The organism is Endozoicomonas sp. ALE010 (assembly GCF_049310165.1).
GTDB lineage: Bacteria > Pseudomonadota > Gammaproteobacteria > Pseudomonadales > Endozoicomonadaceae > Endozoicomonas.
The window spans coordinates 1-51,218 of sequence record NZ_JBLYNV010000043.1; the positions used below are offsets into that span (position 1 = coordinate 1).

Genomic DNA, 51,218 nt, shown 5'->3' on the forward strand with positions numbered 1-51,218 from the left:
GAAATCGCCGGGTAAGGTCATCACCCAGATGGGTCGGTGCCAGTGGGTCAACGAAATAGGGAAGCCCCAGAGGCTCACAGAAAAGATTGTGTAAGCTGTGCTTCCAGTGAACCTCCACGTCTGATGGTATATCAACCAACCTATCCCGTTGCAGCTCAAGCAGGAAAGACTGGACAAATTGATCAAACAGCTCACTCCTGACATTGAAGAGCTTCCCGCCCAGCCCTCCCCGGGAGGCTTCCAAATTAAGAAAACTCTGGGTAAAGCGGCCGTGAATACCGGGAGCGCACTCCTGAATGTCGCTCAGGCAGTCATGAAGTATCCCTGCGATGTAATTCTGGTTGTCAACATTTGCATCGTGTTGTTGATCCCTGAGTTGCATGACTAACTGTCGAATCTGGAAGCGTGTCTCACGATACAGGGCGAGCAGGCTGTTTTTAAGATATTGAGGCGGTGATTCCAGTTTCTCGTGAAAAATATCTATTGATGAATCGTATTGATGATTAACGTAGGGCTGTACCAGTTGTTTCATCTCCTTAATATCATTCAGGAAACGGGTTTTTATCTCAGGAAAGGCGGCATGGTTTTCCAGTTCCTCGTAACAGTGAACCCCGGGCAATTCAATATATTCTGGCTGCTGGGCAACCGTTGGTATTGGTGGCTTTTCAGAAGCGGTATCTGGTTGCCAGGGTTGGAAAAGTACTGAGTTAACTTCTGTATTTAACGAAAGCATGAATTTATCCAATGTCAGAATTTATTTTGGATAGCTATTAAGTAGTTGGCCAAATGGAATCGTATATTTCTGGCTAAGTGGGCAGTTACTATGCAAGGCACAACGTAGGGAGCATAGCCGTAGCTATGTGACCGTAGTTGTAACGCCGCAGAGTGACTGCCCACTTAGTCAGAAAATACGATTTCATTTGGTTAACTACTTAATTACCTGAGCTGAGTCCTGGATCTGGAAAAGGGTTAATCAGCAGTCTTTCGCACTCTGCATGGCCTTCTTTGCGGGCGGCGTCCCGGGGCGTCAAGCCACGGTTACTTTTTATACTGATGTTAATGCCGGGAGCTTTAAGTAGCGCTTTGATGGACTCTGCATGGCCAAATTTGGCAGCGCAGTACAGGGGCGTGAAACCCTTGAGTGTTTTCACATTGACGTCAATGCCTGTGGCGTTCAATAAAAGCGCGATGCACTCTACGTTGTCTTCTATGGCGGCCCAGTGCAGGGCCGTAAAGCCCCCAGGTCGTGCCATATTGACGTCAATGCCTTTGGCGTTCAATAACAGCATGACGCAGTCTGTATGGCCAGATTGGGCAGCGGAACTCAGGGGCGTGAAGCCTTCGTCAGATATCACATTGACGTCAATGCGGTCATCGGTCAATAACGCCGAGATGCACTCTGCCTTACCTGCCGCGGCAGCCGAGTTCAGGGGTATGCCTGCGTCAGACCTCACATTGACGTCAATGTCGGCGGCGGTCAGTAATGCCATGATGCACTCTGGGAAGTCTTTTATAACAGCACAGAACAGGGGCGTATTGCCATCGACAGACTTAACATTGACGTCAATGCCGTCGGCGGACAGTAATTCCCTGATGCACTCTGCATGTCCTTCTACGACAGCGCAGTACAGGGGCGTAAAGCCATCGTCATTCTGCACATTGACGTCAATGCCGTCGGCGGCCAATAACGCCCTGACACACACTACGTAGCCTGAGGCAGCATAGTGCAGGGGTGTCAAGCCATCGTTATTTTTTACATTGATGTCAATGCCTGTGGTGTTCAACAACTCCGTGACACACACTACGTGGCCTTCTGAGGCAGCACAGTGCAGGGGCGTAAAGCCATCGTTACTCTTCACATTGACGTCAATGCCGTCGATGGTCAGTAACGCCCTGACGAACGCCACGTGCCCTTTTTCGGCAGCGATGTGCAGGGGCGTCGAGCCATGGATATTTTTCCGGTTAACCTGCGGGTTGCCTGGTTTCAGCAGGTATTCCAATGCAGGCAAATTACCGGAACTTGCAAAGCACGCCAGGGGGGTGTCCAGATCATCGTTCAAGAAGCTGGTCAATGGATCACAATGACCGGTTAACAAAAGATTGGACAGGGTTTCTGACTGCCCCAGAATAAGGGCCTGTTTGAACAGTCGCTGGCAATCATGGGGTGTCAGTAACTTTTTCATATCCTCGTGGGAAAAATCAGAGACCTGCCAGCTGGCCAGGCGTGATGAGATTGACAACACATTTATTCCCTGTTGTTGAAGTCTCAATAAGACCGGCTTCAGCAGCGGTGTATCGATCAGCCAGTCCAGTACGCGTGGAGCAATGCCTGGAGAAATGCCGGGAGTAATGAACGTTGTAACAGAGGTAAAATGATCAACTACACATTTGTATAACGTTTCTTTAAAAGTGTCATCGTGCTTAATCAGCTTCTCACTGAGTTGGTTGGCAAGCGCCCTGGTCACCATCGCTGGTATTTTACCAAGCTGTTCGATGGTGGTGTGTTGCAGGAAAAACGAGGCAATATGACGGGCCTTATCGGTTTGCTCCATTGCCTGGGTGAGCAGGGCATAAATGGTGGTTTCAGGCCAGGTTGAGAAGTCAATGGACATTAAATGCGGCAATGTCAGCGAGGTGTGATTATTCGCATTAAAAGTACACGCCAGCCCCGTCGGCAAGTACTGGTCATGATTAAATACCCAGAAGAAAAGCTGGTTGATGGTGCCGATATACCAGGCCGAATCGACACCTGCAGGAATAGTGGCGAACACCTTGGCCGATGATTCACAGAAATGGTTGGCCACCCAGGCCAGTAACTTTTCCCGGTACCGGCCAAGGTAATAGTTGCCATCGCCAGTTTCTTCGATGACGGTCCTGAGATCAAGGGACTGTTCTCCGCCTGTTTGCAGTAAATGATTGACCGGTTTAAAGAGTGCGCTTTCAAGCGTCCCCATTCTCTCTGAAGTCAGTTCAAAGGGGGCAATAACGTCGGTTTCCCATACCTGTACACCCAGTTTTTGCAGGGTTGCACTGAGCTGGTCAGACCACCCGGACGAGAGTTGACGCAGGATGGTACAGGCATTGACTGACAGTGATGCAGCCGCAAGAAATCGCCGGGTAAGGTCATCACCCAGATGGGTCGGTGCCGAAGTGTCAACGATATGGGGAAGCCCCAGATGCTCACAGAAAAGATTGTGCAAACTGTGCTTCCAGTGAACCTCCATGCCTGGTGGTATATCAACCAACCTCTCCCGTTGCAGCTCAAGCAGGAAAGACTGGATAAATTGATCAAACAGCTCACTCCTGACATTGAAGAGCTTCCCGCCCAGCCCTCCCCGTAAGGCTTCCAAATTAAGAAAACTCAGGGTAAAGCGGTCGTGAATAACGGGAGCGCACTCCTGAATGTCGCTCAGGCAGTCATGAAGTATCCCGGCGATGTAATTCTCGCTGTCAACATTTGGATCGTGTTGTTGATCCCTGAGTTGCATGACTAACTGTCGAATCTGGAAGCGTGTCTCACGATACTGGGTGAGCAGGATGTTTTTAAGATGTTCAGGCGGTGATTCCAGTTTCTCGTGAAAAATATCTATTGATGTATCGTATTGATCATTAACGTAGGGGTGTACCAGTTGTTTCATCTCCTCAATATCATTCAGGAAACGGGTTTTTATCTCAGGAAAGGCGGCATGGGTTTCCAGTTCCTCGTAACAATGAACCCCGGGCAATTCAATATATTCTGGCTGCTGGACAACCGTTGGTATTGGTGGCTTTTCAGAAACTGTATCTGGTTGCCAAGGTTGGAAAAGTATTGAGTTGATTTCTGTATTTAACGAAAGCATGAATTTGTCCATGTCCTATTTGTTTTGGACATATTTGATTGCAAAATAGTGGAAAAGTTGCATATTAATGGCTTGCATTAATTATTGAATTTTTAGCTATTAAAATGAATATGGTGATATTGGCGTGGGAAAAACAGGTAACGAATAAACCGGGAACTGCCGACCCTGACCCGAATATTTCATAAATGTGCTCCCTCACCCCCCCCCTTTGAATTTGTCCCGGAATAACTTCATCATTTTACTCAGTCCGGGCTAATCAATTACCAGAGCCAAGTCCCGGGTCAGGAAAAAGTGGAATCAGCAGTTTTTCGCACTCTGCATGGCCTTTTTTGCGAGCGGTGTCCCGGGGCGTCAAGCCGTCGCTGCTTTTTACACTAATGTCAATGCCGGGAGCTGTAAGTAACGCTTTGATAGACCCTGCCCGGCCAAATTCGGCAGCGCAGTGCAGAGGTGTGAGACCCTTGATTGTTTTCACATTGACGTCAATGCCCTTGGCGTTCAATAACAGCAGGACGCACTCTACGTTGTCGCCTATGGCAGCCCACTGCAGGGGCGTAAGGTGCCCAGGTAGTGCCATATTGACGTCAATGCCTTTGGCGTTCAATAACACCATGATGCAGTCTGTATAGCCAGATTGGGCAGCGCAGCTCAGGGGCGTCATGCCTGAAGACGAAGTCAAATTGACGTCAATGTCGTCAGCAGTCAGTAATACCTTGATGCACTCTGCGAAGTCTTCTACAACAGCGCAGTACAGGGGCGTATAGCCATAGAAGCACTTAACATTGACGTCAATGCCGTCGGCGGACAGTAATTCCTTGATGCACTCTGCGTGGCCTTCTGCGACAGCACAGTACAGGGGCGTATAGCCATCGTCATTCTGCACATTGACGTCAATGCCATCGGCGGTCAATAACGCCCTGACACACACTACGTGGCCTTCTGAGGCAGCACCGTGCAAGGGCGTCAAGCTATCGTTATGTGTCACATTGACGTCAATGCCTGTGGTGTTCAACAACTCCGTGACGCACTCTGCGTGACCTCTCAAGGCAGCATAGTACAGGGGGGTCACGCCATTGTTATTCTTCACATTGACGTCAATGCCGTGAATGGTCAGTAACGCCCTGACGAACGCTACGTGCCCGTTTTCGGCAGCGATGTGCAGGGGCGTCGAGCCATGGATATTTTTCTGGCTAACCTGCGGGTTGCCCGGTTTCAACAGGTATTCCAATCCAGGCAAATTACCGGAGCTTGCAAAGCACGCCAGGGGGGTGTCCAGATCATTGTTCACGATACTGGTCAATTGATCACAATGACCGGTTAACAGAAGATTGGACAGGGTTTCGACCTGCCTCAGAATAAGAGCCTGTTTGAACAGTCGCTGGCAATCATGGGGTGTCAGTAACTTTTTCATATCCTCGTGGGAAAAATCAGAGACCTGCCAGCTGGCCAGGCATGATGTGATTGACAATACATCTATTCCCTTTTGTTGAAGTTTCAATAAGACCGGCTTCAGCAGCGGTGTATCGATCAGCCAGTCCAGTACGCGCGGAGCAATGCCTGGAGTAATGCCTGGTGGAATGAACGTTGTAATAGGGGCAAAATGATCAACTACACATTGGTATAACGTTTCTTTAAAAGTGTTATCGTGTTTAATCAGCTTGTCACTGAGTTGGTTGGCAAGTGCCCTGGTCACCATCGCTGGTATTTTACCAAGTTGTTCGATGGTGGTGTGTTGCAGGAAAAACGAGGCAATATGCCGGGCCTTATCGGTTTGCTCCATTGCCTGGGTGAGCAGGGCATAAATGGTGGTTTCAGGCCAGGTTGAGAAGTCAATGGAGATTAAATGAGGCAATGTCAGCGAGGTGTGATTATTCGCATTAAAAGTACACGCCAGCCCCGTCGGCAAGTACTGGTCATGATTAAATACCCAGAAGAAAAGCTGGTTGATGGTGCCGATATGCCAGGCCGAATCGACACCGGCAGGAATAGTGGCGAACACCCGGGCCGATGATTCACAGAAATGGCTGGCCACCCAGGCCAGTAACTTTTCCCGATACCGCCCAAGGTAATAGTTGCCATCGCCAGTTTCTTCGATGACGGCCCTGAGATCAAGGGACTGTTCTCCGCTTGTTTGCAGTAGATGATTGACCGGTTTAAAGAGTGCGCTTTCAAGCGTCCCCGTTCTCTCTGAAGTCAGTTCAAAGGGGGCAATAACGTCGGTTTCCCATGTCTGTACGCCCAGTTTTTGCAGGGTTGCACTGAGCTGGTCAGACCACCCGGACGAGAGTTTACGCAGGATGGTACAGGCATTGACTGACAGTGGTGCAGCCGCAAGAAATCGCCGGGTAAGGTCATCACCCAGATGGGTCGGTGCCAGTGGGTCAACGAAATAGGGAAGCCCCAGAGGCTCACAGAAAAGATTGTGCAAGCTGTGAACCCAGTGAATCTCTATGTCTGGTGATATATCAACCAACCTCTCCCGTTGCAGCTCAAGCAGGAAAGACTGGATAAATTGATCAAACAGCTCACTCCTGACATTGAAGAGCTTCCCGCCCAGCCCTCCCCGGGAGGCTTCCAAATTAAGAAAACTCTTGGTAAAGCGGCCGTGAATACCGGGAGGGCACTCCTGAATGTCGTTCAGGCACTCATGAAGTACCCCGGCAATGTAATTTTGGTTGTCAATATTTGGATCGTGCTGTTGATCCCTGAGTTGCATGACTAACTGTCGAATCTGGAAGCGTGTCTCACGATACAGGGTGAGCAGGCTGTTTTTAAGATATTCAGGCGGTGATTCCAGTTTCTCATAAAAAATATCTATTGATATATCGTATTCATGATTAACGTAGGGGTGTACCAGTTGTTTCATCTCCTCAATATCATTCAGGAAACGGGTTTTTATCTCAGGAAAGGCAGCATGGGTTTCCAGTTCCTCGTAACAATGAACCCCGGGCAATTCAATATATTCCGGCTGATGGGCAACCGTTGGTATTGGTGGCTTTTCAGAAGCAGTATCTGGTTGCCAGGGTTGGAAAAGTATTGAGTTGATTTCTGTATTTAACGAAAGCATGAATTTGTCCAATGTCATATTTGTTTTGGACATATTCGATTGCAAAATAGTGGAAAAGTTGCATGTTAATGGCTTGCATTGACCTGACTTCAGCAGTTGATCACCCCTGAGCCATGGCTGCTGGGATTGCTTTCGTTGGAATGCGACACCAATCCTGAAAACCGCGGTTAGATATTTCTGGAGACTGCGGTGAACCTGCCTTTGGTCCAGCCCTAAAAAAAGGGCCGGTATTCACAAAATACCGGCCCCTTCGCTTGCAAGGGTTCGCCTTAAAACAAATGCTGATTAACAGCTTCTGACAACCGCGAAGTCCGCAAGGTCCGCCATAGCACTGCGATACTTGCCTTCTGGCAATAAGTTCAGGCAACGTTTTGCTTTGGCTGTGTATTCCCGGGCTTTAGCCGCAGTGTACTGAAGTGCTCCACAGCTGCGAACCGCTTCCACAACGGCTGCAATATTGTCCCGGCCGCCTTGCTCAATCGCTTCCCTTACCAGCGCCTTTTGTTCACTGGTGCCATGTTTCAGGGTGTAAATCAGCGGTAATGTCGGTTTGCCTTCTGCCAGATCATCCCCGAGGTTTTTACCCATGGTTTCCGTATCGCCCTCATAGTCCAGCAGATCATCCACCAGCTGGAAGGCAATGCCGAGGTAATTACCGTAGTTAGCCATATCTTTTTCCAGTTCCGGGCTGGCTTTGCTCAGCACAGCGGCCGTCTGGCTGGAGGCCTGGAACAGCATGGCGGTTTTGCAGCGGATGACTTCCATGTAGTCATCTTCGGTAACATCAGCATCATTGATGTTCATCAGCTGCATAACCTCACCCTCGGCAATGACATTGGTGGCGTCCGCCAGAATATGCAGCAGCTTGAAGCTCTCCAGCCCTACCATCATCTGGAATGCGCGGGAATAGAGAAAATCACCCACCAGAACGCTGGGCGCGTTGCCCCACAGGGCATTCGCCGTGTCTCTGCCGCGGCGCATGTCTGACTGATCCACCACGTCGTCATGCAGCAGGGTGGCAGTGTGCAGGAATTCAATAATGGCGGCCAGTGGTACGTGGTTGCAGTCATTGTAACCACAGGCCCGGGCAGTCAGCAGTACCAGCAATGGGCGTAGCCGCTTGCCACCGGACTTAATGATGTATTCACTGATTTTGCTGACCAGGGCGACGTCAGAGTGCAATTGATCGTGAATGCACTCGTTCACCCTGCGGAAATCGTCGTGGACTGCGATCTGAAAAGAGGCTTGTTGTTTGTCCGGCATCTGGCTTATTTGGTGGGGCGAAATTGGGCATCGTATTTAGTGCTACTGCAACTGTCAATAGCAGCCGGTGATGAAGGCATTAATACAGGGTCTTTGCGGGGTGCCTACTTATTTCAGTGAAACAGGCAGCAGACCTGCTGACCCCTTTCACCGGGCAGGGCAGGATAAAATGCCAACAGGTCTTGCCAGTGAGGCTTGACTCCCTTAAAATTTGCGCCCCTATCTGAGAATCCGGTGCGGTGTGCCGCTTTGTCATGGATTGCTGATTAATAGCTGGTTTCAGCTGCCCTTCAGCTCATGAGGTGCCGCCCATCCCTGATGGTAACTGAAAGGCCGTACTGGTCTTGTTGGAGCCATCAGCTTCTTTAATAGCCATCAGCTTCTTTAATAGCTGTCAGCTGCAAAAGAAGTGGTTTTTAGATAGCTAAAAATTCCACCATGCCTTTCCAGGGCCGGTGGATGCCTTTGACAAAGAGGCTCTTAAGGATTTTCGGAGATCAAATCATGTACGCAGTTATCAGAACTGGTGGTAAGCAGTACCGCGTTACCGAAGGAGAAATCCTGAAGGTAGAAAAACTGAGCAACGCCGCTGGCGAAAGTCTGGAAATCAACGACGTTCTGCTGATCGCCAATGGCGAAGAACTGAAAGTTGGTGCTCCAGTGGTTGAAGGTGCCAAGGTTACTGCTGAAGTTATCAGCCACGGCCGTGGTCCAAAAATCAAGATCATCAAGTTCAAGCGTCGTAAGCATCACCGCAAGCAGATGGGCCATCGTCAGTGGTTCACTGAGCTGAAGATCACCGGAATTGCCGGTTAATTATTGCTGACAGGTTTTTTTAACCTGTTGATTACTTCTAAGGACGGTCTCTGGTGTGGTAGCTGGCGGCAGGTCCGGGATAAAAGGAGAGCAAGATGGCTCACAAAAAAGCTGGCGGTAGTACCCGCAACGGTCGCGATTCAGAAAGTAAACGCCTTGGTGTCAAAATCTTTGGTGGTCAGGCTATCCAGGCGGGTGCCATCATCGTTCGTCAGCGTGGTACCAAGTTCCACGCTGGTGCTAACGTAGGCATCGGTAAGGACCACACCCTGTTCGCCAAGGCCGACGGTAAAGTCGTGTTTGAAGTGAAGGGTCCTAAAAAGCGCAAGTATGTCAGCGTAGCTGCTGCATAATGGCGTTCGGGCTGTCAGTGATTATCTGATGATTGCTGACGGCTCACCCTGAAAGCCCCGCTATCGCGGGGCTTTTGTTTATCTATTGACCGGACAGTGCCTACAGGTAAGCCCTGACATCTATTAAGGGTTTACCTGCAGGCATTGGCAGATGACTGGTTACGCTGCAATTATGGTTGCAGGAGAGTGGCGCAATGAAGTTTGTAGATGAAGCGACAATCACGGTTCAGGCGGGTAAAGGTGGTAATGGCTGCCTGAGCTTTCGCCGTGAAAAATTTATTGAAAAAGGTGGCCCCGATGGTGGCGACGGTGGTGATGGTGGCAGCATCTATGTGATTGCTGACAACGACCTGAATACCCTGGTGGATTACCGCTACCAGAAGCACTACCAGGCACAGAACGGTGAGCCGGGTCGTGGCCGTAACTGTACCGGTGCCAAAGGTACGGATATCGAGCTGAAAGTGCCGGTGGGCACCACGGTTGTGGATAACGAGACGGAAGAGGTTATCTGCGATCTGACCCATGTTGGTGAGCGCGTCAAGGTCGCCCAGGGTGGCTTTCACGGGTTGGGGAATACCCGTTACAAATCCAGTGTTAACCGTGCGCCGAGACAGACCTGCCCGGGTTCTGAAGGCGAGCGCCGGGATCTGCGCCTTGAGCTTAAGGTGATTGCCGATGTAGGCCTGCTCGGTATGCCCAATGCGGGCAAGTCTACGTTTATTCGTGCCGTATCCCAGGCTCGGCCAAAGGTGGCTGATTATCCATTTACTACCTTGGTTCCAAATTTGGGCGTGGTGGCGGTGGATCGTCATCGTGGCTTTGTTATTGCCGATATTCCCGGTCTGATTGAGGGCGCTGCTGAGGGTGCTGGCCTCGGTATTCGTTTCCTCAAGCATTTGGCCCGATGCCGTATTCTGCTGCACCTTGTTGATGTGGCACCTTATGATGACACCGATCCGGCGGAGTCTGCCAAGGCAATTATTCATGAGTTAGAACAGTTCAGTGAAACCCTGGCGAACCGGGATCGCTGGCTGGTGTTGAATAAAGTCGATTTGCTGCCCGACGATCAGCGCGAAGCTGTCTGCCAGCATATTATCAAGGAGCTGAACTGGACCGGCCCTGTTTACCAGACATCCGCTATTGCTGGTCTGGGCACCGGGATTCTTTGTCAGAACATCATGAGCTTTATCGAAGAGCGCGCGCTGGAACAAAGTGAAGATGAAGAGCTGGCCAGACAGGAAGAAGAGCAGCTGAGCAAGATGGAATCTGAGGCGCGCATGCGTATGCGGGAGCTGGCCGAAGAGCGTCGTGCTCGTCGGGCGGCAAAAAAAGCGGCGGATAACGATGACGACGATGATGATGACGATCACGATGTCGAGGTCTTCTACGTATGAGTGAACGCAACCGCTTGCAGGCAGCCCGGCGCTGGGTGATCAAAATTGGCAGTGCGCTGTTAACCAATGAAGGTCAGGGCCTGGATCTTGATCGTATGGACGCCTGGGTGACGCAGATGTGCCAGCTGCGTGATCAGGGCGTGGAGGTTGTGCTGGTCTCTTCCGGTGCGGTTGCGGCAGGCATGGAAAGGCTGGGCTGGATGGAGCGGCCAACAGCGTTGCATCAGCTGCAGGCCGCGGCAGCCGGCACAGGTACTGTTGACTCACGATGACCACAGTAATCGCCGACGTTACCTGAATGCCCGGAGTACCCTGAAAACCCTGTTGGAAATGGGGGTGGTACCGGTCATCAATGAAAATGACACGGTTGTGACTGACGAACTTCGCTTTGGCGATAACGATACGCTGGCAGCGCTGGTGGCGAACCAGGTGGAAGCGGATGTTCTGGTGATTCTGACGGATCAGGATGGCCTGTTTACCGCCGACCCAAGAACCAACCCTGATGCCAGGCTGATGCATGAAGTGCGTGCCGGGGATGAGTCCCTGGATGCCATGGCGGGTGGTGGCAGTGGTCGCCTGGGGCGCGGAGGCATGCAGACCAAGTTGCGCGCATCCCGCCAGGCAGCTGCGTCCGGCTGTGCGACGGTGATTGTTGGTGGCCGTGCAGACAATGTGATTACCCGGGTGTTTGCCGGTGAAGAGCTGGGTACCTTGCTGCTTCCGGATCAGGAGCCAATGGCGGCACGCAAGCAGTGGCTCCAGGGGCATCTGAAAACCGCTGGTGAACTGGTGCTGGATGCCGGTGCTGTCCGGGTACTGAAGGAGCAGGGTAAAAGCCTGTTGCCGGTAGGGGTAAAGGCGCTGAGAGGCCGCTTCCAGCGTGGTGAGATGGTTACCTGCCTGGATGAAAACGGCAATGAAGTGGCTCGTGGGTTGATCAATTACGGTGCCAGTGAAGCGGAACGCATTATTGGCAAGCCCAGTCATCAGATTAAGGCGTTACTTGGCTATCAGCGAGAGCCTGAGTTGCTGCATCGGGATAATATGGTGCTTGCGTCTTGATCGTATAGATACAAAAAAACCGGCAAAGGCCGGTTTTTTTGTATCCTGACAACGCGCAGTGGTTGTCTGTCTCAGCGAGGCTCAGGCAGTTGCCAGGGCCTTGATCTGAGCGTTCAGACGGCTCTTGTGACGAGCAGCCTTGTTCTTGTGGATGATGCCCTTGTCGGCCATGCGGTCGATCACAGGTACCGCTGCAGTGAAGGCAGCTTTAGCGGCTTCAACGTCTCTGGTGTCGATCGCCTTGATCACCTTCTTGATAGAAGTGCGAACCATGGAACGCAGGCTGGCGTTGTGCTGACGACGGTTTTCAGCCTGACGGGCGCGCTTGCGTGCAGAAGGAGAGTTTGCCATTTCGGTGCTCCTGGAAATTCAATTTCGTTCGGGTTGTCTCAGGGCGGCTTTGGGGCACCCTGCATGGAATAGGTTGTTTGCCGCAGTTACTGGCAATGGCCCGGGTAAGACATTGTCAGCCCATATCCCACTTTCATTTAGCTCAGGGCTGTATCCAGCTCAGGGCTATACCTGGCTCAAGGCTGTATCTGGCTCAAGGCTATTTAGCCGCCGAACTATGCCGACTCAGGCCGGTCTTGTCAATACGGCATACTGCCTGCAGGGCTTTAAATCTACCGGACTGTGGTGTTTTTTGACGGTCCGGGAGGTGACACTGTTTTTGGGCAAAACCGGCGATTTTCACAATATATGTGGCAATCGCAATTACCTTGGATATGATTGGCTGTTTATTCTTATGCTTTTACATTCAATTGCACCATGAGTGATTCCGATAACAGCCCGCCAGCCAATCAGCCTGAACCGAAAAAATCCGGATTGCTGAGATCCAGCCTGGTGGTGGGGATAATGACCATGCTTTCCCGGGTACTGGGTCTGGCCAGGGATGTGGTGGTTGCTGGCTACTTTGGTTCGACAGCCTCAGCGGATGCCTTTTTTGTGGCGTTCAAAATCCCGAATTTTCTTCGTCGCCTGTTTGCTGAAGGGGCGTTTTCTCAGGCTTTTGTGCCGGTGCTGTCGGAATATCGTTCTAAACGAAGCTTTGACGATGTGCGCGAACTGGTCAGTCGCGTAAGTGGAACCCTGGCGGGGATATTGCTGCTGGTGACGGTTGTGGGTGTTCTGGCGGCTCCGATATTGATCCGGCTGTTTGCGCCTGGCTTTATCAATGAACCGGCAAAACTGGCGCTTGCCGGTGACATGCTGCGGATCACCTTTCCCTACCTGCTGTTGATTTCACTAACAGCTCTGTCGGGCTCAATCCTGAATACCTATGGACGCTTTGCGGTACCGGCATTTACTCCCGTGTTGCTGAATCTGAGTTTGATTGGTTCAACACTTCTGCTAACACCCTATTTTGATCAGCCGGTGATGGCACTGGCCTGGGGCGTAGCGATTGCGGGCATTTCCCAGCTGTTACTGCAGATGCCCTTTCTTTTGCAGATTCGCCTTCTGCCCATGCCCAAATGGGGCGTTCAGCATGAGGGCAGCCGTAGAATCATGACACTGATGGTGCCGGCGCTGTTTGGGGTTTCTGTCAGTCAGATCAACCTGCTGCTGGATACGGTGCTGGCCTCTTTCCTGCAAACCGGCAGTGTCTCCTGGCTGTATTACTCTGACCGCTTATCCGAGCTGCCACTGGGCGTGTTTGGTATCGCCATTGCCACGGTGATTCTGCCCAGCCTCTCCACCAAACACGCAGAAGCAGACGGTGGGCATTTCTCCAGAACACTGGATTGGGCTATTCGTCTGGTACTGCTGATTGGTGTGCCGGCGGCCGTTGCGCTGTTCATTCTGGCCGGGCCATTAATCGCGACCCTGTTTGACTATGGCGAGATGACGGACCGTGATGTGTTGATGTCCGCCATGAGTTTGCAGGCCTACTCCCTTGGTTTGATTGCTTTTATGTTGATCAAAGTGCTGGCACCGGGTTATTTTGCCCGCCAGGACACCAAAACACCGGTAAAAATTGCCATTATCGCGATGGTTGCGAATATGGTGTTTAACCTGATTCTGGTATTCCCCCTGCAACATGCCGGGCTGGCACTGGCCACAACTCTGTCGGCTTTTCTGAATGCGGGCTTGCTGTATCGTGGTTTGCAACGGTCCGGGGTTTATCAGCCTGCCAGTGGCTGGCTGGTTTATTTCGCCCGGCTGGTGGTTGCTAACCTGGCGATGGCGGCAACGCTGATCTGGCTGGCCAAAGATATTGAACAATGGCTGGCCTGGTCACTATGGGAGCGAGTATCCCAGACTGGCCTGCTGGTCCTGTCCGGATTGGCGGTTTACATCGGTGTGCTTTTACTCAGTGGTATCAGGCCGGGGCAATTCAGGCATTAGGGCCTGTTGACGTTTCGTTGCGTGCTCAGTGACCCGTGGAACCTGCTGGGGTATACTGCCCGGCTTCATCGTCAACATTTTTTCAACAATGGTTGAATACAGGAAGTAAGGGAGTCCGAGCCCCTCCATGCAGTTGATCCGCGGGTTGCACAATATCAGGCCAGAACATCAGAGATGCGTGGCCACCATCGGTAATTTTGATGGTGTGCATGTGGGCCACAGAACCATTCTTGAGGCCCTGAAACAACAGGCGTTTGAGTTGGACGCCAGGGTATGCGTTATCACCTTTGAGCCCCAGCCCAGAGAGTATTTTCAGGTGGATGCTGCACCCGCGAGGCTGTCCAGCCTGCGGGAGAAGCTGGCGCTGCTGGCGGAAAATCATGTGGACCAGGTGCTCTGTCTGCCGTTTAATGACCGGCTGCGCAGCCTCAGTGCTGATGATTTTGTCTTTCGGGCACTGGTTGAAGGTTTGGATATTCGCTACCTGATTGTGGGTGACGACTTTCGCTACGGCTGTGACCGCAAAGGCGATTTTACCCATCTGGAACGGATGGGTGAGCGCTACGGTTTTGAAGTCTGTGATACCCAGACCGTATTGATGCAGCAGGGGCGTATCAGCAGTACCCGCATTCGTGATGCGCTGGCGGAAAATAAGTTTGCCGAAGCGGAACATATGCTGGGCAGACCATTTACCATGATTGGCCGGGTAGTAAAGGGGCAGCAGCTGGGCAGAACCCTGGGCTTCCCTACGGCGAACATCAGGGTATGTCGTCGACGTCTGCCTTTGCGGGGTGTGTTTGCTGTTCGTACACTGGTGGATGGTCATCGTTTTAATGCGGTTGCCAACCTGGGCGTCAGGCCATCGGTATCCGGCGTTAAACCGCTGCTTGAAGTCCACATGCTCGACTTCAAGGGAGATCTGTATGATCAGACCCTGCGGGTAGAGTTTGTTGAAAAGATCAGGGATGAACAGAAATTTGAATCGCTTGAAGCCTTGCGGGCAGCGATTGCCAATGATATTGAAACAGCCCGCAAGCTTTTTTAAATAACCCGCAAGCTTTTTAAATAAATAGCTGTGATGAATAGTCCGTAGAGGTTCCGGTAAACAACTATGTCCGACTACAAGCATACATTGAATTTGCCGCAGACCGATTTTCCGATGCGCGGCAACTTGGCCCAGCGTGAGCCACAAATGCTCAAGCGCTGGTATGACATGGATCTCTACGAAGAAATTCGCAAGATCAGCCAGGGACGGGAAAAGTTTATTCTCCATGATGGCCCTCCCTATGCCAATGGTGATATCCACATCGGCCATGCCGTTAACAAGATCCTGAAGGATATTATCGTTAAAGCCAAAACACTTGATGGCTATGATGCCCCTTACGTTCCCGGCTGGGATTGCCATGGTCTGCCGATTGAGCATAAGGTCGAAGGTATGCTCGGCAAGGCCGGGGATAAAGTGGATTTCAAAACCTTCCGCAAAAAGTGCCGTGAATACGCCGCCAAGCAGGTGGATGGCCAGCGTGAAGACTTCAAGCGCATGGGGGTGTTTGGCGACTGGGATAAGCCATACCTGACCATGAATTTCCAGACTGAAGCTGACATCATCCGTTCTCTGGGCAAAATTGCTGCCAATGGTCATCTGGTTAAAGGCTATAAGCCGGTTTACTGGAGTGTTGTCGGTGGCTCTGCCCTGGCGGAAGCAGAAGTTGAGTATCAGGATAAAACCTCTACCCAGATTGACGTGCGTTATGCAGCGCTTGATGAAGCTGATCTATTAAGTGCGTTTACTTTTGAATCCCCAAAAGGGCAGGGTGAAGGTGAGGTAGCCGTCGTTATCTGGACGACAACACCATGGACCCTGCCATCCTCCCAGGCGGTCAGCATGGGCGGCGATCTGGATTACGCCCTGGTGCAGTGCCAGGTGAATGGTGAACCTGCCCGTCTGGTTCTGGCTGAAGCCCTTGTAGCCAGTGCCATGCAGCGTTATGGCATTGAAGACTGCACGATCATTGCCCGGGCAAAGGGCGCAGCGTTTGAACACAAGAAAGTTGCCCATCCATTCTATGACCGGGAACTGCCGCTGATACTGGGTGACCACGTCACCATTGACGCGGGTACCGGTAATGTTCATACGGCACCTGACCACGGTGTTGATGACTTTAATGTGGGGCGTCACTACGGCATCGGTACCCTGAACTATCTGGACGACAGTGGTTATTACCGTGCCAACGTAGAACTGTTTGCCGGTGAGCACGTTTACAAGGTTGACCCGGAAGTGGTTGAGGTTCTGGTTGAGAAAGGCCGACTGCTGGCTCAGGAGAAATTGACGCACAGCTACCCTCACTGCTGGCGTACCAAAACACCACTGATTTTCCGTGCCACGCCCCAGTGGTTTATCAGCATGACCAAAGAACACCTGCTGGATACCGCCATGGATTCCCTGAAAGGTGTCGTGTTTACCCCTGAGTGGGGCCGTAACCGGATGGAAGCCATGCTGGGCCAGAGCCCGGACTGGTGTATCTCCCGTCAGCGTACCTGGGGTGTGCCGATTGCGCTGTTTATCCACAAAGAGACCGAAGAGCTGCATCCGGAAACTCAGGCACTGATTGAACAAGTCGCACTGAAAGTTGAACAGGAGGGGATGGACGCCTGGTTTGATCTGGAACCTGTGGATATGCTCGGTGCTGAAGATGCTGAGCACTATGTAAAAGTGACCGATACGCTGGATGTCTGGTTTGATTCCGGTGTTACTCACTATTCGGTGATCGAGCGACGTGATGGGCTGCAATTCCCCGCAGACCTCTATCTGGAAGGTTCTGACCAGCACCGTGGCTGGTTCCAGTCGTCCCTGAAAACCAGTATTGCCATGCATGGCGTGCCGCCCTACAAAGGCCTGCTGACCCATGGCTTTACCGTGGATGCCAATGGTCGGAAGATGTCCAAGTCGCTGGGTAATGTGATTGCTCCCCAGAAGGTCTTCAAGTCTCTGGGGGCGGATATTCTGCGTCTCTGGGTCTCTGCCACAGACTACACCTCAGAAATGACCGTTTCTGATGATATCCTCAAGCGCACGGCAGACAGCTATCGTCGTATTCGTAATACCGCACGCTTCCTGTTGTCCAACCTGACCGGTTTCAACCCAGAAACCGATGCGGTTGCCTGGGAGGATATGCTGTCACTGGATAAGTGGGCTGTGGATCGTACCCTGAGACTGCAAAATGAAGTGGTGGATGCGTACAACAGCTACAACTTCCTTTCGGTCTACCAGAAAGTTCACAATTTCTGCTCACTGGATCTGGGTGGTTTCTATCTGGATATCATCAAGGACCGTCAGTACACCACTGCACAGGACAGTCTGGCCCGTCGCAGCTGTCAAACGGCGATGTACCGTATCATCGAGGCCTTTGTCCGCTGGATGGCACCCATCACCAGCTTTACCGCCGACGAAATCTGGGAAGCGATGCCCGGGCAGCGTGGTGCATCGGTTTTCCTGGAAACCTGGTACGAGGGGCTGAACAGTCTGGAAGGTGATGAACTTGGCCGTGAGTTCTGGAATACGATTCTGGACGTGAAGACGGCAGTGAACAAAGCCCTCGAAGATGCCCGTGTGGCTGGAACCATCGGTGGCTCTCTGGAAGCGGAAGTGACTCTGTTTGCCGATGAGGCGCTGACAGAAAAACTGAACCGTCTGGGTAATGAGTTGCGGTTTGTGCTGATTACCTCTGCAGCTACCGTTAAGCCTCTGGCTGATGCGGGTGATGCTGCGGCAACTGAACTGGCAGGACTCAAAGTGCTGGTTGAGAAGGCCGGACACAAGAAGTGCGAGCGTTGCTGGCATCGCCGTGAAGATGTTGGCACCATTGCCGAACATCCGGAGCTTTGCGGCCGCTGTGTTGCAAACGTAGAAGGCAGTGGCGAACAGCGGCAATTTGCCTGATTTTCGTTTTTGCCATAAAAAATACCCGGTCAGCACCGGGTATTTTTTTGGACAGTAGTCTACTTTATGACCTGTTGTTCAACGCTGGGGTGTTGTAACTTGTTAAATTCTTATGGATTTCGGTAATTCGCACTATCCCCCGGCGGTTCAAGACACTTAGTATTGACAGGACTCACTGAATAATATGGACTTTTTAGCAGGAACCGGCCATGCAGAGTAATACTTCAGGAAAGCTTCACTGGCTCTGGCTCAGTGCCATCGTGTTCGGCTTTGACCAACTGGTAAAATGGTGGGTTATTGAGGAGTTTTCCCTTTACCAGCAATTACCGGTATTGCCCTTCTTTTCCCTGACCCTTGCTTACAATACCGGGGCTGCTTTCAGTTTTCTCAGTGATGCGTCCGGTTGGCAGCGCTGGTTTCTCAGTGGTGTCGCTATTATTGTCAGCATCATGCTGGTGGGGTGGTTGAAGCAGCTTCGCTCAGGAGAAAACTGGCAGGCCTGCTCTCTGTCATTAATACTGGGCGGTGCGTTGGGGAATTTGATTGATCGGTTGTTGCATGGGCATGTCACCGACTTTCTGTTGTTTTACTACAAAAACTGGTATTTTCCGGCATTCAATCTGGCGGATACAGCCATTACGGTGGGGGCCGCCATGTTGATTCTGGATATGTTCCGGAGTAATCCTTCGGTGGAAAGTAGCAGCAACGATAAATAGAAGAGCAGGAGCGAGTCACGGTGTCAGCAGTAATTGAGGAAGGCAGCAAGGTCACTCTGCATTTTTCCCTGAAGCTGGATGATGGGAGTGTGGTGGACAGCACACCAGCGGAGAAACCGGCATCCCTGATCATCGGTGATGGTAATCTCCCGGAAGGATTTGAAGAAACGCTGTATGGCCTGGCGTCAGGTGAAGACCGGGTGTCCCGGATTCCTCCGGAAAAAGCGTTTGGTATGCCGAATCCCAATAATCTCCAGCGTATCCCCAGGGGCAGTTTTGCCAGTGGGGTTGAGCTGGAGGAAGGGCTGGTGATGTCCTTTTCTGACGCGGCCAACAGTGAGCTTCCCGGCGTGGTCAGAAATTTTGATGATGAAATGGTTGAAGTTGACTTCAATCACCCTCTGGCAGGTCGGCACCTGACCTTTGAGGTACAGATTCTGGATGTAGAGACGCCTTGAGCGATAACCAGAGCCATAAAGCAGTGACAGAAAAGGTTGGTGACTCCCCTATGAAAATCAAACTGGCTAATCCCCGTGGCTTTTGTGCAGGTGTGGACCGTGCCATTGAGATCGTCAACCGGGCGCTTGATGTTTTCGGTCCTCCTATTTATGTCCGTCATGAGGTGGTCCACAACAAGTTTGTGGTGGAAAACCTGAAAGAGCGTGGGGCAATCTTTGTCGATGAGCTGGATCAGGTACCGGATGACGTCATCGTTATTTTCAGTGCCCACGGTGTTTCTCGGGCTGTAGAGGATGAGGCGCAACGTCGGGGCCTGAAAGTGTTTGATGCCTCCTGCCCGCTGGTAAAAAAAGTTCACATGGAAGTGGTGCGCTATTCCCGGGATGGTATGGAGTGTGTACTGATTGGTCACCATGGGCACCCTGAAGTGGAAGGCACCATGGGGCAGTACGACTCACGAAACGGTGGTGCTATGTATCTGGTTGAGAACGAAGACGATGTTCGTGCTCTTGAGGTAGCAGATCCTGCCAGACTGGCCTATGTCACCCAGACAACCCTTTCCATGGATGACACTGCCAAAGTGATTGAAGCCCTGCGTCTCAAGTTCCCTGAGATACACGGACCAAGGAAAGACGATATTTGCTATGCCACGCAGAACCGGCAGGATGCGGTAAAAATTCTGGCGGGACAGTGTGACCTGGTGTTGGTGGTCGGCTCAGTGAACAGCTCAAACTCCAACCGACTGCGTGAACTGGCCGAGCGCTCGGGCGCTGAAGCACATCTGGTGGATAATGCCGACGATGTCAAACCGGGATGGCTGGTTGACAAAGCATCCATTGGTATCACAGCAGGCGCTTCGGCACCGGATATTCTGGTTCAGGGCGTTATCACGCGGTTAAAAGAACTGGGTGCAGAATTACCGGAAGAGTCGGCTGGTAAAGAAGAGAATATTGTCTTTACCATGCCTAAAGAGCTGCGTTTGAAAGCGGTTTCTGATTAGCCTTTTTCTTAAACCGCGTTTGCATTTTTCCAGGATTCCAAGGAGCACGAGGGCCTATAATGATTAACGCAGAAAGAGAACCGGATCTGGAGTCAGCCAATCCTGAAAAAATGAACCAGTGGCTTGTATACTCGCCGAGAGCAAAAGCACATACGGCGATTGGAGGTCACAGGCCACCATAATCACTCATAAAACTAAGTACTTTTGTCCCCGGGAATCTCAGGGCATTCCGGGCTTTTTTGACCAACGGAAATAACCCTTGCATGGTCATACCAATGCACATCCGGGTTCATCCATGTAGCCTGAATTAAAGGAAATAATGTGTCATGCTCCGGTATTTCCTCCAGGTACGGTTCGACCTGGCTGAAAGAAAGGTACATAAAACGACCATAAGCATTATCACCCCCCTGAACCCGTTTATACGATATTTCTGCATCTACATTAATCAGACCGGCCTCAGTCATCATATCTGCCAGCAGATATCCCTGATCAAAGTCAACATGTTTTGACATTCTGCGATATACATTCACCACATAATCGGGAAGTTTCGTATTGATTTTGGCAAGCTGGCGGAACCGGTTTAAATTTTCAGCATCAACAAAGTCCTCAATGACCAGATACCCCCCCGGCTTCAGTGATCTGGCCAGTTTGGCGATGAGTGCATGATTGTCATTATGGGGCAGATGCATGACCACGAGTCGGATAAAAACCAGGTCAAACTTGTTGACGCCGGGATCGTAACTGGTGATGTCTTCATGAATAACTTCAATCTGAGGGGCAATTGCCGCCACTTCATCAAGAAAGTGATCATCAATATCCAGTGCGATGACTTTTCCGTTCTCTCCTGTAGATTCCGCGAGGAATTGACTCATTGACCCCAGGCCCGGACCTACCTCCAGGAAATGACCACCCGTCTTCATATAAGGTTTCAAACTGGCCTGGGACTGAGAATCAAGAATCTGTTGCATGGCTTCCAGTCGATGTCTACTCATACCCAACTTATTGGAAAATGCGTAATCCCCTTCTGGTACCATTGGTTTCTCAAATGCTTCAGATTCAGCATAAGAATACATAGACAATAAAACCAGGAAAATAAAAGTGAACCTTATAAAGATGTTTCCAGTTATTCTCATAGTTAACACCTGCAAGCAATGGGTGAGACCACAAGAATAGATGCCGAATATACTTTATCCACTTATATTTACAGATCAGTTTTCTAATATATTCGATCAGTGGTAATCAAACGCGATGAGCTGTTTGGCTTAATAAAATGACACTTCCGGTTTCCAGCAGGGCTTATGGGGCTTTTGGTGTCACAGTGAACCATTGGTCAAAGGAAAAAGCCATTAATAAGATAAACGTAACCACTTTATATCTGCAAGTTTAATAATGGAGTGACAAAGGCGGCTTTTTATCACCTGACATCCTCCTGGTGACAACTTTTGGTGACCAGGTAGCAAAATATTGGGTGAGACTGAGTGTCAGGGATTGGGCAATGAAGTACAAGGTTGAGCATTGTTTTTCAGCACATCATTCTGCCAGCTCTCATACAAGGTATGAGAGCAATTGCTGTTTTTTGCCCGGTCATCCTCCCCATCAATGGTTTAACCCTTCGAAAGCAATGGGGGTTTCTCTGATTGAGTTGCTGGTTTCTTTGTCCATTGCGGCTATTTTGATCGCAGCGTCTGCACCGAGCATGAAAACCCTTATCGTCAATAACCGGATCGATAATGTGGCTGATGAACTGTATGGCAGTTTGATGCTGGCCAGATCTGAGGCTGTCAAACGACAACGAACCGTTTCATTGTGTAGCACTGTGGATGACCTGACCTGCGATGAAAGTAACGCTGGCTGGCATCACGGCTGGCTTATTTTTACGGATGAACGTGATGATGGCCTGTTGAACGACAGTGATCAGGTTATTCGTCGTGTTGCAGGGCAGTCAGAGCTTATCTCAATCCTGTGGAATCGTGGTTACCGCCTTCGCTTCAATAGCCGTGGCCAGACCAGTCAGGCAGGCACTTTTCAGGTTTGTGACCAGGACAGTAACAGTGATGCCAAAGCAATTATCATCAGCATGACAGGCCGTCTCCGGACGGAGGAGCGGGGCGCATGCGGCTGAAGGATGTTCATAGCAAAAGCCCTGAGAAAAAGAACCGGGGCGCAGGGTTGATAGAAGTATTGATCAGCCTGCTGGTGATCACGATCGGCATTCTTGGTATGGCAGGGGTGCACAGCAGCAGTTTGCAGTATAACCAGTCAGCCTATGTGCAATCACAGGCTACCTTTTTAGCGACGGATATGCTGGATCGTATTCAGGCCAACAACAGCCTGGCCAGAAGCGGTAACAGTTATCATGCAGGTTTGAATGATCTTGAATACAGCCAATGCATTGACAGCGGCTACCCCGACAGCTGCGAAGCTGGAAGCTGTAGTCCTCAGGAAATGGCGGCCTACGATATTCTGCAATGGAAGTTTCAGCTGACCTGCCAGATTCCGGGAAGCAAGGGTTCAATTACCTACCAGGACAGTGAGGGTGTTCGAACGTATATCATTCGTCTCAGTTTCCCGGATATGGGCAACAGGGTCCCCCTGAGTGATGTGGTATTAAGGGGGATACTATGAAGCGGATTGAGAAAGGATTCTCACTGGTTGAAATGATGATTGCCCTGGTCCTTGGTCTGATTCTTTTTACCGGGGTTGGCCATCTGGTGCTGGCATCCAGCCGATCGTGGGTATTGCAGGATGAGCTGGCACGGGTTCAGGAAAATGGTCGGCTGGCCCTGGATATTCTGGGGCAAAGTATCAGTACTGCGGGATATACCGGCTGTCCTGCCCAGGCAAAGCTGGCGAATTTAGTCTATTCCAACAATGATAATCGTCAGTGGATGATGCATTTTGATAAAGGCGTTCTGGGCATTCCTGCCGGTAACAGTGTTGAGCAGCAGCTGGACAGCAATGCTATCTCGGAAGCCATTATTATTCACAGTGTTGATAGCAATCAGTCCACCCTGGTCAGTGGCCATAATACTGGCACTGCTTCGGCAACACTGGCACAAAGCCGTAGCCATGATGAAGGTGATCTTCTGGCGCTGATTTCATCAGACTGTGGGCAGGTTTCCATTTTCCGGGCAGGGGCGGCAACAACCAATAGTGTGGTGACGCATCCGGCAGTAGGCAGTAGCAGCCTTTACAACTGTATCAGTCAGTTACAGGGTAACTTCAGTTGTCATGGCAGTACTATTGGTTCCGGCAATATCAGTCACCAGGGATCACGAATGGCACCTTTGCAGTCTTATGCCTTCTATCTGAGGGAGAGCAATAACGTACCGACACTGTACCGAAAGCTGGCGGGTGAATACGCCAGTGGCAATAGCATCAATACAGAAGCGCTGGTTGAAGGCATTGAAGGACTGAGTATTCGTTATGGGCTGGACAGTGATAATGACGGGGTTGTCAACCGGTATATGACCGCTGGTGAAATAACACCTTACAGCGATGAGTGGCGGCAGATTATTACAGTCAAGCTTGAACTGCTGGTTCGGAGTTTCACTGAAGTGGCTCCGGAAGCTCAGGCCTATTTCTTTGCTGGCCAGCAAGTGCTGCCCGATGACCTATACGTTCGCCGGAGCTTTATGAAAACCATTAAGCTCAGGAATCGGGGGCTGTGATGGGAATCATTTTAACTGCCGCAGGCATCAGACAACATATTGAGTTTTTCAGGAGAAGCCGTTTATTGCATCCGGAAACAGGTGAGAGAGGAAGTATATTGCTGGTCAGCCTGGTGATGTTGCTGGTTATGACGGTTGCTGGTTTGATCTCTGTAAAAATGGCAACGCTTGAAGAGAAGATGAGTGGTAATTATCAGGATCAGCAGATGGCATTTTATGCGGCAGAGGCGGCGTTAAAAGAGGCGGAAAATTTTATTGCTGACAATGCGCTGGCCTTATCAGGCTTTGGCGTGAATTGTGACAATGGGTACTGTTTTGCCGGAAGCGATATTGACGATATTGGCAGCTGTGACCCAGGTGTTTCCGAGCCTTGGTTAACGGGTACCTTGTGGAGTGCGAGTGATCGGCACAGAGTGACGACAGTTACCATCAGCGGTATATCAGCCCGGGCCAAATACATTATTGAGTTTCGCTGCTATATCGCCAAAGAGGCATCAGGGCCTTTACCAGATCCGGCCAACCGTGGGGACTGGGCCAGGTTCTATCGGATTACCGCCCTGGCTAGGGGCGGTTCAGGCGATTCGCAGGTAATGCTTCAATCGTCGTATAAAAAAAGCAATTGATGTTGAGTTAGGGAATATTAACAGGGAAGTGGAGGTGATCATGGATCGATATACCTCACATGGTGTTACTTTCAGGCAGGTCGTGTTGTTCGGGCTGCTGGTGCTGTTGTCTTTTCGGGCCAATGCTGAAGCGGTTTCCAGTGATTATGCCGCAACGCCCCCCTTGATCAGTAATACATCAGAGCCACTGGTGATGCTGGTGATGTCCGTTGACCATGAACTGTTTAAAAAAGCGTACAGCGATTACACGGACCTTAATTCGGATGGACGACTGGATACCAGCTATGTGGACAGTTTTGACTATCTCGGGTATTTCGACAGTAACTGGTGCTATCAATACGCTTCCGGACGCTATTCTCCGGTAGCCCAGGCCACCGGTGATCACGGGCACTATTGCACCACCTCTCAGGCTCCCTGGAGTGGTAACTTTCTGAACTGGGCCACCATGACACGGATGGACATCCTCAGAACGGTGCTTTTTGGCGGAAAGCGATCCACGGATACCGATAATCAAACGATACTGGAACGGGCTTATATCCCCAGGGATGTGCATGCGTTTGTCAAAATTTACAGGAGCAGTGATTCAGGCATTCCCACCGGGAATTTTACGCCCTATAACAACAGTGAGATCAGTCTCTGTAATGTTGCCGGTTCTGAAAATGGCACGCCTGAAGTCAGGGTTGCCAGGGAGGCCTGGCCGCGATGGGCTTCTACAGAAGTAAAGCAGTGCCAGTGGGGCGCACAGAACAGTCCTTCTACCAGTTACAGATTAACGACAAACGATGTTTATATTAACGCCTGTGTCACCGGTAAAGATGCCGCAAGTACCGATCGCTGTAAGCTGTACAGCACTGGCAAGAGCAAACCCATAGGCTTGCTTCAGCAGTATGGTGAGTCAGGGGATATTCGCTTTGGCTTAATCAGTGGCTCTTATGATAAAAATATTTCCGGTGGCGTATTGCGGCGAAATATCAGCAAAATTGCCGGAAACGCTCAGAGTTCTGATGATGAAATAGAGCTTTCTTCCGGACGTTTTACCAGTGTTGAAGGGATTATTCATAACATCAATCAATTCAGGCTGGCGAAGTACAGTTTTTCCCAAAACAAATATACAGATTGTAATAGCTACGGCATTTCTGTCTCGGCGTTTAAATCCAGCAGAGGCACCTACTCTTCACGTCATTGCAGTATGTGGGGGAACCCTCTGGCGGAACTGTATCTGGAAGCGCTTCGTTACTTTGCCGGAGAAACTACGGCTACCAGTAGCTTCGACACCACCAATGACAGAGCCTTCGTCAGTAATCTGTCCAGAGAGAGCTGGGCGAATCCAATGTCAACAGATAATGCCTGTGCCAACTGCTCGATTATTGTTTTATCCACGGGATTGAACTCATTCGATACTGATCAGCTGTCCAGTAGCTCTGATCTTCCGGGAATGACCGGCACCAGCTCTGTTAATAGTAAAACGGATGAAGTCGGGGATCATGAGTATGGCGGCAGTTTTGCCGGTCATTATCTTGTGGGGGGGACGGGTAGTACACGTCAATGTACTGCTAAGTATTTGTCTGGTCTTTCCGATGCTGTGGGCCTGTGTCCGGAAATCCCTCAGCTGGAAGGTGGCTATCAAGTGTCCGGACTGGCTTTTCATGGCAACACAACAGACCTGCGAACAGATCTTGATGGCAATCAGAGAGTGAAAACCTATGCCATAGAGCTGGCCGAAACCATGCCCAGCTTTACGTTGAATGTGGATGGCAGGCTTTTTACTTTTCAGCCGGTTTGCCAGACCAGTGCAAATTTTGGCAGTGGTAGCGGTAATTTTTCCGGTAGTGGCAGTGATTGCACGCTAACCGATGTAGTGGTGGAGAAACTGATACTGGACGGGACCGGGCAGGTGGTTGAGGGGGCTCTGCTGTTTACCTGGGAGGATTCTCTCTGGGGTAACGATTATGACTACGATGCCTCTTCCAGAATCAAGTTTTGTGTTGGCAGCCAATGCAACCAAACAGCAGACAGTACACTGAATACCACCGGGTTTAATGCCAATGAAGTCAGAGTGGCTGTGCAGGTGGATGGCGTATTTGCCGGTCTGAATATGCGTTTCTCTTATACCGTTACCGGGAGTTCAGGGCGTGATGGCCTGCAAACTGATTATGCCTACAAGGGAACAACCGCATTTAAGGTTACTGATTTTACCGCTTCCGGAGCGGCTGCTGGCGTGTTGCCCAAACCGCTGTTTCTTGCGGCAAAATACGGTGGCTTTATCGATCTTGATGGCGATGGCAGTCCCAATCATGATACTGATGGGGATGGCAGCCCTGATAGCGATGATCATCGTGAGTGGGACAATAGAAATAATGTGACGGGAGCCTTGGGCTCGGATGGCTTGCCGGATAACTATTTTTTCGCCAGAAATCCAGCCTTGCTTGCCAGTCAGTTGGGGCAGGTACTGGAGGATATTTCCAGTCGGGTCTCTTCGGCAACGAATGCGGCGCTGTTTGCCAATAGCTCTACAGGCACTGGCGCTATCTATCAGGCACTGTTTCAGCCAAGCCTTGATATCAATGGCAAGTCGGTGACCTGGGGCGGTATTCTCCATTCACTGTTTATCGATAGCAAAGGCTATATCCGGGAAGATGGCAACGGGAATGCCCAACTGGATGACTACCGCTCAGATAAAATCGTTGAACTGTTTTTTGATCCGAATGCCGGACAGACAATGGTTCAACGTTACACCTCTGACGATTTTGGTGTCACCAGGGTAGCCGATGGCCCGCTGAAATCACTCGCTTCACTTGAGACGATCTGGGATGCGCGGGAACAGCTGGCCTTATTGAGTAATCTGACCAATCAGAGAACCTATGATGCGCTCGCCTCCGGTGGCCGATATATGCTGACCTGGCTGGATATCAATAATAATCAGCAGGTGGATGATGACGAACAGCTGCCGTTTATGTCTTCAACCTTTACTGGACATGAAGGGTATCTGGGCGTTTCTGCCAGTGAAGTCGCTACTGTCGTTAACTATGTTCGGGGAGAAGAGCAGGCTGGCACCCGTTCCCGTACCATCGATTTTGATGAAGATGGTATTGATGAAGTCTGGCGCCTTGGGGATATCGTTCACTCAACACCCAGACTGGTGGCAGCACCCGATAGTCGTTACGACGCCTATTACAACGACAGCAGCTATCGAACCTTCCGCAATCAATACCTGAATCGGCGGCATGTGCTCTACGTCGGAGCCAACGATGGTTTGATTCATGCCTTTAATGGCGGGTTCTGGGAAGAGAGTTCCTACCGCTATGAGCGCACAGCCAGTCATGGTGAGGTACAGCATCCGCTGGGTTCAGAGCTTTGGAGTTACGCACCAATGAATCTGTTACCTCACCTTCGCTGGCTCACTGAGACCGATTACCCCCATGTTTATTACATGGATTCGGAACCGATGGTCTTCGATGCCAATATCTTCGCTGATGACAGCACTCATCCTGGTGGCTGGGGAACGGTTCTGGTGGTGGGTATGAGACTGGGAGGGGGCAATATTGATGTCACCATCGACAGTGAAAGTCGTACCATGCGCTCTGCCTGGGTGGTGTTGGATATCACTGATCCCGAGCAGCCCCCGGCGTTGCTGGCTGAAATTACCCATGCTGATCTGGGTTTTACTACCTCACAGCCTGCGCTGGTTAAACGGCGGAAAGCTGGTACGGATGTTAATGGCGAGACCGATTGGAGTAATCCGGTACAAAACGAATGGTACCTGGTGTTTGGCTCCGGGCCAGCAGGCAGCGGGTCTACTGCCCTGAGATCAGCCCTGGAGCAGGGAACGTCGGATCAGAATCTTCGCGTATTTGCTTATGATCTGAATAACAAGAATTTTGTTGCCGGTTTTGATCCCCTTGTGACCTCCTATTCCACGGCTTATGCAGGCGATATGGTGGCTGAAGACTGGGACCGGGATTACCAGGATGATGCCGTTTACTTTGGCACGGTTGAGACAGGAAGTATCGGTTTGAGTGGAAAACTGATGAGGCTGAGGCTGACATCAGCACTGGAAAACTCCAGCCTGAATGTGTTGATGGATGCCGGACAGCCGATTACGGCACCCCCCATGACCGTGACTGATGACAACAGCTTCTGGGTATACTCCGGAACAGGTCGGCTGCTGACCAATGGTGACAATCGCAGTACTGAGGCCAACTATTTCTACGGTGTTCAGGAACCGTTGAACAGCTCCAGGCAGTTTACCTATGCATCCGTCAGCCAGAGTAATCTGGTCAATGTGGGGGATGTGGTTGTATTTACCAATGGTGATGTCGTGCAGAAGTCAGACTCCTCCTATACGCCATTTACGGTAGGCTCCCGAACCATCAACAGTTTCGGTACCTTACAGGCGGTGGTCGCTGAGCAGGGGGGGTGGACGCTGCCTCTCAGTGTTGATGGCTCTGGCCCAGCCGGGCGAAGTGTGAACAGCGCTGCCAGGTTGTTCTCCCAAATCCTGTTTACTGAATACCGTCCACCTGCGGACAGTTGTTCCATTGATGGTACAAGCTCACTTTATGCTGTGCATTACCTGACCGGTACCGCATCGCCTGATGCCGTCCTGGGCAGTGTACCTGTGGATACTCTGGAGCTGGAGCGTTCCCTGAATAAGGTGAGTCTGGGGATCGGTTATGCTTCTTCACCGGTGGCCCATCAGGGGGAAGGAGGGAAACTGACTGCGGTGACCCAGGGGGCCGGTGGCAGTATTACTGCAAGAAACCTTGATTACAGTTTCAGCTCGGAAGGACGGCAGAGCTGGTGGCAGATTTTCAGCATTCCATGGATTGATTGATATGAATACAGATAAACCAGTGACAAATAGTCATGAAAAGGGGTTTTCATTACCCGAGCTGATTATTGTTGTCGCCATAATTGGTCTTCTGGCAGGTATCGTCTATCCCTCCTACAGCCAGTATATGTATGAAGTTCGACGCAGCGATGCCTGGGCCGCCCTGACCGGCGCTATGGCTGCCCAGGAGCGCTGGTACTCCGTTAACCATACCTATACAGACTCTATGGATATGCTCGGTGGAAGCAGTTCTCCCGAGGGTTATTACACCCTGAGCGTTGAAGCCGACAACTCCTCATTTACCCTGACAGCCACTGCGCTGGGCAATGGTGTCCAGGCTACGGACTCAGGTTGTACACAGTTTACTGTGGATCATTTAGGGGTTCTGACCCCGGAAGCGTGCTGGAAATAAACGGACGACTTCCAGTTTTTATCCTTGTTTTTGTACCGTCTATCGACTTCTGAACGTCGGTTTAACTCACACACCTAGATTTAAAGAAAGGCGTCCTCGACAGGGAAGTAGGTGGGTTTGTTATTTCTTCAAACATCGTTAAACCATAAATACAATCGTGGCTTCACGCTTGTAGAGATGATGATCACGATTGTCCTGATCGCCATCATGGTCAATCTGGTGATTCCCATCGGGCAGGTTGCTGAAGGGTTCAAGCTTGATTATGTGAATCAGCGGCTATATGCCAGTGCGGTTCTGGCCAGAAGCGAAGCGATCAAGCGTGCTGAAACCGTCAGCGTCTGTCGCTCTACAACTGGCAGTGGCTGTCAGCCCGGGGTGAACTGGGCAGATGGCTGGATTGTTTTCGTTAACCGCAATGGCAACAACTATGTTGACTGGGGTGAAGAGGTTATTCGGGTGTATAACCCGGTCAGCAGCCCGGTTGAAATTCTGTGGCACAGCAATGCTGAGGTGCTCAGTTTCAGACCCAGGGGGAGCGCAGTTCATCAGGGTGGGTTCACGTTATGTTCGGTGCCAAAAAGACCAGTGTTTCAGCGACTGGTGAATATTTCAGGATCAGGGTTGATTCGCAAGCGTGAGGGTGTGAATTGTTTATGACCAACCATATCAATCCTGCCCATGCCAGCCCCGTAAATGCTGAACCAGGTTCCCTTTCGGTTGCGGCTTTTCACAAGACAGGAAGACAGCCCGGGTCTTTGCGGCAAAAAGGGATCGGTATTGTTGAAGTCATGGTCGGTGTGCTGATTTTTGCAGGGGGCGTAATCGCGGTTACTGGTATGCAGAGTCAGGCCATTCGAGCGAATCATGACGCTATCCAGAGATCCCAGGCCGTATGGATGGTGAATGCCGCTGCTGAGGTAATGAGGCTAAACCCGGCCGGGCTGGCAAACTCTGCATATCAGAGAGAATCATCAAACGCCTCCGCCAATTTGGGCTCCTACTGCCAGGCTTCTCCTCCCCGTTGTATTGGTACCACATGTAATGCTGATCAAATGGCAGCGTTTGATATTCATGGTTTGATGTGCAGCAGTGCCAATATCGTGATCGAACCGAGAATCGACATCAGCTGTGATGGCTCCTGTTTGCCGACGGATAAAGTCAGGGTCCTGATTTCCTGGGCCACAAGGGGAACGGAAAAAGGTGTTATTGGGGATCGTCAGCAGGTTGAATTCAGGTACGTCAGGAATTGAACAATGCCCAACATAATTCATCATCAAAAGGGGTTCAGCATTGTAGAAATGATGCTGGCCTTTCTTATGGGTCTGATAGTCGCAGGCAGTGCTTTACAGTTAATGGTGAACAATAGTCGCTCCGCCAGTGTGAATGAGTTTATTGCCACAGCCCAGGAAAACGGACGTCATAGTCTCTATATCATGAGCACTGAGTTTCGTAGAGCCGGCTTCAGATCCGAGATCGGAGCAGGCTCAATACAACCTTTCTACCTGGGAAGATGTGAAGGGGGGGCGACCTGTACGATTGAAGGTGGTGGTACCAACAGTGATAGAGTGGCCATTCAATATGAGCCCGTACCAAATCGTGACAATGGTCAACTTCAGGACTGTACAGGTGCAACCGTTGTCCCGGGGGCATTGACAGCAGACGTCTATTTTGTAGCCCCGGACCATGCAAACGATCACATCAGCACCCTGTTTTGCCGTGGTTATGATCCATTAACGGGAACTCCACGGGGGAATGCCCAGGCACTGGTTCAGGGTGTGGAGCGATTGCAGGCACTTTATGGGATTGCCCCGGCGGGGGAGTCAAGTATTAATCAGTATGTGACAGCCTCAGGGGTGGCAGACTGGCGACAGGTTTTAGGCATTCGTGTTGGCGTGCTGGTCAGTGCTGGAAAGGAGTCACGTGTTTTTGATAGAAGGTCCAGAACCTATAACCTGCTCGATAGTGGGAGTTTGACAATGGATGATCAGACGCCAAGGTACATGTACAGCACAGCCATTCGTTTGAATAATGCTGGATTCTAGGAGGCTGTCCGAGAGTTCCGGAGAGAGAACCGATGAATAAGGTTAATAAAGGTTTCACCTTGATTGAACTGATGATTGTTGTAGCCATTATTGGTATTTTGGCAAGCATTATGCTGCCCAGCTATCGTCAATATGTCACCGAATCAAAAAGAGGTGAGGGTGCTGCCATGCTGTTGAATGTCATGCAGCAGCAGGAACGGTACTACACTGAGATGTTGAGATACACTGCCAATCTGGCCGATTTAGGGTTTGACACCACAAGCCCTGTAGAGTCTGAAAGTGGTACTTACCAGATACAGGCCGCTCAGTGTGGTTCAGACCCTCTGGAGCGCTGCGTGCAGTTAACCGCTGTTGCCCAGGGTTTGCAGGCAGAAGATGGCAATATGACTTTGGACAGCCGCGGAGCAAGAACACCTCAAAGCCACTGGCGGTGATGTTAGCAAGATGTCAGCAGGTAGATGATTTGCAATAACCCGTTTGGAATTTCACTGATGAAAAAGCCCGATGGATATTATGTGGCAGAATGATCAGTCGATAGCACCATTTGAAGACCACATTAATACGGGCTGTCATTATGGTAAGCGGTTCAGAGCAACGCAAGCAGACGGGTTCTTTTTTATTAATCGTTATGATTGTCATGCTTGTTATGACGTTTTCCGGTCTTATGGTTATGGAAACAGCATTGCTGGAAGAAGTAACAGTAGGCAATGAACAGCGAACCATTGAGGTATATCAGGTTGCCTTCAATGAGTTGGAAAGCCAATTTTCCTACCTGGATGCCAATCCCGTACACTTCCGTAACGCCTTCACCGCGAAGCAGGAAACTCTGTCTCCTATTGTTAATCCGGGTGGGTGTAATAATGCAGTTGGAATATGTCAGAGGGTTACACTCAGGTATGTTTCTAATACCCTTCCTCCCCCCGGATTTGACATTGCTAAATTCATCGGCCGTGTTTATGAGTTAGACAGCATAGCTACGCTGAATGGTAACGGAGCCAGTTCAAGCCAGACTATGGGGATTATCTTCGTTGATACATTACCAGGGAGTTAGTACATGGTTTCAATGAGTTTGACGTGTACAATCTCCGTTCACCCTGAGCGAAGTCGAAGGGTGTTTGGCGCGATCTACCAGAGTCCGGAGTTTCCGCCCTTCGACAGGCTCAGGACGAACGGAGTGCGGAGGCACGACAACCCCCGTCAAACACATTGAAACCATATCAGCCCGGATATTTCATAAACCTGCTCCCTGTCTGTCCTTGTATAAATGCCAGTCCATGTCGCCATTGCCAATGACTGAATTCTTTCTTCCTGGTATTACAGGCTCTCCGCCTTGCTCTATTACCTGCTCGCGTAGTTTGAAACGTCAACAGCCCCTGACGATGATCTTTGCGCTATATAATTCATCAGGTAACCGCCGATAGCTTTCTAAGTTCAACAGGGAAAGCATAACCATGGCATTGGGCGACAAAGACTTAATTCGCTTTTTAATCATTGACTCATCAACCAGGGAAGCAGAATCGCTCCTGAATGTTTTCCGTGAGTCTGGTTATTCCACTCGGGCAAAACAGATCAACTCTTTGGATGATCTCACTGAAGCCACGTCCGGACAGCAGCACTGGGATCTACTGTTGATGGCAGAGCCTCCCGAGCCATTAACTTATTCCCGAATCTTTGATGATATTAATCAGAAAGGCATTGATTTGCCGGGTATCGTCCTGATAAACCCGGATGATGAAACCGATGAGCTGTCGCTTATACAAATGGGTGCCCGTGCAGTGATTCCACCGGGGCATGACGAATATCTTTTGACGGTTGCCCGGAAGGAGTTCGAAGACCTGAAGGTCAGGCGACACCATCGACGCATGAGCGTCGCCTTGCATGAATCAGAAAAGCAGCGTCAATTATTGCTCGATGACCAGGTTGATCCGGTTGTATACATTAATTATGGACACATCCGGTTTGCTAACACGGCATTTATCAACCTGCTGGGGCTGGCGGAAGAGGAGTCTCTGGATGGAAAGTTGTTCAGGGATTTGATCATTACCAAAGATCAGCAGGACGTTGAAGCGTTTCTCATGGGCATTGAAGAAAGCGGTCAGGCACTGGCGGCCATTCAATGTCCTTTAGTCGCTCACAATGGCTCAGAAGTGCCTGTGTCCATAGTGATCTCGCCGACGTCATTTAATGGTGAGTTCACTCTCAGTCTGCAGATTAAGCCCTGCGAGAAAGAAGGTGAGCAGGACGAAGTAGATAAAACCCTGGAAAAGTCAGCGCCGGACGCTGAAACGGGGCTATTTGACCGGAAACTGTTCGATCAGGCATTGGATATTGCTATCCAGAGAGCGGTAGAAGGCAAAGGAAAGTCAACATTATGTTATCTCCATCTGGAAACCCTGAAAGCCGCCCATGAACAGCATGGGAAAGAGGTTAGCCAGAAGCTGTTTAAATCGGTTGCGCATAAGATAACGTCACATCTTGACGCCACGCATCATGTATCCAGCCGGGGAGGGGCAAACTTTGCCGCTCTGCTTCGGGAAGGGGAAGAACAGGACGTTACCGAACTGATGGAAAGTTTGCTGGCAGCCGTTACCGGTGAGGATATTGTCATTGATCAACATCCGTTGCCGGTCAAGCTGTCAATAGGTGCTGTTATTCTCAGTGATACCGCCAGCGATGCTGAAACATTGACTGGTCAAAGTCGTCAGGCCACCGTGTTGGCACAAAAGCAGGGTGGCAACCAACTGTGCTTTTACCAGAAGCGTAAAGTCAGCTCGGTTCATTCCGTTGAAAAGCAGCTGGCTGGCATGGTCAGCCAGGCGATAAAGAACAAAACATTCAGGTTGAGTTATCAACCCGTTATCTCCCTTGCAGGATCACCATCTGAGTATTACGAAGTCTCTTTTGTCCTGACCGACCCGGAAGGAAAGGAACATGAGGCTTCAGAATTCAGGCCCAAACTGGAAAAAATCAGTTTGTGGAACAAGCTGGACCGGTGGCAACTGATTGAAGCCAGTAAAGCATTGATAGCCAAAAGAAAAGAAGGGAGTGATACCCGGCTGTTGCTGCATGTCGGTGGTTGTTCTGCAACGGATGATACATTTATCCCATGGATGAAGGCGGCTCTGAAAACGGCGGGCATTCCTGCGGATGCTGTTGCCATTGAATTGAGTGAACAGAACCTGGCCCGTTACTCAGAAGAGATACCGGATTTTTTCAGCACTCTGAAAGCGATGGGATGCCAGACAGTGATCAGTGAATTCGGTTGCAGCCTTAACCCACTGGAGGGGATTGCTCATCTTGATATTGACCTGGTAAAGCTTGACCAATCCTTCACAGAAGACCTCAGCAGTGGTGGAAATGCCCAGGAGTTACAAAAGATGATCCAGGATCTCAGTCAAAGTGGCCGTAAAGTGATTGTGCCCGGGATTGAAACAGCGGAAGAAATGACCCCCGTCTGGCAGTATGGCGCCGATTTTATTCAGGGCAGCTATATGCACCCCCCTTCAGAGCGCATGGATTTTGACTTCGGGGCGGATGGGTAACACCGCCCTGCCATCCTGCATCTTTTAATGGCTGTTTCCCACCCTCCCATGATTCGAGGCTGTTTCTCAGCACCTGGATTTATGGGTTTATCCCCTTCATTGGGTATTTCAATTTACAGACACCATTACTTACCAGACAATACCGCCCCTGATAGATGTGTTTAAACAAGGGATAGACAGGTATTTCCATGTCAGCAAAGCTCAATATGGTCATGGCCCAGCTGAATCTGGTGGTGGGCGACATTGACGGGAACACGTCCCGTGTCATTGAGGCTGCCGAGCAGGCCCGGGATCAGCTGGATGCGGATGTTGTTGTCTTTCCGGAGCTGACCCTCTGTGGTTATCCGCCAGAAGACCTGCTGTTGCGGCCCAGTCTCATTGTACGGGTAGAACAGGCGCTGAACCGACTCAGGGTGGTTAAGGGTATTGACTTGATTATCGGTGTCCCGCTGATGGGGCCACATGGTCTGGAAAACCAGGCGCTGGTGCTACGTGATGGTGAAATTGTCGCCCGCTACGGAAAACAGCATCTACCCAATTACCAGGTTTTTGATGAAAAACGCTATTTTGTGAAAGGTCAGAACACGGTTATTTATGCCTGCAAAGGTGTCAATATTGCCCTGTTGATTTGCGAAGACCTCTGGTACCAGGGGCCGGTTCGCCGGGCTAAAGAAGCCGGAGCAGACCTGATTATCAGTCTCAATGCGTCACCCTTCCACATGAACAAGCAGTCACTGCGTCAGCAGGTGGTTCGTGAGCGCTGTCTGGAGTCGGGCCTTCCTGTCCTTTATACCAACCTGGTGGGTGGTCAGGATGAGCTGGTGTTTGACGGGGGCTCCTTTGCCATGAACGGTAATGGTGAAGTGGCTGTTGGGGCAACCTGGTTTACCGAAGAACTGTTCTGCGTTGCCTTTGATAAAGGCTCTATGACATTTGAACCGGGAGAGGTTGCTGAAATCCCCGACGTTTGCTCAAGGGTTTATGATGCCCTGGTGACTGGTGTCAGGGATTATGTCAATAAGAATGGTTTTAAGGGCATCGTTCTAGGGTTGTCCGGAGGCATTGACTCTGCCCTGACTCTGGCAGTAGCTACCGATGCCCTGGGTAAAGATCGGGTTCAGGCGGTCATGATGCCCTACCGTTACACCTCCGATATGAGCCTTGAGGATGCGGCAGAAGAGGCGAAAATTCTGGGCATTGACTATAAAGTGCTGCCGATTGAACCGATGTTTGATGCCTTTATGGACACCCTGAGTACCGAGTTTGCTGGTTATGGTCGGGATACCACCGAAGAAAACCTGCAGTCCCGGTGCCGGGGTGTCATGCTGATGGCGATCTCCAATAAGAAGGGTTACCTGGTACTGACTACCGGTAATAAAAGTGAAATGGCAGTGGGATACTGCACGCTCTACGGCGATATGGCCGGTGGTTTTGATGTTCTGAAAGATGTACCGAAAACACTGGTGTTTAAACTGTCCGAATATCGCAATACCCGGGGCTATGTGATTCCCCAGCGAGTGATAGACCGTCCGCCCTCCGCTGAACTTGCCCCGGATCAGGTGGATGAAGACAGCCTGCCGCCCTATGATGAGCTGGATCGCATTCTTGAACTCTATATTGAACAGGATCAAAGTGCCGAATCCATCGTGAAAGAAGGGTTTGACCGGGATACGGTTTATCGTGTTCTGAGGCTGGTGGATATCAATGAGTACAAACGTCGCCAGTCAGCTATTGGGGTCAGAATTACGCCAAGAGGGTTTGGCCGGGATCGTCGCTATCCGATAACTAATGGCTGGAGACCGGGTGTTTAACGAAGCACCTGAGCCTCAAGCGAGGCTCAGGTAATAATGATGCAGTTTATCCAATGACCGGTGCAACTGGCTTATAGAGCCACTGTTATCAACGATATCATCGGCTCTGCCAACTCTCTGTTGCCGTTCCATCTGGCTACTGAGAATCTGCCGGGTCTGATCCTCTGTCATCTGGTCACGGGCCATGGTGCGGGATAGCTGAACACTCTCTGGCACATCCACGACCAGCACACGGTCCACCAATTCATGCTGACTGGTTTCCAGCATCAACGGCGAAACCAGTACGGCATAACGTGATTCAGCATGGGTCAGCTCAAGGATTATCTGATCCCGTATCAGGGGGTGTAGCAGACCTTCCAGCCATTTTCGTTCATCAGCATCAGCAAAGATGATGGTTCTCAGCTTTCTACGGTCAAGACTGCCATCGAGCAAAATCTCCCGGCCATAGCGCCGTTCAATGTCAGCCAAAGCCGGTTTTCCCGGCTCTACCACCACGCGGGAAGCGATATCCGCATCAACAATGCAAATTCCCTTGTTGGCAAAAAAGTCGGTCACTGCCGTTTTGCCACTGCCAATACCGCCGGTGACTCCAACCGTAAATGGGCGCTTTTGTTGAGCTCGGGGCTGCTGTGATTTTACAGTGGTCATCCGTTCAAACCCGAAAAGCTCAGATAAGCCGCAATCAGTTGATCGCCCCAGACCAGAGCAACAAAGCCGGCAATGGCCAGATAAGGACCAAAGGGAATCGGGTTGGATCGTTCCTGGCGTTTACTGACGATCAACAGTATCGCTGCAACAGTGCCAACCAGTGATGAGAGCAGGATGATCAGGGGCAGCTTCATCCAGCCCAGCCAGGCCCCCAGCGCCGCCAGCAGTTTAAAGTCACCGTAGCCCATGCCTTCCTTGCCGGTCACCAGTTTGAATACCCAGTAAACACTCCACAGGGACAGATAACCGGCAATGGCTCCCCACAGCGCCTGTTCAAGGCTTACCACCAGTCCAAAGCTGTTGACGATCAGGCCTGCCCAGAGCAGTGGCAGAGTAATATCGTCAGGCAGTAGCTGGGTATCGTAGTCGATCATGGTCAGGGTCAGCAGTGACCAGCCGAACAGACAGAAGACCAGTGTCTGTAATGTCACGCCGTAGGTCAGGCCAATCATTACCGTCATAAGGGCGCTGAGTATCTCGATGGCTGGATAGCGCAATGAAATCGGGGTCTGGCAGGCTGAGCATTTACCTCTCAGGAACAGATAGCTGATCACTGGAATATTCTCCCAGGCACGGATTTTATGCTGACAGGAAGGACAGGTAGATGCAGGCACGACAAGGTTAAAAGCAGGCAGAGGATCCGGTATCTTTTCCGGGTGTAAAATAGCTTCACTCTGCTGCTGCCACTGCCTTTCCATCATTATTGGTAACCGGTGGATCACCACATTGAGAAAACTACCGACAATCAAGCCAACGATGGTCAGCACAAAGGTCAGGTAAGGGGTTGAGGTCTCTATAAGTTCTATAATCGGTGACATTCACACAGTTCCCTGATGGTGATCAGTATGGCTGGCCAGTCCTCCCCGCCAGTACCTGATCGTTTGATAGTCCAATATTGGCATGCCTGTTGCCGTAATCAAACCTCTGAAGCGTAAGGAAAACAACGGCTGAACCGTAAATCGGGATTTGAGCAGGTTCTCAATTCAACTGTTGAATTCTGGCTAAGTTTGCCAGCTATGCCTTGATAGGGGAACTTTCCAATGATCGATCAGTCATAAAAAACAAATTTGACTATGAATTGTCGTGAAAATGTACGGTAGGACTCTACCCGGTCCGTTTTTGCACTTTGCCCGACAGGATGTGACTGTCATTTTTATCCAGTTGAGAGTCCAAAAATGTATCTGACAAATGACTGAGGTCCAACAACAATGAACTGCAATTATTCATTAGTCCCTTCCGCACAATCCAGAGCTATCCCGGAAAAACCGTCGGATAATAAGGATAATAAGACTGCAACGGGCATTCCTCAGATTCCCTGCGAACATCGCAGTCCTCCTGCACCTGAGACCGTACCGTTAGCTGATTTCACCATAACCAGGGTCGATGTTAACTCTGAGCCCGCTGCTAAAAAAGCACGGCTTGAAATGCCCAATGTGCTTTCACAACCTGACGCAATAGTTCAGATAACACCGGAGGCTTTAACCTCTTGCTTTCAAGAGTCGTGCAACTCGGATGATGGCGAGAAGCTTGCTCGTCTATTATCGGGTACGGATGAAAAAACACGGAAGGAATGGTTCAGTTGCCCACTGTCGTTCAGCGATAAAAAAGACACTCCGATGATATATGCTGCCCGGCGTGGTCATGCAGCAGTTGTCGAGACATTAATCGACCATCAGGCAAATCCCTGTGAAAACAATCCATTTTCTTCCCTTCAGAGTAGTGCTCTAACTATTGCTGCGCAGGAAAATCAAACGAAGGTCATTCAGGTGATGACCAAATCCAAACAGTTTGATCCTGACAACCCCAGGAAAGATGGTATTACCGGATTGATCATGGCCATAAAAAAGGGTTACGCCGAGACCACGAAAATCCTTTTGGAGCACAAGGCTGACCCCAACTTCAAAATTCGTTGCGCTGGGGATGATAAGATTGGATTCAGATCCATTGGCAACTTTGGAGAGAATGAATCAATACCACCAGGGCTGCTTTGGTTTACTCCTGTTATGTTTGCAATTGTATATGGAAACCACATTATTCTGGAGCAACTGCTCGCAAATGGTGGAGATCCAAATAATATTGATTCGGCTAATCCCATTCAGCAATCACCATTATTTATGGCAACATCTTCCAGGACTCCTGCAGCAGCAAAGATGATCGAGATTTTATTAAACTATGGAGCTAATATGCACGAACGGATAGCTCTGCGTAAAGAGGTTCTCAGGAATGTAACCCAGGAAAAAACTCAACTCCATCATACTCTGCTTGAACTCGCATGTTTTTGCTCTGAAACAGAATCTGATCCTGAATCTCAATTACATAACAATGCTCAAATTTTATGTGATCATTTTCGAACACCTGAAGGTCAATCAGTTGAAAGGTCAATTCTGAAGTGGTTTTATACTGGTCAAAGTATCTTGAAAAATACAGTTTTGACCAGCGATTTTTGTGATGAAGCCATGACCAGACCCTCTCTGAGAGAGTATCTCATACGCCATTTAAGTTTATTAACTTCATTGTTAGATGTGTTTGGTAATGAAGAATCTTCCGAATCCCGGGATGACAAGTATCAAAGAGCAGTCAGTTGTGCCAAAGAAACAAGACTACGTTTGCACGAAGATTTAAAAAGTGCTAATTCAGCTGAGCTTCGGCAAATGGTAGAAGAAGTGTTGGATAAATTTAATGACTACAACATGGATTTTAATGATGAAACGATAAAGAAATTTCTCAAAGCAAATGAGAAAATTGAAGTGGAAAACCCCGCCTTGAAAAAAACAGAGTATCAAATTGAAATTTTTTCTGTGCTATTAGTTAATCCCATGGAAGTTATTAACTACATTTTTCGTCTATTATTTTAGTGATCATTAAGAAGGAGTATTACAGCAAGGTTTGGGCTATTTGTTGTTAGCCCTTGCTGTGCTGCTGTCAGTGTTCCAGATCTGGCAGGGCGTGACCTCAACCATTTATGCAGCGTACTTCAGGCCAGCTCACCTGACCTGGGTGGTGGTACTGATTTTTCTGCATTATCCACTCATTAAAAACTCCGGGAATAAACAAGAAGGCAGCCCGATAATGGTGACTGGCCGATTGGTAGACCTTGGGTTCTGTGCTCTGGCCCTGTTTGCTGGATACCAGATCATACAGTTTGACTATAACGATATTAACTATCTTCTGTTTGGCTTGGCCAATACGGATTTGCTGGCGGGTGTCGTTTTTACGCTGTTATTGCCGTGCCTTTATTAGGTGATTTCGGGTTACTGGTCGCCCCGCAATGGCGAATGGGGGCAAAGCAAAGCCCACGAACCACAAGCGAGTGAACCTAATAACCGTTTTGAGGTCAAACTGCGGTGTTTATAGTTCAACTGCGCAGGGTTTTATTCTGAAAGCAATGGCATCAACCTATACCCGTCCAAAGCCTGATGGCCGGGTTGAACTGCAAGCCGGTTCAAGTGGGACGTCTAACCACTATATAAGTACATATAATGGTAAAAGAGTCTCTAATCATCAGTCCTCTGGTGGTACAGCCAAGAATCTGGACGATAGCAGACGTATTGAAGATGCCTTTTGGCAACAAAAAATGTTGCATGGGCGTCAAATCACCACGGCTTGTGTGATTACAGCCTACGGCAATGATAGAACGTCTCTTAGAAGCGGCTTCTTCCTGCAAAAACTCTGCTTAAGGAACATTCTCCATAACAATAGAAACATCACCCCGGATCAGGTTGTCCGGGCGTTTAACCTGAAACCAGATCACAATAAGAGCAATTTAGCGATAGCGTGCTTCAAAGCGGAATGTTGCCTGAAGGGGCTGTCAATGAACGACCAACGGCTCACACCGGAGGCAGTGGTTAAGGATTTCCCGGATAGCCCGGAGGGCAGAATGGCACTGGCGCACTTCAAGGAAAAATGTTGCCTGAGTGGCCTGGCGTTGAACGACCGGCAGTTCACACCGGATGTCGTGGTTAAGGATTTCCCGGATAGCCCGAAGGGCAGACTGTCCCTGGCTCACTTTAAGGAACACTGTTACCTGAAGAAGGTGATGTTGAATGGCCAGCAAGTCACAACGGAGGCGGTGGTTAAAGATTTTCAGGCAGCCGGGGCAACAAAGGCGCTGGGGCGTTTTAAGGAACATTGTTGCCTGAAGGGAGTGAAATTGAATGGCCAACTGGTCACAGCGGAGGCGGTGGTTAAGGACTTTCAGGCAGCCAACGCAAAACTGGAGTTGGCACGCTTTAAGCAGCAATGTTGCCTGCTGGGGCTGGCGTTGAATGACCGGCAGGTGACACCGGAGGCCGTTTTTAAGGATTTTCAGGCAGCCAAATCAACACTGGGGCTGGCGCGCTTTAAAGCGGAATGTTGCCTGAGAGGTGTGCCACTGAACGGCCAGCAGGTGACACCGGATGAGGTGGTCAGGGATTTTCAGGCAGCCAAAGCGACACTGGCGCTGGCGCGCTTTAAAGAGCAATGTTGTATGAATGGGCTGATGTTGAATGGCCAGCAGGTAACACCGGATATGGTGGTCAGGGATTATCAGGCAGCCAACGCAACACTGGAGCAGGCACGCTTAAAGGCGGAATGTTGTCTGAGAGGGCTCCCATTGAATGGCCGACAGGTGACACCAGAGGCAGTGGTCAGGGACTTTCAGGCACTCAGGGCAACACGGGAGCTGGCACGCTTTAAAGCAGAATGTTGCCTGAGGGGCCTGACGTTGAATGGTCGGCAGGTGGCACCGGATGAGGTGGTTAAGGATTATGCGCGGGGTGGATGGCTGCTTGAAAGTGCAATTTTCTATGCTCAGCTGGCATTGAGTGACAGGGTATTGAATGGCCGCTATCTGGATAACAAGGAAGTATTGGACGCGTTTCATCAAGCTCCGGGGGATCATTCTTCAAAGCAGGTCAGGTATCTGATTCAAAGGCTGAGACAATCCTGGCGGTACGATGAAACCAAAGAAGTTCAGGATTTGCTGCAAGCGGCCTGGCGAATCTTGGACAACGTATCGGTCAAAGGTGATGAACAACACCGGCTGCAATGCATATTGAAATTCATGGCTATGCATCATGAGTTGCGAATTGATCATAAGCGGGTGTCCGCAGAGCAGGTATTGCATTCCATCAAAATACTGAGGCGTTCATTTCAGAATTCACGCCTGCATTTCTTTTTCCTGGCATACTGCTGTATCAACAGCCAGTCTGTTAATAAACGACAGATCCATAAAGATCAGGTTATGGCGTGTCTTCAGAGTTTTCCTGAAGCCAGCAAGCTCCGCCACGCTTTAAACTGCTGGTTTGAACAATGCAGCCCGGCATCCAATATCATGGATGAGTTGCTGTTCAAATCGGATTTCCTCTCCGAAGTGATACCCGATACAGAGAGCTTTGGCCGAAGAGCAACATCGGTAGAGGTATCCGTTGCCAATCCTGACAGGGAGGAACTATTCCCTTATCAGGCCAGGGAATACCGGGATGAAACAAAACCTGTGTCTGCTACCTGGGCAATGATCGTCAGAGGGTATCAACCCCTGAAACAATGGCCACGAACAGGCGCAACGAGTGTCCGGGGAGTTCCACAGTTAAATGCGCTAACGCTGAAAACACTGGAGGTTATTCAGGAAATCAATGGTGCCAATACCGCTCCAACCATTCTGATTACCGGTTCATACTCACGTTTTTTACAGAACCTCTGCCCGGTATTTAATGATATTGATATTATCTGCACGACAGAAGAGGTCGCCAGAGCGCTTTTTGACAAGCTGCAGGCACTGAACACCGACAGGGATTCAGAAATGCCAACAAACATCAGCATCACATCAATCCCGGGATGTCAGGCGATTAAACTGCCAAAAGCCTACAACATTCATCTTATAGACGGTGATTTGGGTGCTAAAGCAATGGAGTTTCAGGTCAGTGTTGATGACAGAGTCATCCATGAGAATGCAGAGCCATCTGCCGTTCGCGTTCCCGGCGTTGAGAGGCCGGTATGGTATTTGTCGTTTGCTGAAGAAACCAGGCTTATGAACGATACGCTGGAACACCTCGCTGAGAACCTCGACCCGTTGACAGAGCAATTGCAACAAGGGGCGGTATTTGACTTACCCCGAACGCTTCTTTTTAACAACCCTGTGAACACCGGGGAACGTATTTATGGCTTGCTGATGCGCTCCTTGCTTACTCTGAATAAAGCCAGGCAATTTATCGCTCTGTACTCTGAGCAACAAACCGGAAGATCAGACTTTCGGACTGACCAGCTGCAAGAACAACAACAACGCCTGCATACACTGACTGCGAAGCTTCAAACGAAATTGAATGGCCATGTTTGCCGTCATGATTTTGAGCAACGGGTAAATGGCTGTCTATCGACCATGCATAATGATTACCAGATCAAGAGGAAGGGCTTTATCAAAGCACTGCTGGCGATGATGCATCCTGAATATGACCAGGTAAATATGATCACCGACTGCTCCTCCCCCGAACACTCCACACAGGAACCTAACCATTATTTTCAGGTCTGACAGTGGTATTTATGGTTAAAGTGCGCCGGGTTTTATTCTGAAAGCAACAGCATCAACCTACTCATCTCCACATTCTGCTGGTCGGTTTGGTCAACAAGCCAGTTCAGGCGGGGTTCCTGATTGTTCAAAAAGCACCTGTAACTGCAAAAGTGTTGCAAGTCATCCGTCTTATAGAGCCACAGCTATCCCCTCAGATATTGGCAAATGTACTGAGGATGCCTTTTGGCAAAAAAAAACATTAGAAGGGCGTCAGATAACCACGGCTGTAGTGCTTGCTACCTATGAAAATGAGAAAACGTCTCTCAGAAGCGGGTTCTTCCTGCAAAAGCTCTGTTTACAGAACGTTTTACATGGCAATAGAAAAGTTACCCCGGATCAGGTCATTCAGGCATTCAACCGGCAGCCGGACCGAAAGAATAAGTACAAATTAGCAATAGCACGCTTCAAGGCCGAATGTTGCCTGAAGTGTCTGCCGTTATATGGCTATCAGGTTACACCGGGTGAAGTGGTTAAGGATTTTCCGGGTAGCCCGGAAGGCAAACTGGGGATAGCGCGTTTTAAGGAACAATGCTGCCTGAAGGGCCTGATGTTGAATGGTCGGCAGATTTCACCAAATGCGGTGGTTAAGGATTATCAGGCAGCCAACGCAAAACTGGAGTTGGTGCGCTTTCAGGAACAATGTTGCCTGAGGGGACTGTTGTTGAATGGTCGGCAGTTCACGCCGGATGAGGTGGTTAGGGGCTATCAGGCATTAAAGGCGACACTGTCGCTAGCGCGTTTTCAGGAACAATGTTGCCTGAAGGGGCTGTTGTTGAATGGCCAGCAAGTGACAACGGATGTCGTGGTTAAGAATTATCAGGCAATCAAAGCAACACTGGAAGAGGCACGCTTCAAAGCGGAGTGTTGCCTCAGGAGGCTGACATTGAATGGTCGGCAGGTTACAGCGGATGAAGTGGTTGAGGGCTACCAGATAGCCAACGCACCACTGGAGCTGGCACGCTTTAAGGAACAATGTTGCCTGTGGGGCCTGATATTGAATGGTCAGCTGGTCACACCGGATTCAGTGGTCAGGGATTTCCCGGATAGCCCGGAAGGTGGACTGGGGATAGCACGTTTCCAGGCGGAATGTTGCCTGAGGGGGCTGTTATTGAATGGCCAGCAGGTCACACCGGGGGCGGTGGTCAAGGATTATGAGCGTGGTGGCTGGTTGCTCGAGAGAGCTATTTTTTATGCTCAGCTGGCATTGAATGCAAAAGCGTTGGATCAAAACTGTCTGGATGATCAGAAAGTATTAGAAGCATTTAATGACGTTCCCGGGGATTATTCTTCAAGGCAAGCCAGGTATTTGATGCAAAGCCTGAAACCTCCTCAGCGGTACGATGACGCCAATGAAGCTCAGAATGTACTGCAAAAGGCCTGGCAAATCTTAAGCAACGTATCGGTCCGGGACGATGAGCAACTCCGACTGAAATGTACATTGCAATTCATGGCGATGCAGTATGAATTGACCATTGATCATCTGAGAGTAACCGCAGAACAGGTATTGCAATCAATTACCGCACTGAGATGCTCATATCAGAATTCACGCCTGCATTTCTTCTTTCTGGCGCAGTGTCATATCGCAAGACAGCCTGTTAATGGACGGCAAATCCATAGGGAGCAGGTTCAGGAATGCCTTCAGAGTTTTCCCGAGGGAAGCAGGCTGCGCCATGCGTTAGGCTGCTGGTTTGAACAATGCAGCTCCGCAGCCAATATAACGGATTCTTTACTGGTTAAACGGGTAAGTGCCGTTACCTCGGGTAGTGATAATTCTGACGGATATAAAAATTTTGTCGTACAACAAGAGACTTCTGTTGCCATTGCCGCTGGTGCTGTTCAAACCCGGAAGTACTTGCCAAATGAATGGATAGCAACAAGCGGGCCGGAGACTCCGAACCATCAGATTCCGCAATTAAATGCACTAACACTGAAAACCCTGGAGATTATTCAGGAAATCAATGGTGCCAATAACGATCCAGCCATTCTGATTACCGGTTCATACTCCCGTTTTTTACAGAACCTCTGCCCAGTATTTAATGACATTGACATTATCTGCACGACAGAAGCGTCTGCCAGAGCACTCTTTGATACGCTGCAGTCACTGAATACCGACAGGGACTTTGAAATCCCCAAAAACATCACCATCAGGCTAATACCGGGATGTCCGGCGATTAAACTACCAAACGCTTATAATATTGAGCTTGAATACGGTGATTTGGGTACCAGGGCAATGGGGATTCAGGTCAGTGTTGATGCCAGAGTCATCCATGACAATGCAGAACGATTGGCTGTTCATGTTCCCGGCGTTGAGAGGCCGGTATGGTATTTGTCGTTTGCTGAAGAAACCAGGCTACTGAACGATACGCTGGAACACCTCGCCGAGAACCTTGATGCGCTGACAGGGCAATTGCAACAAGGGGCGGTATTTCACCTGCCGCGAACCATTCTTTTTAATTTTCCGCAAAGCCCTGATGAGCGTATCTACGGCCTGCTGATGCGCACCCTGCTTACCCTGAATAAAGCCAGGCAGTTTATCGCTCTGCACTCTGAACAAAACCCCGGAAGTCCTGACTGCCGGACCGACCAGCTTCAACAAGAGCAACAACGCCTTTATGGGCTTAGTGCGAATCTTCAAGCCAAATTGCATGGCCATGTTTGTCTTGCTGCTTTTGAGCAGAGAGTTAACGACTGGCTAACAACAACTCACCATGTTAATGATTACGAGATCAAGAGGAAGGCTTTTGTCAAAGCGCTGCTTGCGTTGATGCATCCTGAATAAGTGCAAGTGTGCGCTAGTCCTTTTTCACCGCGTTCACTTTATTTAGACGTCAGCAGCGTCGCCTTAATCGCTGCCGTATAATTTCAATATCTGTCGCTCGACACCTTTTGGTTCATAATCGGCAACGCTAATGGGTGAGTTTTTTTCGATGTACTCGCGAATCACTTCTGCGTCCAGAAAGCCTGTATCTACAAAGCCCGGATAGGAACTCACATCAGGATACTTATCACCTCCCCTTGCAGAGAAACTCAGAGTTGCCATCTTATAAGTTTTATTCCTATCCAGTGGTTTCCCGCCAATACGAACATGTTCAATTCCCGATGCGGTGATCACCATCTCAACACCAGAGAAGTGAGCAAATGCACCGCTATTAGCGGGCATTTGACCAACAACCTTAAGGTAATCGAGAACCTGCTGACCAGACATCTCAACAGTAGTCAGTGTGTAGCCGAATGGAAATACGATCAGAGCATCTTTATAAGTAATCTCTCCGGCATTGATGCTGGCACGAATCCCGCCTCCATTGGTTACCGAAAAGTCAGCACCGGTTTTGTCCATAAAAGCCCGGGTCAGTAACGTGCCCAGATTGGTTGGCTGGAACCGCACTTCTTTATGTTCGCCCATTAAGCGTTGGTCGACATTGCCAATTTTAACATCAACCAGTTTTGCACCCGCCTCCTGATAAGGAGAAAGAAGCCTCATCATTGCTTCATGATAAGGAATTCTGGTTTCACTTTCCTTGTGGTTAACAGGGATCAGCTGGTAATCAATAAGTTCGAGATCACCCTGTTGATAAACGAAATCTGCGCGCCCAACGTATTTGCCCCACTCATGGGCCTGTACGATCCAGGTGTCATTTTGCAAGTCAGGCTCAAATAATGGATCCTGGGAGTGACCGCCAACAATCAGGTCGATGCCGTTTACGGTACGAGCAAGTGTTACATCACCGGGAGCCTTAACACCATGATTGCCATTGGGGTAGTGACCCATGTGCGTTGAAGCAATGATCACATCGGCCTTCTCTTCCAGTTTGGGCAGTAATTCACGCGCTGCCTCAATCGGGCTTGCAAATGTCAGACCTAGCACATTCTCAGGATTAGACGTTTTAGGGGTATCGTCTGTGGTTAAACCCATAACCGCGACACGAAGACCATCAAGATTGAACACGGTGTAAGGCGCAAACAATGGCTCCCCACTTTTCTGATCGATAATATTGGCTGACAGGAATGGAAATTCTGCCAGTTCTTCCTGCATCATCAATATATCTCGCGGGTTATCAAATTCATGGTTGCCAACAGCCATTGCATCGTACCCAAGCATATTCATGCCTTTGAAGTCAGGTACAGCGTCCTGCAGGTCTGACTCGGGTGCACCTGTATTAATGTCACCCCCGGACAGTAGCAGTACATGTCCACCTTCTTCAGATACTTCTTTGCGAATCTCCTCAATCAAAGTCATTCGGGCTGCCATCCCGAACTGATCTTTCCTGTCATGCCAGAACCGACCATGATGGTCATTAGTGTGCAGTACCGTTAACTGGTAAGTTTTATCCGGGTCGAAGGCGGGGCCCGTTTGTTTTTCCGGGATAAGGGAGCATGCGCTAACCATAACCGCAATAGCAGCGACGGCCAGGTGAGTTGGTTTTGATAATTTAAATGCCATTTAAATGATGTCCTAAAAAATAAAAAGAAAAAATTGTTTTATTTGGGTGAGTGAGTTGCATAAATCTCGTTATATCAAGAGAGGTTAACTACTTAACAGCCTTAGCTCAAATCGGCAGAGATATTAGAGGCTGTTGTAAAAGTTACTGATCATTAACTCAGGATAAAGATCAAAAGTCGTCTATAACTACTAGTTTTTTGCCATCACCTTCAGCTGTGATACCAGTAAGGACTCCATGTTTTTTTGCTGTCTCAGCAACACCCTTATTGCCTCTTCCCTCTGTAACAGCCTCGGGAGTGGCCATGGCAGAGAGCAGCAAATCGACCAGATAGCTCATGCAGTCATCAGATGGTTGCTCCAGACAACTGATAAACGCCTTTAAATTGAAGGTTAAGTGATTAAACAACGTAGCGGGGGACTCAAATACATCAGCTATAGGTTTATCCCGAAAAAAGTAGTTTTGACTTCCGTCCAATCTATAGTCAGCCAAGACCTTGCTATGGCTTAACGACTGAGCTTCAATGGCTACTGCCAGGGAAATAAGATTGAGTCTACTCTGCTCGCTCATCAGTAATACGTCCAGACAATTATTGTCATTGATATCTTTGATGGCAGGGTCGCTTCCCCTCTCTATAAGGGGTTGGATATAGGCCTGATCTCGCCTGGCGCAAGCATAATGCAATGGTGTCAGACCGTATTTATCCTGTGAGTTTATATGCCTGCTGACCGGTAAACTTTCTGATTGTATTATTTTTGTGAACACTGGGTATTGTTTTTGATGTCCACGTGTTGAAGCTTTTTTATGTCCTTTGGCAATCAACAGGTGCAGCAAATTTTTCCGGTTACAGTCCTCAATAAAAGGATCAGCACCCATTTCAGTGATTAAATCAATGGCAACCTCACCGCCACCGTTTGCTATGACAGACATTAAACCCGTTACATATTTCCATTCTGGCCACCACAGACAATCATTGATGGACAGGGCTGGATTTTGCTCCAGAATTTCTTTGCCTTCCTGGATAGCCTGGGAAATTTTGGCCATGGAGCTGGTTTTATGATGCTCGACAGTCAAATCCCAGAACCAATGCTGAATGGGAGTTACCGGCCCATCGGGGTTGGAAGACTCTAAAGTGGATGGTGCATCTGACGATGATGCTTGCATCTCATTAGCCTTTTCAAGGGCTTTAAGATTTTTTCTGGCAATTGCCACTAACTCAGCCTTAGTAGCCTGATTCTTGGGCAAATCTAGCTGATCATCAAGTTTCGCAAATGCATTTTGCACGCCAGAAATCGATGTGGGAACCATATCTGTTTACCCTGTAGTGTGATTGACGTCAATCTTCAGGTTCCTGGAAGAATCATCCAGAGCATCACACCAGACCAGAAAAAAAGGAATAAGTTCATTTTAAAGAGTCGATAAAGGTCGACAAGATTGTTCTTAACCGTCTCGTCGTTGCCCGCCCAACGTTCTTTCAGGCAGGGCAGCGTCAGCAAGGCTGCCACGGCTTGCACATCCGTAGGGCCTGCATCACGACACATGAACGCAATGTTCCCAAGTAAATTCAGACAGGTTAGACGTTCCTGTACGGGCAGGTGGGGGGAGTCACGTTTCAGGCAGGGCAGGCTCAATAGGCTTTCAGGTTTTCCTTATCCTGTGGTAATGAAACGATAAAGGAGTGTGACTGCCTTTCACCACCCCTATCAGGAATATAACGACTCGTAAAAAATGCCCAAAATTTGAATGATCGTCCATTGTCTTTCCTTCAAACCGACCACATGTTCCTCCTGATTATTGACCGTTAAGACATTTATTCCCTGGAAACAGAAAAACACCCATCTCGCCGTTGGGTTCTGGCAGGGCTTCTTTTTCTGGTTTGGAAATACTCGGCTCTGTTTTTTCAGCTCCTGCCTTATTTTGTGCTGGATAGCAGCATAGACCATCAGGCACAGTGTCATCACCATTAACAGGGCTTCAATGCGCTCAGCTTTTTTCAGATAGAGTGAAGAGACCAGAAAGTCCAGGCTTTTCAGGAATCGAAAGCCGCCCTCAACCTGTTGTTGTGACTTGTAGGTAGACAACAGCTCCGTGGCATTCATGCAATTCTGATCCAATTCATGCGCATTCCGGAGCATTCGGCCACCCCCCATCGGAGCGCAGCGACGCATCGGTTTGCAGCTTAGGACTTAGGTTCGGACTTCGCCAGTTTTGCCTGTTTCTTGCGCAGTGACTCACCCTCAGAGGGGCGCGGTGGGCGTTATGAATCAACCGGTCCAGAATCGCATCTGCCAGTGTCGGATCACCGATCAGTTCATGCCAGTGATCAACCGGCATCTG

At 49.8% G+C, this 51,218-nt stretch carries 37 protein-coding genes and 4 pseudogenes; 27 read left to right on the plus strand and 14 right to left on the minus strand.

All coding sequences use genetic code 11. The features are described from left to right. The 4 genes from ACO6UY_RS16540 to ispB form a co-directional block, all read right to left on the minus strand. Positions 1-733 (minus strand): hypothetical protein (locus tag ACO6UY_RS16540; RefSeq protein WP_422490674.1); only part of this gene is annotated, 733 nt, incomplete at its 3' end. Positions 734-932: 199 nt separating this feature from the next. Beyond that, a complete protein-coding gene (locus ACO6UY_RS16545; protein ID WP_422463906.1) occupies positions 933-3,839 on the minus strand; it encodes an ankyrin repeat domain-containing protein in 2,907 nt (968 codons plus the stop codon). A gap of 256 nt (positions 3,840-4,095) precedes the next feature. Then, positions 4,096-6,906: an ankyrin repeat domain-containing protein gene (locus tag ACO6UY_RS16550; RefSeq protein WP_422490676.1), complete on the minus strand. Its 2,811-nt coding sequence runs from the start codon at positions 6,904-6,906 to the stop codon at positions 4,096-4,098. A gap of 285 nt (positions 6,907-7,191) precedes the next feature. Continuing rightward, the gene (gene ispB / locus ACO6UY_RS16555; RefSeq protein ID WP_422446870.1) at positions 7,192-8,169 is read right to left on the minus strand and encodes an octaprenyl diphosphate synthase; all 978 of its coding nucleotides are present in this window, start codon (positions 8,167-8,169) and stop codon (positions 7,192-7,194) included. A gap of 504 nt (positions 8,170-8,673) precedes the next feature. On the opposite strand from ispB, the gene rplU reads away from it, so the two are divergent. The 4 genes and pseudogenes from rplU (at position 8,674) to proB (ending at position 11,794) form a co-directional block, all read left to right on the plus strand. After that, on the plus strand, positions 8,674-8,985 hold the full coding sequence (gene rplU, locus ACO6UY_RS16560; RefSeq protein ID WP_101748326.1) for a 50S ribosomal protein L21: 312 nt from the start codon (positions 8,674-8,676) through the stop codon (positions 8,983-8,985). Positions 8,986-9,080: 95 nt separating this feature from the next. Beyond that, positions 9,081-9,338, plus strand: coding sequence for a 50S ribosomal protein L27 (rpmA, locus tag ACO6UY_RS16565; RefSeq protein WP_020581555.1), 258 nt, complete (start codon positions 9,081-9,083; stop codon positions 9,336-9,338). 194 nt (positions 9,339-9,532) lie between these two features. Further along, positions 9,533-10,732 (plus strand): Obg family GTPase CgtA, encoded by a 1,200-nt coding sequence (gene cgtA, locus ACO6UY_RS16570; protein WP_422490678.1) that lies wholly within the window; start codon positions 9,533-9,535, stop codon positions 10,730-10,732. Next, positions 10,729-11,794 (plus strand): annotated as a pseudogene (proB, locus tag ACO6UY_RS16575) (glutamate 5-kinase). The gene cgtA and the pseudogene proB overlap by 4 nt, the downstream one beginning before the upstream one ends. An 81-nt stretch (positions 11,795-11,875) precedes the next feature. On the opposite strand, the gene rpsT reads toward proB, so the two are convergent. After that, a complete protein-coding gene (rpsT, locus tag ACO6UY_RS16580) occupies positions 11,876-12,145 on the minus strand; it encodes a 30S ribosomal protein S20 (RefSeq protein ID WP_101748329.1) in 270 nt (89 codons plus the stop codon). Positions 12,146-12,562: 417 nt separating this feature from the next. On the opposite strand from rpsT, the gene murJ reads away from it, so the two are divergent. The 6 genes from murJ to ispH all read left to right on the plus strand — a co-directional run bounded on the left by murJ (position 12,563) and on the right by ispH (position 20,255). Continuing rightward, positions 12,563-14,140, plus strand: coding sequence for a murein biosynthesis integral membrane protein MurJ (gene murJ / locus ACO6UY_RS16585; RefSeq protein ID WP_422462827.1), 1,578 nt, complete (start codon positions 12,563-12,565; stop codon positions 14,138-14,140). 127 nt (positions 14,141-14,267) lie between these two features. Beyond that, positions 14,268-15,185, plus strand: coding sequence for a bifunctional riboflavin kinase/FAD synthetase (gene ribF / locus ACO6UY_RS16590; RefSeq protein ID WP_422446863.1), 918 nt, complete (start codon positions 14,268-14,270; stop codon positions 15,183-15,185). 66 nt (positions 15,186-15,251) lie between these two features. Next, positions 15,252-18,080 carry an isoleucine--tRNA ligase gene (ileS, locus tag ACO6UY_RS16595; protein WP_422490680.1) on the plus strand — a complete coding sequence of 943 codons (2,829 nt, stop codon included), beginning with the start codon at positions 15,252-15,254 and terminating at the stop codon, positions 18,078-18,080. A gap of 209 nt (positions 18,081-18,289) precedes the next feature. Continuing rightward, the gene (lspA, locus tag ACO6UY_RS16600; protein WP_422446859.1) at positions 18,290-18,796 is read left to right on the plus strand and encodes a signal peptidase II; all 507 of its coding nucleotides are present in this window, start codon (positions 18,290-18,292) and stop codon (positions 18,794-18,796) included. A gap of 20 nt (positions 18,797-18,816) precedes the next feature. After that, entirely contained in the window at positions 18,817-19,254 is a 438-nt protein-coding gene (fkpB, locus tag ACO6UY_RS16605; protein ID WP_422446857.1) for an FKBP-type peptidyl-prolyl cis-trans isomerase, read from the plus strand. A 50-nt stretch (positions 19,255-19,304) separates the two neighbouring features. Next, entirely contained in the window at positions 19,305-20,255 is a 951-nt protein-coding gene (gene ispH, locus ACO6UY_RS16610) for a 4-hydroxy-3-methylbut-2-enyl diphosphate reductase (protein ID WP_422490694.1), read from the plus strand. Positions 20,256-20,449: 194 nt separating this feature from the next. On the opposite strand, the gene ACO6UY_RS16615 is transcribed toward ispH, so the two are convergent. Then, entirely contained in the window at positions 20,450-21,247 is a 798-nt protein-coding gene (locus ACO6UY_RS16615) for a class I SAM-dependent methyltransferase (RefSeq protein ID WP_422466500.1), read from the minus strand. Positions 21,248-21,951: 704 nt separating this feature from the next. On the opposite strand from ACO6UY_RS16615, the gene ACO6UY_RS16620 reads away from it, so the two are divergent. From ACO6UY_RS16620 to ACO6UY_RS16670, 11 genes are all read left to right on the plus strand, one after another. Further along, positions 21,952-22,377, plus strand: a complete 426-nt coding sequence (locus ACO6UY_RS16620; RefSeq protein WP_422490682.1) for a GspH/FimT family protein — start codon at positions 21,952-21,954, stop codon at positions 22,375-22,377. Continuing rightward, positions 22,368-22,880 (plus strand): type IV pilus modification protein PilV, encoded by a 513-nt coding sequence (gene pilV, locus ACO6UY_RS16625; RefSeq protein ID WP_422462833.1) that lies wholly within the window; start codon positions 22,368-22,370, stop codon positions 22,878-22,880. The genes ACO6UY_RS16620 and pilV (ACO6UY_RS16625) overlap by 10 nt, the downstream gene beginning before the upstream one ends. After that, the gene (locus ACO6UY_RS16630; protein ID WP_422490683.1) at positions 22,877-23,926 is read left to right on the plus strand and encodes a PilW family protein; all 1,050 of its coding nucleotides are present in this window, start codon (positions 22,877-22,879) and stop codon (positions 23,924-23,926) included. Before pilV (ACO6UY_RS16625) ends, ACO6UY_RS16630 begins: the two co-directional genes overlap by 4 nt. After that, on the plus strand, positions 23,926-24,549 hold the full coding sequence (locus tag ACO6UY_RS16635) for a pilus assembly PilX family protein (RefSeq protein WP_422462851.1): 624 nt from the start codon (positions 23,926-23,928) through the stop codon (positions 24,547-24,549). Before ACO6UY_RS16630 ends, ACO6UY_RS16635 begins: the two co-directional genes overlap by 1 nt. Before the next feature lie 40 nt (positions 24,550-24,589). Beyond that, entirely contained in the window at positions 24,590-29,383 is a 4,794-nt protein-coding gene (locus ACO6UY_RS16640) for a pilus assembly protein (protein ID WP_422490685.1), read from the plus strand. Between the two features lies 1 nt (position 29,384). After that, positions 29,385-29,792 (plus strand): type IV pilin protein, encoded by a 408-nt coding sequence (locus ACO6UY_RS16645; protein ID WP_422446847.1) that lies wholly within the window; start codon positions 29,385-29,387, stop codon positions 29,790-29,792. Positions 29,793-29,909: 117 nt separating this feature from the next. Next, a complete protein-coding gene (locus tag ACO6UY_RS16650) occupies positions 29,910-30,449 on the plus strand; it encodes a GspH/FimT family pseudopilin (protein WP_422446845.1) in 540 nt (179 codons plus the stop codon). After that, on the plus strand, positions 30,446-31,042 hold the full coding sequence (gene pilV, locus ACO6UY_RS16655; RefSeq protein WP_422446843.1) for a type IV pilus modification protein PilV: 597 nt from the start codon (positions 30,446-30,448) through the stop codon (positions 31,040-31,042). The genes ACO6UY_RS16650 and pilV (ACO6UY_RS16655) overlap by 4 nt, the downstream gene beginning before the upstream one ends. A gap of 3 nt (positions 31,043-31,045) precedes the next feature. Beyond that, positions 31,046-31,834 (plus strand): PilW family protein, encoded by a 789-nt coding sequence (locus ACO6UY_RS16660; RefSeq protein WP_422446841.1) that lies wholly within the window; start codon positions 31,046-31,048, stop codon positions 31,832-31,834. A 32-nt stretch (positions 31,835-31,866) separates the two neighbouring features. Then, positions 31,867-32,268, plus strand: a complete 402-nt coding sequence (locus ACO6UY_RS16665; protein ID WP_422446839.1) for a type IV pilin protein — start codon at positions 31,867-31,869, stop codon at positions 32,266-32,268. A gap of 140 nt (positions 32,269-32,408) precedes the next feature. Next, positions 32,409-32,885, plus strand: coding sequence for a pilus assembly PilX family protein (locus tag ACO6UY_RS16670; RefSeq protein WP_422490687.1), 477 nt, complete (start codon positions 32,409-32,411; stop codon positions 32,883-32,885). Positions 32,886-33,083: 198 nt separating this feature from the next. On the opposite strand, the pseudogene ACO6UY_RS16675 reads toward ACO6UY_RS16670, so the two are convergent. Next, positions 33,084-33,191, minus strand: a pseudogene (locus ACO6UY_RS16675) (IS5/IS1182 family transposase); the annotation flags it as partial. A gap of 94 nt (positions 33,192-33,285) precedes the next feature. On the opposite strand from ACO6UY_RS16675, the gene ACO6UY_RS16680 reads away from it, so the two are divergent. Further along, the gene (locus ACO6UY_RS16680) at positions 33,286-35,376 is read left to right on the plus strand and encodes an EAL domain-containing protein (RefSeq protein WP_422490689.1); all 2,091 of its coding nucleotides are present in this window, start codon (positions 33,286-33,288) and stop codon (positions 35,374-35,376) included. Positions 35,377-35,564: 188 nt separating this feature from the next. Beyond that, positions 35,565-37,187, plus strand: a complete 1,623-nt coding sequence (locus ACO6UY_RS16685) for an NAD+ synthase (RefSeq protein ID WP_422462843.1) — start codon at positions 35,565-35,567, stop codon at positions 37,185-37,187. A 15-nt stretch (positions 37,188-37,202) separates the two neighbouring features. Here the strand turns inward: ACO6UY_RS16685 and coaE are convergent, their stop codons facing one another. Then, positions 37,203-37,835: a dephospho-CoA kinase gene (gene coaE, locus ACO6UY_RS16690; RefSeq protein WP_422446831.1), complete on the minus strand. Its 633-nt coding sequence runs from the start codon at positions 37,833-37,835 to the stop codon at positions 37,203-37,205. Continuing rightward, complete coding sequence (locus tag ACO6UY_RS16695) at positions 37,832-38,713, minus strand: prepilin peptidase (RefSeq protein WP_422446829.1); 882 nt, start codon at positions 38,711-38,713, stop codon at positions 37,832-37,834. Before ACO6UY_RS16695 ends, coaE begins: the two co-directional genes overlap by 4 nt. Before the next feature lie 390 nt (positions 38,714-39,103). Here ACO6UY_RS16695 and ACO6UY_RS16700 point away from each other — a divergent pair, with 390 nt between their 5' ends. The 4 genes from ACO6UY_RS16700 (at position 39,104) to ACO6UY_RS16715 (ending at position 47,221) form a co-directional block, all read left to right on the plus strand. Further along, entirely contained in the window at positions 39,104-40,750 is a 1,647-nt protein-coding gene (locus ACO6UY_RS16700) for an ankyrin repeat domain-containing protein (RefSeq protein WP_422462845.1), read from the plus strand. Between the two features lie 31 nt (positions 40,751-40,781). Beyond that, on the plus strand, positions 40,782-41,135 hold the full coding sequence (locus ACO6UY_RS16705) for a hypothetical protein (RefSeq protein WP_422462847.1): 354 nt from the start codon (positions 40,782-40,784) through the stop codon (positions 41,133-41,135). 145 nt (positions 41,136-41,280) lie between these two features. Continuing rightward, complete coding sequence (locus ACO6UY_RS16710) at positions 41,281-44,403, plus strand: hypothetical protein (RefSeq protein WP_422446823.1); 3,123 nt, start codon at positions 41,281-41,283, stop codon at positions 44,401-44,403. A 268-nt stretch (positions 44,404-44,671) separates the two neighbouring features. Continuing rightward, positions 44,672-47,221 (plus strand): hypothetical protein, encoded by a 2,550-nt coding sequence (locus ACO6UY_RS16715; RefSeq protein WP_422490691.1) that lies wholly within the window; start codon positions 44,672-44,674, stop codon positions 47,219-47,221. Positions 47,222-47,284: 63 nt separating this feature from the next. Here the strand turns inward: ACO6UY_RS16715 and ushA are convergent, their stop codons facing one another. The 5 genes and pseudogenes from ushA to ACO6UY_RS16740 form a co-directional block, all read right to left on the minus strand. Beyond that, complete coding sequence (gene ushA, locus ACO6UY_RS16720; RefSeq protein WP_422490692.1) at positions 47,285-48,883, minus strand: bifunctional UDP-sugar hydrolase/5'-nucleotidase UshA; 1,599 nt, start codon at positions 48,881-48,883, stop codon at positions 47,285-47,287. A 169-nt stretch (positions 48,884-49,052) separates the two neighbouring features. Next, positions 49,053-50,189: a hypothetical protein gene (locus ACO6UY_RS16725; RefSeq protein WP_422464084.1), complete on the minus strand. Its 1,137-nt coding sequence runs from the start codon at positions 50,187-50,189 to the stop codon at positions 49,053-49,055. A gap of 35 nt (positions 50,190-50,224) precedes the next feature. Then, positions 50,225-50,395: a hypothetical protein gene (locus ACO6UY_RS16730; protein ID WP_422464086.1), complete on the minus strand. Its 171-nt coding sequence runs from the start codon at positions 50,393-50,395 to the stop codon at positions 50,225-50,227. Between the two features lie 189 nt (positions 50,396-50,584). After that, a pseudogene (locus ACO6UY_RS16735) lies at positions 50,585-50,980 on the minus strand (IS1634 family transposase); the annotation flags it as partial. Between the two features lie 80 nt (positions 50,981-51,060). After that, a pseudogene (locus ACO6UY_RS16740) lies at positions 51,061-51,218 on the minus strand (ATP-binding protein); the annotation flags it as partial.

Bases quoted from the DNA above. Each gene is read 5' to 3' on its own strand.
- ACO6UY_RS16545 (WP_422463906.1), bottom strand. From the start codon at position 3,839: ATGCTTTCGTTAAATACAGAAATCAACTCAATACTTTTCCAACCTTGG.
- ACO6UY_RS16550 (WP_422490676.1), bottom strand. From the start codon at position 6,906: ATGCTTTCGTTAAATACAGAAATCAACTCAATACTTTTCCAACCCTGG.
- ispB (WP_422446870.1), bottom strand. From the start codon at position 8,169: ATGCCGGACAAACAACAAGCCTCTTTTCAGATCGCAGTCCACGACGAT.
- rplU (WP_101748326.1), top strand. From the start codon at position 8,674: ATGTACGCAGTTATCAGAACTGGTGGTAAGCAGTACCGCGTTACCGAA.
- rpmA (WP_020581555.1), top strand. From the start codon at position 9,081: ATGGCTCACAAAAAAGCTGGCGGTAGTACCCGCAACGGTCGCGATTCA.
- cgtA (WP_422490678.1), top strand. From the start codon at position 9,533: ATGAAGTTTGTAGATGAAGCGACAATCACGGTTCAGGCGGGTAAAGGT.
- rpsT (WP_101748329.1), bottom strand. From the start codon at position 12,145: ATGGCAAACTCTCCTTCTGCACGCAAGCGCGCCCGTCAGGCTGAAAAC.
- murJ (WP_422462827.1), top strand. From the start codon at position 12,563: ATGAGTGATTCCGATAACAGCCCGCCAGCCAATCAGCCTGAACCGAAA.
- ribF (WP_422446863.1), top strand. From the start codon at position 14,268: ATGCAGTTGATCCGCGGGTTGCACAATATCAGGCCAGAACATCAGAGA.
- ileS (WP_422490680.1), top strand. From the start codon at position 15,252: ATGTCCGACTACAAGCATACATTGAATTTGCCGCAGACCGATTTTCCG.
- lspA (WP_422446859.1), top strand. From the start codon at position 18,290: ATGCAGAGTAATACTTCAGGAAAGCTTCACTGGCTCTGGCTCAGTGCC.
- ispH (WP_422490694.1), top strand. From the start codon at position 19,305: ATGAAAATCAAACTGGCTAATCCCCGTGGCTTTTGTGCAGGTGTGGAC.
- ACO6UY_RS16615 (WP_422466500.1), bottom strand. From the start codon at position 21,247: ATGAGTAGACATCGACTGGAAGCCATGCAACAGATTCTTGATTCTCAG.
- ACO6UY_RS16620 (WP_422490682.1), top strand. From the start codon at position 21,952: ATGAAAACCCTTATCGTCAATAACCGGATCGATAATGTGGCTGATGAA.
- pilV (WP_422462833.1), top strand. From the start codon at position 22,368: ATGCGGCTGAAGGATGTTCATAGCAAAAGCCCTGAGAAAAAGAACCGG.
- ACO6UY_RS16630 (WP_422490683.1), top strand. From the start codon at position 22,877: ATGAAGCGGATTGAGAAAGGATTCTCACTGGTTGAAATGATGATTGCC.
- ACO6UY_RS16635 (WP_422462851.1), top strand. From the start codon at position 23,926: ATGGGAATCATTTTAACTGCCGCAGGCATCAGACAACATATTGAGTTT.
- ACO6UY_RS16640 (WP_422490685.1), top strand. From the start codon at position 24,590: ATGGATCGATATACCTCACATGGTGTTACTTTCAGGCAGGTCGTGTTG.
- ACO6UY_RS16645 (WP_422446847.1), top strand. From the start codon at position 29,385: ATGAATACAGATAAACCAGTGACAAATAGTCATGAAAAGGGGTTTTCA.
- pilV (WP_422446843.1), top strand. From the start codon at position 30,446: ATGACCAACCATATCAATCCTGCCCATGCCAGCCCCGTAAATGCTGAA.
- ACO6UY_RS16660 (WP_422446841.1), top strand. From the start codon at position 31,046: ATGCCCAACATAATTCATCATCAAAAGGGGTTCAGCATTGTAGAAATG.
- ACO6UY_RS16665 (WP_422446839.1), top strand. From the start codon at position 31,867: ATGAATAAGGTTAATAAAGGTTTCACCTTGATTGAACTGATGATTGTT.
- ACO6UY_RS16670 (WP_422490687.1), top strand. From the start codon at position 32,409: ATGGTAAGCGGTTCAGAGCAACGCAAGCAGACGGGTTCTTTTTTATTA.
- ACO6UY_RS16680 (WP_422490689.1), top strand. From the start codon at position 33,286: ATGGCATTGGGCGACAAAGACTTAATTCGCTTTTTAATCATTGACTCA.
- ACO6UY_RS16685 (WP_422462843.1), top strand. From the start codon at position 35,565: ATGTCAGCAAAGCTCAATATGGTCATGGCCCAGCTGAATCTGGTGGTG.
- coaE (WP_422446831.1), bottom strand. From the start codon at position 37,835: ATGACCACTGTAAAATCACAGCAGCCCCGAGCTCAACAAAAGCGCCCA.
- ACO6UY_RS16695 (WP_422446829.1), bottom strand. From the start codon at position 38,713: ATGTCACCGATTATAGAACTTATAGAGACCTCAACCCCTTACCTGACC.
- ACO6UY_RS16700 (WP_422462845.1), top strand. From the start codon at position 39,104: ATGAACTGCAATTATTCATTAGTCCCTTCCGCACAATCCAGAGCTATC.
- ACO6UY_RS16710 (WP_422446823.1), top strand. From the start codon at position 41,281: ATGGCATCAACCTATACCCGTCCAAAGCCTGATGGCCGGGTTGAACTG.
- ushA (WP_422490692.1), bottom strand. From the start codon at position 48,883: ATGGCATTTAAATTATCAAAACCAACTCACCTGGCCGTCGCTGCTATT.
- ACO6UY_RS16725 (WP_422464084.1), bottom strand. From the start codon at position 50,189: ATGGTTCCCACATCGATTTCTGGCGTGCAAAATGCATTTGCGAAACTT.